Consider the following 48,928-nt stretch of genomic DNA (forward strand, 5'->3'; position numbering starts at 1 on the left):
GGCGAAGCCGATTGGCCGGTGCTCGACTATCTCGAACGCTGGCTCGGTGGCCAGCCCTGGCGCAAACGTCCCGTGGGCAGGCAACGCAAGATCCTCAAGCATGCCTCGGTGCGCTTTCAGCAGTTGACGTCGCCTGCCGCCGCCAAGGCGGTGGAAGACACCGCGTTCTATCGCTCGGCAGTGCTGCTGTCGCGCAACGATGTCGGCTTCAGCACCGAACGGTTCAGCGCGCAGGTTGCGGACTTTCACCTGGCCTGCAGCCAGCGCCTGGCGACCTTCCCGGATAACCTGCTGGCCACGGCCACCCATGACCACAAGCGCGGCGAAGACGCCCGCGCCAGGCTGGCCGTGCTCAGCGAGCGCAGCGCCTGGTACGCCGATCAGGTCGAGCAGTGGCGAGCACTCGCCGCCCCTCTGCGCAGCGACCCCATCGCGCCGTCGGCGGGGGATGAACTGATCCTCTATCAAACCCTGCTCGGCAGTTGGCCGCTGGCGCTGCGCAGTGACGATACCCAGGCCCTGCCGGACTATGCTCAACGTCTGCGGCAATGGCAGCAAAAAGCCCTGCGCGAAGCCAAGCTGCAAAGCAGCTGGAGCGCGCCGAACGACGCTTATGAACAGGCGACTCAGACTTTCCTCGAACGCTTGTTGTTATCTCCCGAAGGGCTTGAGCTACGCTCTGCCATGGGCAACGCCGCGCAATTGATTGCTCCGGCCGGCGCCTTGAACGGTCTGGCTCAAACCTTGCTGCGGCTCACGGTGCCCGGTGTCCCTGATCTCTATCAAGGCAACGAGTTCTGGGACTTCAGCCTGGTGGATCCGGACAACCGCCGCCCGGTGGACTTCAGCAGTCGGCAACAGGCATTACAGAGTGCTCCGCAGGTGTCGCAGTTGTTGGAGAACTGGCATGACGGGCGTATCAAACAAGCGCTGATTGCCAGGGTGCTGGCTCGCCGTGCCGAACATCCGGAGCTGTTTCGCCGGGGCCGCTACCAGGCCCTGGAAGTGCTCGGCAGTCAGGCTGAACGGGTGCTGGCCTTCAGCCGCGAAATCGAGGGTCAACGGGCCGTGGTGATTGTTCCAAGACTGGTATCCGGCCTGCTGAAAACCGGCGCGCAACCGCTGGTGTCTGCATTGGAGTGGGGCGACACCCGGGTACAACTGCCATTTACCGCCTCCGGGCAAAATTTGAAGGGACTTTTTTCCGCCTGCGCAGTCACACACCACAAGGAGCTATTGATAAGCGCCGCGCTGGGGGAATTCCCGGTCAATCTCTTTATCCAAACTTGAGTTCAGTTCAGGAGCATAGCGATGAGTAGCGACGACAAACGCGTCCGTGAGTTTGCCTATCAAATCTGGGAGTCCGAAGGTAAGCCCGAAGGCCAGGAAGCCCGCCATTGGGAGATGGCGCGCAAACTCGCCGAGGCCGAAAGCCTGGTCCCGAACAAACAGTCCAAAGCCAGTACCACCAAGGCCAAACCCGAAGCCAAAAGCAAAACCAAAGCGCCCGCGGCTACCCCCGTAGTCACGCCGCCGGGCGAGAAAAAAGCCGCTGCCGCGAAAAAACCACGAGCACCGCGCAAGCCATCGGCGAGCTGACCTGCTGCATCGGGGAACTGAACACCCTTTGTGAAGAGGGGCTTGCTGTGGCGAGGGGGCTTGTCGGAACGCCGCATCGCCCCGTTGAGTCGCGAAGCGGCCCCAAAACCGGAAACCGCGGTTTATCCGGTAGAACGCGTCATCCGGTTTTACGACTGCTTCGCAGCCGAACGGGGGCAAGCCCCCTCGCCACAAGTGACAACTTGGCGACCCACTGTTTCCCACTCACTCGCCACCAGAAAGCATCGCTGAGTTGCCGAACGAACATGTTACTCATTTGCAGGAGCATCTATGACCACGCCAAAAAAAGCCGCGCCAGGACCTCTAGTCGAGGCCTCGCGCATCCGTGAAGGTTTGCCCTTTCCATTGGGCGCGACCTGGGATGGCCTGGGGGTCAACTTCGCTCTGTTCTCGGCCAACGCCACCAAGGTCGAACTGTGCGTGTTCGATGACGCCGGTGAAGTTGAACTCGAGCGCATCGAACTGCCTGAGTACACCGACGAGATTTTTCACGGCTATCTGCCTGACGCCCATCCCGGGCTGATTTACGGCTATCGGGTCTATGGCGCCTACGACCCGGAAAATGGTCATCGCTTCAATCACAACAAGCTGCTGATCGACCCCTATGCCAAGCAACTGGTGGGCGAGTTGAAGTGGTCCGAGGCACTGTTCGGCTACACCATCGGCCATCCTGACGCCGACCTCAGTTTCGATGAACGTGACAGCGCGCCGTTCGTGCCCAAGTGCAAGGTAATCGACCCGGCCCACACCTGGGGTCACGATCACCGCGTCAGTGTGCCATGGGACCGGACGATCATTTATGAGACTCACGTGCGTGGCCTGACCATGCGCCATCCGTCCGTCCCCGAGGCCTTGCGCGGCACCTTCGCCGGGTTGATGGTCGATGACGTGCTGGAACACATTCGCAAGCTTGGCGTGTCGACGGTCGAATTGTTGCCGATCCACGCCTTCGTCAATGACCAGCACTTGCTGCATAAGGGCATGACCAATTACTGGGGTTACAACAGCATCGCCTTCTTCGCCCCGGACCCGCGCTACCTGGCCAGCGGCAAGATCGCCGAGTTCAAGGAGATGGTCGCGCACCTGCACGAAGCCAATCTGGAAGTGATTCTCGACGTGGTCTACAACCACACCGCCGAAGGCAATGAGCAGGGCCCGACCCTGTCCATGCGCGGCATCGACAACGCCTCCTACTATCGGCTGATGCCCGACGACAAACGCTTCTACATCAATGATTCGGGGACCGGCAACACCCTGGACCTGAGCCACCCCTGCGTACTGCAAATGGTCACCGACTCATTGCGTTACTGGGCTACGGAAATGCACGTCGATGGATTCCGTTTCGATCTGGCGACCATTCTCGGCCGGTACCACGACGGCTTCGACGAACGCCACAGCTTCCTCGTTGCCTGTCGCCAGGATCCGGTACTGCGTCAGGTTAAAATGATCGCCGAGGCCTGGGATTGCGGTCCCGGTGGTTATCAGGTGGGTAACTTCCCGCCAGGCTGGGTTGAGTGGAATGATCGTTTTCGCGACACCGTGCGCGCCTTCTGGAAAGGTGACGACGGCCAGCTGGCGGACTTTGCCGGGCGCATGACCGCCTCCGGCGAGATGTTCAACCAGCGCGGTCGCCGCCCCTACGCCTCGGTCAATTTCATCACCGCCCACGACGGCTTCACCCTGAACGACCTGGTCTCTTACAACGACAAGCACAACGAAGCCAACGACGAGAACAATGAGGACGGCACCGACAACAACCTGTCCTGGAACCACGGCGTCGAAGGGCCGACCGACGACCCGCAAATCAATGAATTGCGCTTGCGCCAGATGCGCAATTTCTTCGCCACCCTGTTGCTGGCCCAAGGCACGCCGATGATGGTGGCCGGTGACGAGTTCGCCCGTACCCAGAACGGCAACAACAACGCCTATTGCCAGGACAGCGACACCGGCTGGGTCGACTGGAACCTGAGCGACGACGGCAAGGCCCTGCTCAAGTTTGTCAAACGCCTGATCAAGCTGCGCCTGGCTTACCCGATCCTGCGCCGCCAACGTTTCCTGGTGGGCAATTACAACGAGGACATTGGCGTCAAGGACGTCACCTGGCTGGCACCGGACGCCAGCGAGATGAGCATCGAACAATGGGAAGAAGGCCATGGCCGTTGCCTGGGCATGCTGCTCGACGGCCGCGCCCAGGAAACCGGCATCCGCCGCAAAGGTGCCGACGCGACTTTGCTGCTGGTGGTCAACGCCCATCACGACGTCGTCAATTTTACCCTGCCGCAAGTCCCTGAAGGCATTTTCTGGACCTGCTTGCTCGACACCAACCAACCCTCGATTCGCGGCCAGGAACGTTTCGAATTCGATGACCAGTATTCAGTGACCGGACGCTCGCTGCTGTTGTTCGAATTGCAGCGTGAGGAAGAAGACTGATGACCAGCCGTTAGATTTCGCTGGAACCCCAGGGGTGTTTTTTCGGCTTACCGCAGTCGTTGAACCTGCCCCTGTGGCAAGCAATCACCCATGATTCAGACAAAGGCGACGTAACCCGCAACATAGGCAATACTCAGTTTGCGGCAATCCAGGATCCGGAGTGCCGACAAACCTCTACCAGCACCTCATCACCCACATGCAGAGGATGATCTCAAGCCATCATCCAGGTCTGGCGGCACTACCAAAACAAGGATGTGACACCGATGAAATCCGTCTCGCTCCCCGAAAGCAGAACCCCTGCGCAGGTGTGGAACAGCGCGCTGCAGTTGCACAATATCCCGGTCATCAATACCAGTAGCCTGGTTCCGCCAGGTGCTCGCGTCGTGGTAATAGCCTCGCATCCCGGGGACGAAGTCGTGTCCTGTGGCGGCCTGCTGCAGTTATTGGCCGGTCTTGGGCATCCCCTGCAACTGATCTCGATCACCGACGGCAGTGCCAGCCACCCGGGTTCCAACCTGTGGTCAGCCAGGCGGCTGAGCGTGTTTCGCCCGCAGGAAAGTGTCGAAGCCCTGAGGCGCCTGGGATTGCCCATGCACAGCCTGAAGTGGATCCGTGGCGGTTTCACCGACAACGCGCTGGCCGAACAGGAGCAGCAACTGACCCAGTTCATTGCACGGTATCTACGCCCCGGCGACGTGGTCTTCAGCATCTGGCGCGAGGATGGCCATGTCGATCATGATGCGGTCGGTCGGGCCGCCGCCGAGGCGGCCAGGATGGTCGACGCGCACCTTCGTGAAATACCGCTCGGGGCCTGGCACTGGCCAGCTCGCGAACAAGGGCTGATCCCCTGGCAGCGTGCACGCAAGATACGTTTGGACAGCTGGACAGTAGCCCGCAAAAGCCATGCGACCCATGCCTATGCCAGCCAACTGGATGGCGACCCGGCCATTGGTATCGCGCCGATGCTCTCACGACCGGTGCTGGAGCGCTTGCGCCTGCCCTACGAGATCGTGTTCGTGTAAGCGCCAGGAGTGGATCGACGCGTCCGAAACTCTGAACTGCCGGGCAAAGCATCAGTCGCATAAGTAACGGCCCTGATTCAGAGGAGTGACCGTGACCAGCGATTCAGACAGGTTTGCTGTCAGCTCGGCAGTACTGAAAAACCTCCCGGCGATCCATCGCCTGAGAGTCCTGACGGTTAACACTCACAAGGGGTTCACCGCCCTGAACCGGCGCTTCATCCTTCCGGAATTGCGCGAGGCCGTTCGCAGCACCTCGGCTGACCTGGTGTTTCTGCAAGAGGTGTTGGGCGAGCACGACCGCCTAGCCTTGCGCTACCACAACTGGCCGCAACAGTCACAGTACGAGTTCCTCGCCGACAGCATGTGGAGCGACTTCGCCTATGGTCGCAATGCGGTCTATCCGGACGGCCACCATGGCAATGCACTGTTGTCGAAATACCCGATCCGCCAGCACCGCAATCTCGACGTATCGATCACCGGACCCGAACGTCGCGGGCTGTTGCATTGTGTGCTGGAAGTACCGGGGCATGCCGAAGTGCATGCGATCTGCGTGCATTTGAGTCTGCTGGAAAGCCATCGCCAATTGCAGTTGGCCCTGCTCTGCCTACTGTTGGAATCATTGCCCGAGGAGGCACCGGTGATCATTGCCGGCGACTTCAACGATTGGCAGCTGCGGGGCAATATCACCCTCGCCCGTCAAGACTACCTGCACGAAGCCTTCGAACGCCATCTTGGACGTCCGGCCAAGACCTATCCGGCGCGTTGGCCCCTGCTGCGCCTGGACCGCATCTACCTGCGCAATGCCAGCAGCCACCAGCCGAAAATCCTCAGCCACAAGCCCTGGCCCCATCTCTCCGATCACTTGCCCCTGACGGTGGAAGTGCACCTCTGAGCGTCTGAAAATCCCGCCTGCGATAGCACGATCCTCGATTCGGCACAACTGTCAGATCTGACAGTACCGCTTGTCGGCTGCCCAATCATCAGACAAAAAAAGCGACTAGTACTTTGCTTGTCTGAAGGAACAGATTTTTCAGTCCATTAGTGCAGAACCTTCAAGTCAGCCATGAGCTTTGTTGAATATCTGCGGCAGGAATTCACCACAGGAAGTCTTAAAACAACCACGGACCCGGACCTATCATGAACCGTAAAAACCAGTCATTATCGACAGCTTTATTGCTGACCGACTCACTGCTCACGCTCTCCTCGGCACCGACTGAAGCGGGCTGTACCCTCACGCCTGGTGTCGGTAATGACGCCTTCACCTGTGACAGTGGCAGCAGCGGCGCGCTCACCGATCTGGCGGGCGACAACAGCCTGACGTTCCCCGCCAATGGCACGGGCGCCATCAACGGCAATGTCAGCTTCGGCGCAGGCAACGATCGAGTGCAGATGGATTCGGGCACCATCACCGGCACCCTCAACCAGGGCGATGGTCGGGATACCTTGCAGATCAGCACCGGGCAAATCACCGGCGCGGTCAGCCAGGGCAGTGGCATCGATGATTTCGTCATGAACGGCGGGCGTATTCAGTCCCTGGCCCAGGGCGATGGGCTGGATAGGTTCCTGATGACCGATGGCACTATCGTCGGCGCCTTCGAGGACGGGGATTTCGCGGAGCTGACCAACGGCGAAATCGGCCGGGTGGATATGAAACTCGACGACAACACCTTCGATATGTCGGGAGGCAAGATCCTTGGCAATCTGGTCACCGGCTTTGGCAAGGACACCATCATCGTCTCCGGCGGCAGCATTGGCGGCAATGTCAGTGTCAGCGGTGGCGACGACAGCATCGCGGTCAGTGGCGGAGTCATTGCAGGGCAAATACGCGCCAGCGCCGGCAATGATAGCTTCACCTGGAAGGATGGCGGCCAGATCCCGTCCGCCATCCTGATGGGCGATGGCGACGATAACGCGCGACTCGGCAACCTGAATGAAAGCTTTCTGTCCTCGAACCCGTCTCTGGATGGTGGCTTGGGTGATGACGGTCTCACCTTCGATAACAGCAGCGCTGCTGGCGCGACGCGTTATGTCGGTTGGGAGTCAGTCGAGCTGACCAACAACTCACGCTTTGACCTGGCGGGTGATTTTTTCCTGGGCGACAGCGCAACTGGAACAGGCGTCTTCTCCATCGATGCCAGCAGTGCCCTGGCAGTGACCCAAGGCAGCATCCGGCCCTATACCGCCGGCCAGTTGGCGACCCTTGGCAACGCCGGCGTCATTGACATGACAACTGGCAGCAGCAGCGCGACAGACTCACTGACCGTACACGGCAACTATGTCGGCAGTAACGGTCAGTTGCTACTGCAAACCGTACTCGGCGAAGACAGCTCAGCCAGCGATAAACTGCTGGTGTCTCAAGGCACCATCAGCGGTTATACCCAGCTTGGCATCAGTAACCTCGGCGGGCTGGGCGGGCTGACCCGGCAGAACGGCATCGAGGTCGTACAGGCTCAAAATGGCGCCACCAGCAGTAGCGATGCCTTTGCACTGAACAGTTCGGTTTCCGCCGGCGCCTACCAGTATTATCTGTTCAAGGGCGGGGTCACGGCCGGCTCGGAGAACAACTGGTACCTGCGTTCATCGGTCGTAGCGGTAACGCCGCCCGCCGTCCCGCCCGTAGCTCCAACGCCACCTGTGGTGCCACCCGCACCTCCTGTCGTACCAGCCGTTCCGCCCACCATCGATCCGGATGAGCCGCCAGTCGAGCCCCCCACTGCCCCAGCCGTGGCCCCTGTTGCACCACCGGCCCCGGCACCTGCGCAGGTAGCTGCCCAGACCTCCCCGGTGCCGGCCATGACGACACCGCCATTGCCCACTGCGGCAGCCGGCGCAGACCCGATCCCACTGTATCGCCTGGAAGTGCCGGTGTACTCGGTGGTGATACCCGCCGCCCAAGTGATGACCTTGCAAGCCCTTGGCACCTTCCATGATCGCCAGGGCGAACAAAGCCTGCTGACTGAAACCGGAGCGGTCCCCGCGGGTTGGGCCCGGGCCTATGGCAGTGACTTCCAGAAGAGCTGGTCAGGGACAGTGACGCCGCGTTTCGACGGCTCGCTCAAGGGTTTCCAGATCGGCCATGATCTCTATGCATCGCAAACCAGCGCCGGGCAAATCCAGCGTGCAGGCTTCTTCGTTGGTCGAAGCCGCCTTCAGGGTGGTGTCGATGGTTTTGCCGAAGGATTCCAACACCGCCGTGCAGGCAGGGTAAAGCTTGACGGCGAAAACTTTGGCGCCTACTGGACCCTGACCGACCCAACCGGCTGGTACGTGGATGCGGTCGCCATGGGCACACACCTGGATGGCCGTAACCGCTCGGATCGCGGCGTAAAAATGGACACTGAAGGCCATGCCCTGACGCTCTCGCTCGAGGCTGGATATCCGATTGCTGTTTCCACCAACTGGGTGGTCGAGCCGCAAGTTCAGGTGATCAACCAGCGTGTCGATCTGGACGATCAGAACGACGGTATTTCCGACGTGTCATTCGACTCCCAGGATTACTGGACAGGTCGGCTGGGAGCCCGCCTCAAGGGTCGCTACCAGGTGCGCAACGTGCCAATCGAACCCTATCTGCGAGCCAATGCCTGGCGGACCTTCGGCGGTTCCGACACGGTGACCTATGACGGTGTTGACCGAATCAAAAGCGAACACAAATCGTCCACCGCGGACCTTGGCGTGGGCATTGTCGCCAAGCTGTCATCCGCTGTCAGCGTCTATCTGGCTGCCGACTACAACACCAATCTGGATAGCAACCAGATGGAGGGGGTCAGCGGGAACGCGGGAATTCGGCTGAGTTGGTAATCCCATAGCAACCTAATGAAAGCCTCTAAACCGAGGCTTTCCAGATGATTTTGCGTACAAACAAGAGCTTAGAGAAACCTTAATTATCAAATATTTGACGCCCTTAAAATAACGCTACCACCCATCATTCAGTTTCTTGACGCGAGGTCTCGGGTCTTCTTAGCTTCATCTTACTACCCCCGGAAGTACCATCCGGGGCAAGCCTCGAAGCTCCTGCGCAAGCGGGCGGGTGGGCCTTGCCTCATTGAATTCGGTCGCCCCTCATTCGGGGTAGGAGAGACGCCATAGCGAGATAGGCATGCCATTGCAGGTAGACCTCCATGAAAACTTCAATCACCCCACAAGAGATCAAAATCACCATTTGCGCCGTATCGACTACCCTGCTGCTCTGTTCCTCCATGGAGGTTCAGGCAGGCTCCGCCGAAGATGAGCCGACGCCCTGGTATCGCCAGGACATTCCAGTGTTCAACTTGCCGACACCGGATTCGACCTTCACCGGACCTCACACCTCCAATCTGCACCTCGACACTCAGTCGCTGACCCTGAATGAAGCCGCCCCTGCCGCCTGGGAGCGGGTCTATGGTCAGGCCTCCAGACAGGCTGAAATCGATTATCTCGCTTCGCAGTTCTCCGGCAACCTTTCCAAAGGACCGGCCCTCTACACCCTGAAAAATGACAGCGGGCCTACCCAGCGTGTCGGCCTGGTCGGTGGCCACAGCCAGTTCCAGGGTAACAGCAACGGTATGCTCACCTCCCACGCCATGGCCGACCCGCGACATGACAGCCTCAACCTCGAAGGCCCGAGCCTGGGCGCCTACTGGAGCCTGACCGGTCCGCAAGGCTGGCATGTGGATTTGACTGCCAGCGGCGGCCGGGTCAATGGCTTCAGTCGCACCCAACAGGGCTCCCTGCAGGCAGCAGAAGGGAGGGCGGTGACGCTGTCGGTCGAAGGCGGATTCCCCATCGGCATCAGCGAAAACTGGGTCGTTGAACCCCAGGCCCAGTTGATCAACCAACGCATCAGCCTGGACTCCCCGAATGCCGGCAATGGCAACGCCTCGTCCAGCGACTTGACGTCCTGGAGTGGCCGGGTCGGTGCGCGCTTGAAAGGTAGCTACGAAATTCGCGGTCTGCCGGTCGAACCCTATGTGCGGACCAACTTGTGGCATACGGTGTATAGCGGCGACACCCTGAGCCTCGACCAGGTCGACAAGATCAGCAGCAGTCGCAAATCCTCCACCGTCGATCTGGGTCTTGGCCTGGTGGCCAGGGTCTCGCCCACAGTGAGCCTGTATGTCAGTGCCGACTACAGCAGCGATGTCGACGACAACGATCTCAATGGTTTGATTGGCAGTCTGGGTGTGCGGATGCGCTGGTGAGAGCGGTAACCTGTGGCGAGGGGGCTTGCTTGTGGCGAGGGGGCTTGCTGTGGCGAGGGGGCTTGCCCCCGTTGGGTCGCGAAGCGGCCCCAAAACCGGAAACCGCGTTTTTTCAGGTAGAACGCGTCATCCGTTTTACGACTGCTTCGCAGCCGAACGGGGGCAAGCCCCCTCACCACAGAAAGCCCCCTCGCCACAGAAAGCTCTCTCACCACAGAAAGCTCCCTCGCCACAATATGCCCGCGTTAACCCTCGGGCCGCAGGATCAACACCCCCAGCGGCGGCAAGTTCAACACCAGCGACAGGGCCTGGCCATGACTGGGCTCGTCCTCGGTGAAGACGCCACCCCCGTTGCCGTAATTGGAACCGGCATAGGTATCGGCATCGCTGTTGATCACTTCGCTCCAGCGCCCGGCAAAGGGCACCCCGATCCGATAGGCCTGACGCGGCACTGGCGTGAAGTTGGCCACCACCAGCACCGGCCGCCCCTCCTTGCTCCAGCGCAACCAGGCGTACACGCTGTTGACTGCATCGTCACCGATCAACCACTGGAACCCCTGCGGCGCATCGTCCTGATCGTGCAGCGCCGGCTCTTCGCGGTACAGCCGGTTCAGATCCGCCACCAGCTTCTGCACACCCCGGTGCTCGGGATACTGCAGCAAGTACCAATCCAGCTGCTGATCGTGATTCCACTCCCGCCATTGGCCGAATTCGCAGCCCATGAACAGCAGCTTCTTGCCTGGATGCATCCACATGAAGCTCAGGTAGGCGCGCAGGTTGGCGAATTTCTGCCAGCGATCGCCGGGCATTTTATCGATCAGCGAATGTTTGCCGTGCACCACTTCGTCGTGGGAGATCGGCAGGATGAACCGCTCGGACCAGGCGTACACCAGGCCGAAGCTCAACTCGTTGTGATGGTGAGCGCGATACACCGGATCCTGCTGAATGTAATGCAGGGAGTCGTGCATCCAGCCCATATTCCATTTGTAATTGAAACCCAGACCACCCTGCTGGGTGCCCTGGCTGACACCGGGCCAGGCCGTCGACTCTTCTGCAATCATCAGCGCCCCTGGAGCCTCCAGCGCGACCACATCGTTCAGGTGCCGGACAAAATCGATGGCTTCGAGGTTCTCGCGACCGCCATGGCGATTGGGTACCCACTCGCCGGCTTTACGTGAATAGTCGCGGTAGAGCATCGAAGCCACCGCATCCACCCGCAGGCCGTCGACGTGGAAATGCTTGAGCCAGTGCAGCGCCGAGGCCAGCATGAAGCCGTGGACTTCGGTGCGCCCCAGGTTGTAGATCAAGGTATCCCAGTCCTGATGGAAGCCTTCCTGGGGGTTGCCGTATTCGTACAACGCGGTCCCGTCGAATTCCGCCAGGCCGTGGGTGTCGGTGGGAAAATGCGCGGGCACCCAATCGAGGATCACCCCGATGTTCGCCTGGTGGCAGGCGTTGATGAAGTAACCGAAATCCTCCGGTGAGCCGTAACGGGCGCTCGGGGCGAATTGCGACAATGGCTGGTAGCCCCAGGAGCCCCCGAACGGATGCTCCATGATCGGCATCAGCTCGATATGGGTGAAGCCCAGTTCCTGGACGTAGGGGATCAAGCGTTCGGCCAGCTCATGCCAGTTGTATTGGCGCGCGACTTCACCGAGGTCATCGACCTCGCACTGCCAGGAGCCGGCATGCAATTCGTAGATCGACAGCGGTGCATCCGGTCGGTGGCGCTCGCCACGAGTCTGCATCCACTCCTGGTCCTGCCAGTCGATCCGCAGTGGCGATGCGACCTTGGATGCGGTATCCGGCGGCAGCGAAGTGGCCAGCGCCACAGGGTCGGACTTGAGTGGCAGAATCCCGTTCGCGCCTAGAATTTCGTACTTGTAGGCCTCCCCTGCCTGCAGGCGCGGGATGAACAATTCCCACACCCCGGACGGATGACGCAAGCGCATCGGATGTCGACGGCCGTCCCAGACGTTGAAGTCACCGACCACCGAGACCCTTCGGGCATTCGGTGCCCACACCGCAAAACGCACGCCATCGACGCCGTCCACGGTTTTCAACTGCGCACCCAGGCACGCGCTCAGGTCGCGATGATTACCTTCGGCGAACAGATAAAGATCCATCTCGCCGAGCAACGGGCCAAAGCTGTAAGGGTCTTCGCTGGTCTGCTCGCCGCCCGCCCAGTTGATCCGCAATTGATAGGCTTGCGCGCGGTCGAAATGCCCGACAAACAAACCCGGTACCTCGGTCGCCTCCAGGTTTGCGAGTACTTCACCGCTATCGCTGGCCAGTACCTGAACACTCAAGGCACCGGGCAGGAACCCACGGATAAACTGCCCGCCGGCACCATCGCCATGGGGCCCCAGGATCGCGAACGGATCGTGGTGCTCGGCGCGCACCAACGCATCGATATCCTTGGCACTGGGCAACAACGCCGCTCTCGAATGACCCTGTTCCTTGTTTGAGAAACTCATGACTACTCTCCACTGGTCTCTGTGTCGGAAAAGGGTTTGAGCCCACTCAATAACCCGTACAAACCGTGCAATGGCACCGGCAGCCAGGTGGGACGATTCTCGGCTTCATAGACTACCTCATAAGCCGTTTTTTCCAAGCCGAACAACGCCAGCGCGGCGTCCTCACCTTCGGCGTCCTGCCATCCATGAGCAAGACTAGCCGTTGCCTGCCGATATGCCTGAACAAAAGCCTCTCGCGCCTCAATGATATAGCGCTCGGTCACGCGCCGACGCGCGGCATGGGCCTGGGCCGAGCCATCGACGTTCTGCACATTCAACGCCATCGCCGCCGCATAGTCGAACGAGCGCAGCACGCCGCTGACATCTTTGTACGGGCTGTGCTTGCCCCGACGTTCATGCAATGCCCGGGCCGGTTCGCCTTCGAAGTCGATCAGGTAGGCATCCCCCTTGACCACCAGCACCTGACCCAAATGCAGGTCACCGTGCACGCGAATGCGCAAACCGCCGGTGGCCTGTTTCGCCAGCGCCTGAATATGACTGAACAGCGCCTTCTCGTGTTGCAGCAAATGGCTGACCAGCAGCTGATCCTCGGGCCGCAACTCGGCCTTATGTTGCTTGAGCATCTGCAAGGCGCGTTCCAGTTGCTCGCCGATATGCCGGGTCCATGCCTGGGCATCCTTGAGCGTACTCTGTTGCGGGCTGAAATCAGGATTGTCGGTCGGCGCCGCGAGTATCTGATGCATCTCGCCCAGACGCTGACCGAGCATCCCGGCGAAATCCTTCAATTCGCCGAGGGCGTTGTAGTGCTGTTCCTGCTCGGACATCGCCTCGGCCAATTCATCGCGAATCGCTCGCTCAAGGTTATTCTGCGTCCACTCCCAGGCGTCGCCCTGATTGCTCAGGTAACCCTGGGCGATCATCAGCAAGTTGTCCTCGCCCTGCTCATCGCGGCGAATCACCGAGCCGAGCAACGGTGAGATATGGAGGAAACCGGCTGCGGTCAGATAGGCGCCCATCTCCAGTTCCGGATGCACACCGGCGCTGACCTTGCGAATCAACTTCAACACCAGGCTGCTGCCGATCACCACTGAACTGTTGGACTGTTCGGCCGACAGATAACGCACTTCGGATTCGTCGTTCAAGCCCAGCTTCGCCAGTTCGGCGGTCGGCTCGAAGCGGATCTCGCCGGCACTGGTCGGCAATACGGACTGCGCCTGTATTTCCTGCAGGACCGCCCGTACAAAACTGTCGAGGCTGAAGGCATCGGTGATCAAGCCGACTTGCCGTCCGCGCCGGACCCGGGCCAATGCCAGCTGCTGCGGCAAGGCCGCACTGTATTGATCTTCTGCGAGGAAGCCGAAGGGCAGCTGATAGCGGTTGGTCTGACCATCGCTGCTGACCTCGATCTCGCTGAACAGCACCGGATGCTGCGGGTCGCCAAAACGCACGCCGTAGACGATATGCACCTGCCCGATCGTCGAATCCTTGCTGGCAAACCAACGGCGATTCGGCAACCAGGCCGGCAGCGAAGTCTGCTCCAGAGTGGTGCGCGACGGGGCTTCGAGCAATTCTTCGAGGCGCTTTTTCAACACAAGGGTGGTGAAGTCCGGGATGCTTTGCGCCGGCTCCACATGCCAGCTGGGCATCTGGTTCTCGGCCGCCAGCACAAACCAGTAGAACCCGTAGGGTGCCAGGGTCAGCAGGAAATTCAGCTGGCCAATCGGCGGGAAGGCGTTACCGCCGAGCATCTCCACCGGCACCATCCCGGCGTACACCGACAAGTCCAGTTCAGCGGCCTGGGCGCTGCGCGACACGTTGGCCACGCAGAGGATGATTTCGTGTTTACCGTCAGGCCCGGTGTATTCCCGGGTATAAGCCAGGATTCGCCGGTTGCTCGGCGAGAGCATTTTCAAGGTGCCCCGACCGAAGGCCTTCGACTGTTTACGCACCGCCAGCATCCGCCGATTCCAGTTCAGCAGCGAATGGGGATCGCTGGCCTGGGTCTCGACGTTGACTGACAGATAACCGTACAGTGGGTCCATGATCGGCGGCAGCACCAGGCTGGCCGGGTCGGCGCGGGAGAAACCGCCGTTGCGGTCGATGGACCACTGCATTGGCGTACGCACACCGTCGCGGTCACCGAGGTAGATGTTGTCGCCCATGCCGATTTCATCGCCGTAATACAGGGTCGGGGTGCCCGGCATCGACAGCAGCAGACTGTTGAGCAACTCGACCCGACGCCGGTCGCGTTCCATCAAGGGTGCCAGGCGTCGGCGAATCCCCAGGTTGATCCGCGCCCGACGATCGGCCGCGTAGTAATTCCACAGGTAATCGCGCTCTTTGTCGGTGACCATTTCCAGGGTCAGCTCATCATGGTTGCGCAGGAAAATCGCCCACTGGCAGTTGGCCGGAATCTCCGGAGTCTGGCGCAGAATGTCGGTGATCGGAAAGCGGTCTTCCTGGGCCAGCGCCATGTACATGCGTGGCATCAACGGGAAGTGAAAGGCCATGTGGCACTCGTCACCGTTGTCCCCTTTGGTATCACCGAAATACAGCTGAGTGTCTTCCGGCCACTGGTTGGCTTCGGCCAGCAGCATGCGGTCCGGGTAATTGGCATCGATCTCGGCGCGGATCTGCTTGAGCACCTGATGGGTCTCGGGCAGGTTCTCGTTGTTGGTGCCGTCGCGTTCGATCAGGTAGGGAATCGCGTCCAGGCGCAAGCCGTCGATGCCCATGTCCAGCCAGTAGCGCATCACCGAAAGCACGGCTTTCATCACTTGCGGGTTGTCGAAATTCAGGTCTGGCTGATGGGAATAGAACCGGTGCCAGAAGTATTGGCCGGCCACCGGGTCCCAGGTCCAGTTGGATTTTTCGGTGTCGAGGAAGATGATTCGGGTGCCGTCGTATTTCTGATCATCATCGGACCACACATAGAAGTCCCGAGCCGCCGAACCAGGCTTGGCCTTGCGCGCCCGCTGGAACCAGGGGTGCTGGTCCGAGGTGTGGTTGATGACCAGCTCGGTGATCACCCGCAGCCCGCGTTTATGGGCTTCGGCGATAAACCGCTTGGCGTCGGCCATGGTCCCGTAGTCGGCATGCACGCCACGGTACTCGGCAATGTCGTAGCCGTCGTCGCGACGCGGTGACGGGTAAAACGGCAACACCCAGATGGTGTTCACGCCCAGATCGGCAATGTAATCGAGTTTGGCGATCAGGCCAGGAAAGTCGCCGATCCCGTCATTGTTGGAGTCGAAAAAAGACTTTACATGTACTTGGTAAATCACTGCATCCTTGTACCAGAGCGGATCCTTGATAAAGGCGGCTGACTTGGGTTTCTTCGCCATCTGTAACTCCTGTTGAATTCATAAAAGCAAGCAGCGCCGCGACCCTTTGTGGCGAGGGGGCTTGCCCCCGCTCGGCTGCGAAGCAGTCGTAAAATGGTCAACAATATAATTACTGACAAAGCACGGTGGCCGGGTTTGGGAGCGCTTCGCACTCCAACGGGGGCAAGCCCCCTCGCCACAAAAAGCCCGTTGGCCACAAAGCCGGTGACATCAAATTGCCGTTATCCGCCAGATCCCGAACGGCTGATGCCAGGGCTCGATCCGCATCCACTGGGTCTTGCCGTACCAGGTCCAGCGATGGCCGCTCATCAGGTCCTCACCGCTGGTTTGCGCGTCGTCAGGCAAGTCCATCTCCCACAACGGCAGTTCGAAACTCGCCTCCTGAGCGTTGACCGGATCGAGGCTGACCGCCACCAGAATGAAATTGCTGCCATCGGCGCTGCGCTTGCCGAAATACAGAATGTTGTCGTTCCAGGCGTTGTAGACCTTCAGCCCCAGATGACTGTGCAACGCCGGGTTCTGTCGGCGGATGCGATTGAGCTGGGCGATCTCGGCAATGATGTTGCCCGGCGCAGTGAAGTCCCGGGGGCGAATCTGGTACTTCTCCGAATCCAGATACTCTTCCTTGCCCGGTACCGGTGCCGACTCACACAGCTCGAAGCCGGAGTACATGCCCCACAATCCCGAGCCCATGGTCGCCAGCACCGCGCGGATGAGGAAACCGGGGCGCCCCGACTCATGCAGGAACCCCGGATTGATGTCCGGCGTATTGACGAAGAAATTCGGCCGGTAGCACTCACGCCACGGCGACTCGTTCAACTCGGTGAAATAAGTCGCCAGTTCGGCCTTGGTGTTGCGCCAGGTGAAGTAGGTGTAGCTCTGGGAATAACCGACCTTGCCCAACCGCGCCATCATCGCCGGCGTGGTAAAGGCTTCGGCGAGAAAGATGACTTCGGGGTACTGCGCCCGCACATCGGCAATCAACCACTGCCAGAACGGCAAGGGCTTGGTGTGCGGATTATCGACGCGGAAAATCTTCACCCCCTCCTCGACCCAACCGATGACGACATCCCGCAGCGCAAGCCAGAGACTGGGAATAGCATCGACCGCGTAGAAATCGACATTGACGATGTCCTGATACTTCTTCGGCGGGTTCTCGGCATATTTGATGCTGCCATCCGGCCGCCAGTTGAACCAACCCGGATGCTCTTTGAGCCAAGGGTGGTCCTGGGAACACTGAATGGCAAAATCCAGGGCGATTTCCAACCCATGGTCAGCCGCGGCGGCCACCAGCCGGCGGAAGTCTTCACGGGTACCCAGTTCCCAATGGATCGCTTCATGCCCGCCCTCCTCACTGCCGATGGCATAGGGACTGCCCGGATCGTCAGGACCGGCGGTCAGGGAATTGTTCGGGCCCTTGCGATAGCTGCGACCGATCGGGTGGATCGGCGGGAAATACAAGACATCGAAGCCCATGTCATGGATCATCGACAGACGCAAGTGCACATCATTGAAGGTGCCATGCCGCGCCGGGTCATCGGTGATCGAGCGCGGAAACAGCTCATACCAACTGGCGAACTGTGCCAGTCCGCGCTCGACGTCCAGCGGATACTCGGGGCTGATACTGAGGAAGGCCCGATGATCGGCCTGGGCCATCAGTTCGGCGCTGCGCTCATGCAAAAACAATGCAACCTGCTCGGCTTCAAGCAAGCCGGACAGTTCATGGTGCAAAGCGTGCAACTGCTCGCTCAATGTCCCTTCACTGCGTGTAGCGGCCTGCTGCACGTGGCTGCGCCCTTCCTGCAACTCCAGACTGACCGGCACCCCGGCCATATGTTTCTTGCCCAACTCATAACAAAAACTGCCGAACTGATCGATCCAGGCTTCAATGCGAAATCCATAACGACCCTGCTCAGTCAGCGTGAACTGCCCTTCCCAGCCGTTATTGCCCAGATCGGTCATGGTCAGGCTTCGCCACTGCGCATCAGCCGAGCCGCGCCAGCACAGCTTCACCGCCAGTTTGTCATGGCCATCGGCGAATACTTTGGTGGTGACTACCACCGGCTCGTCCACCACCACCTTGACCGCAAACTGGCCAGCATCGATCACCGGCGTGGTGCTCTCGATCGCAATCCGTGGCAACAGCAATGCCTGCGACAAGGGTAATTGCGGGTTGTGCTCAAGCTCTGTCGGTTGTTCAGCAATCATCGAGCATCTCTCCTTACGCCCCATGGACGCTCTTGTGCCTGGTCGAATCTCACATGCGTTCGGGTTCTCTGAATGAACTCACTTAGGTTCCGAGCCAGAAGCAGGGGCAAAAGTTCATATGGATTTGCTTGCGGCATGCCCTGGAAAAACCCTGGGGAGTCAAAGTCGTCCGTCGGCGGTCAACCGCTTTACTCCTGTCAACGACAAGCAGAAACGAGGGCACCTTCATGGGTATTCCAATTCCAGCTGAAACACCTGATCCGAACATCGATGACCCGACCCTGCCACCACCTGACCCAACACCCGACCCAACACCCGTTCCGGAGAAGGATCCAACTCCGCCTGGTAGTCAGACGCCGGTGGGCGACCCGCAGAGCGAGGAACCGCCGGTGAAGGCTTGATGCAAGCGTAGTTACAGTTCATGGCAGGCGTGCTTGAGGTAGCTTCTTGAAGTGGCTGATTTTCGTCAATTGAGGCTACCGTTCGTCGCCTTTTTTTAAAAAACAAGTCGCCCAGGAAAGAAAACTCACATACAAAAGAGAAATGACTTACTGGGTCCTACAACCGCGTTTTGATCAGTGTTATTTTTAAATATTTCAGATTAACGACAACTAAAACTAAGTTTTTAAAAGAGTTTAAAAAACACGATACACAGCTTTGCCCTTCCAATATAAAAAGTAGAGCACAAGAACACTCCTTATTATTTGCGTGACTATTCCTTCAAAGCCGAATGAATATTCCTACGCGCATAAATTTGCTCACTTGCAGTTAATCCCACAAACAACTAGAACTATCAACACCACCCAATACCGAGTGGCCATTTCGATGAGTGAAAATAAAAATGAAAAACAATGAACTTGGCGAAGTACTTTTCAATTTCAAAAATGATTTTGGTTCAGATACTAGCCCACAAGTATCTGGAGGCTCCGGAGGGCAAGGAGGTTGTGGCGGCAGCGGTGGGTGCGGCGGTGGAGGTGGATGTAGCGGTGGAAGTGGTGGCGGCAATGGCGGTTGTGGCGGAGGCACTGGGGGAACCGGAGGTGGGGGAACTTGTGGCAGACGTTCAGATTCATGAATTTATTTCAAGTTTTTCGAGGAGATATAGATAGCATTAAAGACTCTTACCTTCGCCATTTCATGAAATGCAATACCTATCAAACATTTGAAGAGATAACGTCACACTTTACGTATCTCCCTATCAGTTCTGGAGAGCCTTGCCCTTACCAATTTGACGTTCAAGGAATGATTGAAACCTTAAGGCAACAAAAAATTGAAGGATACCTTTACATAAAATCAACTCACATAAATGATACTCCCTATACATTCTGCAAATTTACATCGCCTTCTTTATTCATGCATATGGACAACTCAAAAAATATAAATCTGGCCAACGATTATTCTGCACCTTTTTTTTCTTCGATTGATCCAGAAAGAAAAAAAGTAATGGTACCATTCCCATAGGACTAACAACCATGAAAAAAAATACACCCCTAAGAGTTTTGGCGCTTACGCAGCTATTCATAACGGAACAGCTAAAAGAACCTATCGCTTTTTTCTGGATTATGATTTCTCCTTGCGCCCTTTTCTATTTTTTTGCAATAACCAGACAAGATACCAATTACTTTCTGAGCGATTACACAACTGCATCCGCGTGGTTTTACGCTTACATTTCGTCGAGCGTAGCTTTATTTGGATTTGCCTTTTACATAATCGGACGAAGGGAGAGTGGCTTTATCCGTTCATTCATCTACTCTCGAGAATCCAGAGCAATATTTCTTCACTCACACTTTCTAGCCTACTCACTTATATCAATAGCCTATTGCGGAACTTTTTATCTGACAACACGACTACCTTTTGGCAACTACGAAACAAGAGAATTTATAGACATTGCTCTGCGATTTTACATTTGCTTTGTTATGTTTTGTATTTTGGGAGCTATATTTACGTTACCCCCTATTAATTTTCAGGATTCAAACACCATACTATCAATTGTTTCGTTCTGCATGCTAATTCTGGGTGTCATGGGGGCCAGCAGGGCAAACGAAATTGCAGACATTATAAATTCAGGCAATCCACTGATGCTCGCTAACCGATTGATGGCTGAAGGTCTGGAGAAAAATAAAGCCATTACATTTACAATCATACTTACTTTTTCTGCTGCCTTCTTGGGAACACTAAAGTACTTAAGAATAAATCCAGTATGGAGCCGATATTAATGAAGAGCTTTCGTGCGGAGTGCATTGACTTCTTCTATGGAGAAAAAGCGATTTTAACCAAGGCATCCCTAGAAATCCCCGAGGGATCCATTGTCGGCATTCTGGGGCCAAACGGCTCTGGAAAAACAACATTCTTCGATATCGCATGCGAACTCAAAAAAGTAAAGTCAGGTGTGATATGCAATGATTTCACTAAATTTCTTTATCTGTCCCAAATCGTGACTACACCTCCCGCACTTCGTATGCGGGACATATTCAAAATGGTCACCGTACTCTCATCAGACGAACACCTGACTCAATCCCGAGCACTCGACAAACTAAGCCTATGGAGCCCTGGTATAGTTGATCGATACAAAAATATCTGGAACAAAAAATCTTCGTTATGCAGTTATGGCGAAACACGTTGGTTTTTTACCCTGTCACTCCTGGCCATCTCTGCCGAATTCGTGATTCTCGACGAACCGACCGCTGGCGTCGATCCGGAGTTCCGCCACTACATCTGGCAATGCCTTCATGGAGCTGCGGGCGAAGGTACCGCCATTCTGGTTTCATCTCACAATGTCGATGAAGTGGTTAATAACTGTGACTATTTCTATATGATCAGCCAGCAATGCTTCAATCGTTTTGCCAGTGGCTCAGAGTTCATGCGCCGATATGGCGTCGACACTCTGGACGAGGCGTTTATTTGTGCGGTTTCTGAATCCACGCTCTAATTTCCACGGACGGGAACCCCATGATCATTTTCCACCGAGTGAATAAATCCCCTTTTTTCGTAAAAATATATGCAGGCAAAATTATTTTTTGCATCTGACTCCTGTCCCATTTGGAAGACAAAACAATGAACGCATTTTTTAGCTCCAAACAGCGCAACCAAGCCACAGCAGCACAGCCCCGCGTGCTGATTCGCGAGCAACCCGACAATGGCCGACCGCCCTGTGAAACTATTCAACTTCGAGATACTTTTCTTTCATAACAGATCACGCAGAACAGTGGAGCGAAATCCCCATGAAGAAAGACCAGACTTACTGACAAAAACCCTTGAGGAACTTGACAATAACAACCCTGACTTCAGCAAACACGAACTAGTGCAAACGCCGACCGAGAACAGTCTGCCCCCTCGCGAGGTACCTGAACCGGAGCAACGATGACACTTGCCTGACCTATGGCTCATCCTTCTCCAGCAACTTGACCACCATGGGCATCACGCCAAGTATCAGCAGCGCCAACAAGGTACTGAGCACCGCCGTCGCCTCTCGGCCCAGGCCGGCCGAGACGCCGATGGCGGCGGTCATCCACAGGCCGGCGGCGGTGGTCAGGCCTTTGACCCGGCCCTCGTCGCCTTCGTGGTTTTTCAGGATGGTCCCGGCGCCGAGGAAGCCGATACCGGCGACCACGCCTTGGATCACTCGGCTCATCGCGTCCGCCTGGGAGCCGGACATTTGTGGCACCAGCACGAACAAGGCCGCGCCCAGCGCTACCAGCATGTGGGTGCGAACCCCCGCGGCCTTGCCCTTTTGTTCGCGCTCGAAGCCGAGAATGCCGCCGAGGACGGCGGCCATCAGCAGGCGCACGGTGATTCTGGTCATCTGGCTGGCATCGCCGATATCGGCGAACTCGGCTTGCAGCGTCACCCAGACCTCATGCCACCAGGCGTCCATGATGCTCTCCTCTTATCAGTCGATATGCGATGGACAGCGACCGTGGGCAGACGTGCGCCAAGGGTGGCAATGACCATTAATCGGTTATTCAGAACGATGGCCGACCGCTGAAACCTAATGCTCAAATCCCTGACAAAAAGGACAACACCATGACTGTGCGCATCGAAAACCAGATCTGCTACTTCGCAACTGACGAGGTGCAGGAACAACGCCCCGCCGCCGAGGTGACGGTCATCACCGATCCGGAAGTGGCCATGTCGGCGGTCGAGCTCAATGGCGGTCGCGTGTACATCACTGAAGCAGAAGCCGACGCATTGACCGTAGCAGGTGCAGTCGACGGGCGCAGGCATTTGAAGGCCACTGACCGTGGCTCGGTAATTTGACTGAGCTGGATCACAGACATCCGCCGGCGTCTGTGCCAGACGCCAGCGCCTTGTAAGCAAAGGGTTGCCAAGAGGTACAGCAAGTTGTCGCAGGCAGGTCGCAGGCTTTGCCCGGCAGCAGATCCTTGATGCGCTCCCATTGGTCATCGCGCAGCCAGTAGAGCCTCATCCCGCCCCAAATAGCTCAAGGGTATCGAGCGACTCGACTTACCTCAAATGAGAACGCCCTGTAGGGATCTTAAAAAAACTTCCCCTAAGTGTTGGCAGGAAGCCAGCAGCGCTACTAAGCTAATTTGCAAATCAGAGCGTTAAGAAATCCAACAGAATGTTATGCGACACTGGGTCTGGCGTGTTACACGGCAGCGAATGTCGCCTATTAACCTGATAGCAGTTGGAAGTTCAAGGGGAAGAGCATATGATAAATGAACCCTACATCCTGTTTACTAGAATACCAATAATAAAAGATGAAAGTGGCAATATTTTTACCGACCCTCTGTGGGCAAAGGACTTAAAACTACATTTAGACTATATAGAAAATTTCGGAATTTGTTGCCCCGTTGAAAAAAGCACGAATCTCGAAGGATTAAAAGACATTACCAACCTGGGAATCAAGTGGGTTTTTGAATTAAACAAAGATCATGGGCTTAAATCCGTCTTAAAAAACCTGCTGCCGAACTTCAGGGTAGTAAGAAAAGCATGCATGAAAGCAAAAATCGTTCATTCCGGAGGTGCAGGATGGGCATTTCCTTTGTCTTTTTATTTGTTGCCACTTAAGCCATTTATGGCTTTTCAATGGGTTATCGTTATAGAGTCTTCTTTCTGGATGCTCGGCCAGGGTGAGCATAAAACTTTTAGAAAAGTAATCGAACATTACGCTCATAAAATCCTGTTAACACGCTGCTTGACGGCAGCCAATGCAAGAATATTCACCCAATCATTTTACAGGGAATATTTCTTGGGCGATGACAAAAGGCGAACATTGATAAATCCTGCAACCTGGGTAGATAAAAGCAACGCTGCAAGCCCAGGCATTGTTGAATGCAGGTTTCAAAACAGGAGTGACAACACAGTAAGGATATTACTTCCATCACGCCTCGTAATAGATAAAGGCATTCTGGTTGTGCTCGCCGCCATAGAAAAATTGCAATGTACTGATATAAATATAAGCATAACCATCATGGGCGACGGCGAATTAAAGGAAAAATGCCAGCGTTTTGCAACTAATAGCCATGGGAGTATTAATGTCCAATACCAAGAACCTGTTGATTATGGGGAGCAGTTTTTTGAGGCACTTGCCCACTATGATTGGGTATTAATTCCGACTCTAAAGCAGGAGCAGCCTAGAATTATTTTTGACGCTTTCAGTCAAGGGGTTCCCGTAATAGGTTCAGCCACTTCTGGAATAAAGGATATTACCAATAAAGATAACGCTTTTACTTTTGAAACGGGGAATCCATCCAGCTTGGCAGAGGTCATTGGTCATATTGCACGCCATCCTGGTCTCGCACTCAAGATGGGGCTGGCTGGCTTGGAATATGCGGCTGGAAAGACCCATTTGCAGATGCATCAAGACAGAGAGATATTCCTTAAGGAAGTCGTGTCACCGCTCCATGAACCTGAACGAGCCACATGAAAGACCGGACACCGTTTCCCCCTTACGATAAGGGACAGGCAAACGGTTATCGAACCGTGCCTGGTATTTTTCGTCCGGGCCTACGCCAGAAACATGGAAATTTGCAGAGCATTGGCGTGCAAGCATTTGAAGGCTACCGACAGTGGTTCGATGATTTGACTGATCCAGATCACAGACAGCGTCAAGCGTCTGGATGAGGCGCTGTCGTCTCGCTGTGACGGGGCCGCCGAGGGTACAGCAAGTTGTCGCAGGCAGGCTTCGCACGCCCATCTGATCCGCTTTTTATTGCAATACCTGAGTCTGTTATGCAAACAGATTGCTGGTCATAGTGCATCGGCCTGATGGAGGCTGATGAGCGAAAGACCATGAGCGATAGAATCCCCGTCCGAATAGTAGAAACCTTCGAGCCTTCGCGTCCCAGGATGAAGGCCAAATCCAGCGACAACCTGATCCACACTCGCAGCTTTACCGGTTTGTTCCGCAACTTGCGAGTGAGCGGTGCGGGCCTTTTGTTCCTGGCATTTTTCGGCACCGTCTGGCTGAACTGGGGCGGCCGTCAGGCCGTACTCTGGGACCTGGCGCAAAGCAAGTTCCACATTTTCGGCGCGACGTTCTGGCCGCAGGATTTCATTCTGCTCTCGGCGCTGCTGATCATCTGCGCCTTCGGCCTGTTTGCGATCACCGTGTTCGCAGGCCGGGTCTGGTGCGGCTACACCTGCCCTCAGAGTTCCTTTACCTGGCTGTTCATGTGGTGCGAAAAGGTCACCGAAGGCGAACGCAACCAACGGATCAAGCTGCAAGCCGCGCCCTGGGGCCCGAACAAACTGATGCGTCGCTCGGCCAAGCACAGCATGTGGCTGGCCATCAGCTTGCTCACCGGCTTGACCTTTGTCGGCTACTTCACGCCGATCCGCCCACTGGCCAATGAGCTGCTGACCTTGCAGATGGGTGGTGTCAGTCTGTTCTGGGTGCTGTTTTTCAGCGGTGCCACCTATATCAACGCCGGCTGGTTGCGCGAAGCGGTGTGCATGCACATGTGTCCCTATGCGCGTTTTCAGAGCGTGATGTTCGACAAGGACACCCTGACCATCTCCTACGACGTGGCCCGCGGCGAAAACCGTGGCCCGCGCAAACGTGACGTGGCACCGGCTGAAGTCGGCCTCGGTGATTGCATTGACTGCCAACTCTGCGTGCAGGTCTGCCCGACCGGCATCGATATCCGCGACGGCTTGCAGATGGAATGCATCGGTTGCGCGGCCTGTATCGATGCCTGCGATTCAATCATGGACAAAATGGGCTATGCCCGCGGGCTGGTCAGCTATACCTCCGAACATGAACTGCAGGGTGGCAAGACCCATTTGTTGCGGCCACGACTGATCGGCTACACGGCGGTACTGCTGCTGATGATCGGCGCCCTGGCCCTGGCGCTGGTAGAACGGCCGATGGTGTCCCTGGATGTGAGCAAGGACCGTGGCCTGTTCCGCGAGAACAGTCAGGGCCAGATCGAGAACATCTACAGTCTGAAAGTGATCAACAAGACCCAGCAGCGCCAGCAGTACCGCCTGGAACTGGTGGATGGCGAAGGCTTCCAGTTGCAGGGCAGGACCGAGCTGAGCCTGGCGCCGGGTGAGATTGTCGACGTGCCGGTGTCTGTGGCGATGACCACCGAACGGCCGAGCAGCAGTTCGCAGAGCATCAGCTTCAAGATTGTCGACAGCGACGAGCCTGAGATCTACAGCGTGGCGAAGAGCCGGTTTGTTGCACCGATGAATCGGTGAGGCTTTAAGATTGCGAGCCGTTTGATTTGGACAGGGATCGATTCGGGTTTTGTGCGTGACCTGGAGGCCACCCCTCACCCTAGCCCTCTCCCCAGGGGGAGAGGGTTAGGGTGAGGGGGCGATTCCCCTGACACCCAACACAAAAACCTAGCGACAAGGCTCTTCGATGAAACGCTACGAAAAATTCGCCGATGACATCGCCGAACTGATCCGCTCCGGCGTCCTCGGCCCTGGCCAGCGGGTGCCGTCGGTACGCTACGCCAGCCAGACCTACGGGGTCAGCCCGTCCACGGTGTTCCAGGCCTATTACCTGCTGGAACGACGCGGCCTGATCCGCGCCCGGCCGCGTTCCGGCTACTTCGTCAATACCCATGCGCCGAGCCCGTTCTCGGAGCCGGTGATTAGCAGCCAGGTCAGCGAGTCCACCGAAGTCGACGTCAGCGAACTGGTGTTCTCGGTCCTCGACTCGATCAAAGACCCGAGCACCGTCCCGTTCGGCTCGGCCTTCCCCAGCCCGACCCTGTTTCCGCTGCAGCGCCTGGCCCGTTCGCTGGCCAGCGCCAGCCGTGACATGGACCCGCGCATGGTGGTCACCGACATGTCGCCGGGCAACCCGCAATTGCGTCGGCAAATCGCCCTGCGCTATATGGTCGGCGGCCTGATGCTGCCCATGGAAGAATTGCTGATCACCAATGGTGCCCTCGAAGCCCTGAACCTGTGCCTGCAGGCGGTGACCGAACCCGGCGACCTGGTGGCCATCGAAGCCCCGGCCTTCTATGCCTGCCTGCAAGTGCTGGAACGCCTCAAGCTCAAAGCAGTGGAAATCCCGGTGCATCCACGCGATGGCATTGACCTGGGAGTATTGGCGCAAACCCTCGAACGACATCCGATCAAGGCCTGCTGGTGCATGACCAGCTTCCAGAACCCGATGGGCGCGACCATGCCCGAAGCCAAGAAGCAGGAGCTGGTGGAGTTGTTGCGCCGCCATCAAGTGCCGCTGATCGAGGACGACGTCTACGCCGAACTCTACTACGGGCAGCAGGCGCCGAAACCGGCCAAAGCGTTCGACACCGAAGGCCTGGTGATGCACTGCGGCTCCTTCGCCAAAAGCCTGGCTCCCGGTTACCGCATCGGTTGGGTCGCCGCCGGGCGTTATGCGCAGAAAATCGAGCGTCTGAAGTTGATGACCTCGCTCTGCGCCTCGATGCCGGCCCAGGCCGCTATTGCCGACTACCTGCAACATGGCGGTTACGACCGCCACCTGCGCAAACTGCGCTATGCCCTGGAAGAACAGCAAAGCGCCATGCTTGCCGCCATTGCCCGCTACTTCCCGGCCCAGACCCGCGTCAGCCAGCCGGCCGGCGGTTACTTCCTGTGGTTGGAACTGCCGGAACAGATGGATTCGTTGAAGTTGTTCCAGATGGCGCTGGCCCAAGGCATCAGCATTGCGCCAGGGCCGATTTTTTCACCGACCCGGCGCTTCAGGAATTGCATTCGATTGAACTACGGCAGCCCGTGGAACGAGGCGGCGGAAAAGGCCATGGAGACCTTGGGGCGGATTGTGCGGTCGTTCTAAACAGCAAAAAGATCGCAGCCTGCGGCAGCTCCTACACAAGCTCTATACACCCACAAGATAACGGGCGTACGCAAGAACCTGTAGGAGCTGCCGCAGGCTGCGATCTTTTGATCTTGAACCTTAGCGCCCCCCGCCCAGATCCACAAAAGTCCCGGTCGCATACGAGGCCTTGTCCGACAGCAACCAGACTATCGCCTCCGCCACTTCTTCCGGGCGGCCGCCGCGGGCCATGGGGATGGCGGATTCAAGTTTGCTGACCCGCTCCGGATCGCCGCTCAGGGCGTGGAAATCGGTGAAGATGAAGCCAGGCCGCACGGCGTTGACGCGGATGCCCTCGCCCGCCACTTCCTTGGACAAGCCGATGGTGAAGCTGTCCAGCGCGCCTTTGGAGGCGGCGTAGTCGACGTATTCATTGGGTGAGCCCAGGCGCGAAGCAACCGAGGACACATTGACGATGCTGCCGCCCTGGCCACCATGTTTGGGCGACATGCGCAGCACCGCGTGCTTGGCACAGAGGATCGGCCCGAGCACGTTGGTCCGGATGGTTTTGAGAATGCGGAATTCGGACATTTCATCGACCCGGGACTTCTGCCCGACGGTGCCCGCATTGTTGACCAGCGCAGTGACCCGCCCCAGCTCCGTATCGACCCGGTGGAACAGACCAATGATTTCGTCTTCGATACTGACATCGGCGCGCACCGCAATCGCCTGGGCGCCCAGTACCCGGACTTGCTCGAGTACCTGGTGGGCGGACTGCTCGTCCGCCTGGTAATTGATGCAGATCCGATAACCCTGCTGCGCTGCCAAAAGTGCGGTGGCCGCGCCGATGCCGCGACTGCCGCCGGTAATGACCAGGACTTTGTCCATGCTTGCTTTCCTCCGTTCCAAGCTGAAGCAATTCGCTGCAAGAATACTCGCCAGTGACCGCCTTTGCATCGGTTCAAGTCAAGCACAAGGTGCCTCAGCCTGCCGCCAAAAGTTCTGCTCGCTGGATATCGGCCATGAACCGCGCCGCCGGCAGCGGGTGCCCGAGCAGGTAACCTTGCAGCGAATCACAGCCCAATTGAGTCAGGAAGTTCTGCTGCATATTGGTCTCCACGCCTTCGGCGACGATCCGCAAGCCCAGCGCCTGACCGAGGGCGACGATGGCCGAGACGATGGCGGCGTCGTCGCTGTCATGTTCCAGATCGCGGACAAACCCGCGGTCGATCTTCAACTCGTTGGCCGGCAGCCGCTTGAGGTACATCAGGCTGGAATAGCCGGTGCCGAAATCATCAATGGACAGGTCGACGCCCATTGCCGAGAGTTCCCGCAGCACCGTCATGCTCGCATCCGCGTCGCTCATGGCCGTGGTTTCAGTAATTTCCAGGGTCAGGCTGTTGGCCGGCAACTGGTGACGGGCCAGCGCGCCGACAACACTTTGTACCAGCCCGACATGACAAAACTGCAACGCTGACAGGTTCACCGCGATCCGCCAGTCGGTATAACCCTGCACATACCACTCACGCATCTGACGGCAGGCTTCGTTCAATACCCACTCGCCGATCGGAATGATCAACCCGGTCTTTTCCGCCAGATCGATGAATTTATCCGGCAGCAGCATCCCGTGCAACGGATGTTCCCAGCGCAGCAAGGCCTCGGCCCCCAACGGCAGGCCGTTGCCCGCATCGAACTTGGGCTGGTAATACAGACTGAATTGTTGCTGCAGGACCGCAGTGCGCAGGTCCTGCAGCAATTGCAGCTGTCGGCGGGCGTTGGTATTCATCGAGACATCGAAGAAGCGGTAGCCGTTTTTGCCGGTGCCTTTGGCGTGGTACATCGCCGCATCGGCATTCATCAGCAATTCTTGCGCGGTCTGGCCGTTACCCGGGTACAGCGCGATGCCAACGCTGGCGGAGATTTGCAAGTCATGCTCGGCCACCCTGAATGAACGGGAAATCAGCCCGACCTGGCGAGCGGCCAGGCGCAAGGCATCATCCGGTTCGCCAAGCTGCACCAGCAGCACGAACTCGTCGCCGCCGATCCGCGCCAGGGTGTCCTGGCTGCGCAAATCCTCGCGCAAGCGCAGGCTGACCGCACGCAGCAACTGGTCGCCCATGTGGTGCCCAAAAGCGTCGTTGACCGGCTTGAAGCCATCCAGATCGATAAACATCAGCGCAAAACAACCGCCCTGCTCCTGCACCAGGTGCATGGCCTGATCGATGCGATCGGCCAGCAACACCCGATTCGGCAATCCGGTCAGGGTGTCATGCAGCGCAAGCTGGGTAAGCTCCTGGTTGGCCAGGGTCAAGGAGTCGGCCAGGCCAGCGGTTCGGGCTTCCAGGCGGGCATCGAGGATCGAGGTCAGCAAAGCGATGCACAGCACCGCCAGGGTGGTGACCAGCACCAGATTGTCCAGCCCATTGCCGCTCAGGCCATCGAGGGCCGCGCCACAGAAGCTGCCGTCGGCGAAACGCGCGGCAGCCATGGCAGTGTAGTGCATGCCGACGATGGCGATGCCCATGACCACCGCCGCCCCACCACGGACCAATCTGACGTAGGGCGTGTTCTGCCGCAGGCGGAAGGCAATCCACAGCGCAGCGGCCGAAGCCCCGACCGCGATCACCAGGGAGGCGCCGAACAAGGTCGGATCGTAATCGATACCCGGCTGCATGCGCATCGCGGCCATGCCGGTGTAGTGCATGGCGCTGATCCCGGCCCCCATGATCAGGGCGCCGAACGCCAACTGCCAGGCCGGCAAGCGCGGCTGGTTGACCAGCCACAGGGCGAAACCGCAGGACAGGATGCCGATCAACAGCGATAACAGGGTGATCGAAAGGTCATAACCGAGATCGATCGGCAACCTGAAGGCCAGCATGCCGATAAAGTGCATCGACCAGACACCCACCCCCATCGCCAGCGCCCCGCCAGCCGTCCACAGATGCACCGCCCGGCCTTTGGCCGTGGCGATACGCCCGGTGAGGTCGAGTGCGGTATAGGACGCGAGAATCGCCACGCAGAGGGAGATCAACACCAGGACGGGGGAATAACTACCGATGAGCATGGGACTTCTCGGGGACTATGAGCCGAACAGCGTCCATGCTCGGGGGGTAAAGTCGGCGATTGTACCTATTGCGCCAAAGAACGCACTGAGAAAAATTATCAATTGGCCATTGGTCTGATGGCTTGATCGCCAGGCGCTCATTCGTGACACACAACCGCCCGCCCGCGCCCCATTTTCACGCGAACGAAATTTCTGTAGGAGCTGCCGATAGGCTGCGATCTTTTGATCTTTCGTTTTTGATCCAGAAAATGAATTGCCTGAACGGACGTCAGGATCAAAAGATCGCAGCCTTCGGCAGCTCCTATGGATAGGCTGCGATCTTTTGATCTTTCGTTTTTGATCCAGAAAATGAATTGCCTGAACGGACGTCAAGATCAAAAGATCGCAGCCTTCGGCAGCTCCTACGGATAGGCTGCGATCTTTTGATCGTTGTTTTTGATCCTGATAATGGATTGCCTGAACGGGCGTCAAGATCAAAAGATCGCAGCCTTCGGCAGCTCCTACGGGTTCTGCTGCAGCTTTCCATCCCAGCCACCGCCCAGCGCGGCGATCAGTTGCACGCTGGTGATCAGGCGGCTTTGCAGCAGGGTCAGCACACTGCGTTCGTTACTCAGGGCGGCGGCCTGGACCACCACCACATTCAGGTAGGCAATCAGGCCGGCCCGGTACTGGTTCTCGGTCAGGCGCAGGGATTCACGGGCCGATTCCAGCGCCTCCTGGCGCACTGCCGCCTCGTCTTCCAGCACCTTCAACTGCACCAGGAAGTTTTCCACCTCGCGAAAACCATCGAGCACGGTCTGGCGGTATTGGGCCACGGTCTGGTCGTAGACGGCTTCAGTGCGATCGACTTCCGCCGAGCGCTGGCCGCCGTCGAACAGGGTCATGGCCAGTTGCGGTCCCACTGACCAGAAACGGTTCGGCACGCTGATCCAGTTGGCGAAGGAACTGCTGCTGTAGCCACCACTCAGGCTCAGGGTCAGGTCCGGGTAGTAAGCCGCTTCAGCCACACCGATTTCGGCATTGGCGGCGATTACCGAGCGTTCGGCCGCGGCGATATCCGGCCGCCGCTCCAGCAGCTGCGACGGCAGGCTCAAGGGAATCTGCGGCAATGCCGGAATGTCCCGGGTTTCTGCCAGGCTGAAATCCGCCGGCGGCACCCCGGTCAACACGGCGATGGCGTTTTCCAGTTGCGCGCGCTGCCAGATCAGGTCGATCAGGTCGGCCTGGGTGCTCTTGAGCTGGGTTCGCGCCTGGGCGACCGCGTCTTTGCCGGAGACGCCGGCGCGGTATTGGTTTTCGGTCATGGTCAGCGAGCGCTGATAGGCCGCGACTGTGGCTTCGAGTAAACGCTTCTGCTGGTCGATCACCCGCAGTTGCAGGTAGTTCTGCACCAGTTCCGACTGCTGGCTCAGGCGCATCGCCGCCAGATCGGCAAAGCTCGCCTCGGCGCTGGCCGAGTCGGCTTCCAGGCCACGGCGCAACTTGCCCCAGATATCCGCCTCCCAGCTCACCCCCAGCTCAGTGCTGTAGGTGTCGCGAATGCCACTGCTGGAGCTGGTCAGGCTGGAACTGCTGCTGCCTACACCCTGGCTGGAGCGGCTTTTCCCGGCGCTCAGGTCGACAAAGGGAAAGAACGCACCCCGAGTGCTGCGCACCAAGGCCTGAGCCTGGCGGTACTGAGCTTCGGCCTGGGCGACGGTCTGGTTGGCGTTATTGAGCTTCTCGATCAGGCCATTGAGTTGCCGATCACCGTACAGTTCCCACCAGGCGCCACGGGCCAGGGAGTCGCTGGGACTGGCCTGGCGCCAGCCCCGGGCTTCTTTGTACTGGACCGGCGTGCTTATTTCCGGGCGCTGGTAGTCCGGGCCGATGGCGCAGGCGCTGAGCAACAGGCCACAGAGTGTCAGGCCGAGCAACCGCGAAGCGCGGGCCATGCCCGGGTGTCGGGCGCACAGCACGGGGGCTTGGCGAAGCGAACGGTCAGTCATAGCGGAGTTTCCAGAGCAGCATCGGTACGTACCCCACGCCAATGGTTGAAGCGATGGCGCAGTTGGTCGAGATAGAGGTAAACCACCGGAGTGGTGTAAAGGGTCAACACCTGGCTGAAAATCAGCCCGCCAATGATCGTCAGGCCCAGCGGCTGGCGCATTTCCGCGCCTTCGGCGCTGCTCAGCAGCAACGGCAAGGCCCCGAGGATCGCCGCCAGGGTGGTCATCAGAATCGGCCGCAGGCGCAACAGGCAGGCGCTGCGGATCGACTCCAGCGGCTCGAGGCCCTGGTGGCGCTCCAGCTGCAGCGCCAGGTCGATCATGAGAATGGCGTTTTTCTTCACCACCCCGATCAGCAGGAACAGCCCCAATAGCGAGATCAGGCTGAACTCGCCACCCAGTACGTAGATCGACAGCAGCGCGCCGACCCCGGCCGACGGCAAGGTCGAAAGTATCGTCAGCGGATGAATGTAGCTCTCGTAAAGCACCCCGAGCACCAGGTACACCGCCACCAGCGCGCCGAGAATCATCCACGGCTGGCTCTTTTGCGTGGCCGCGAAGGCGTCCGTGGTGCCGGCCATTTTTGCGATCACCTCTTCCGGCAGGCCGACCTTGGCAATTGCCCGCTCGATGGCAGCGCCGCCCTGTTCAACGGTGACGCCCTCGGCCATGTCGAAGGAAATGCTTTCCGAAGCGAACTGCCCTTCATGGCTGACCCGATCGTCTTCCAGACTGTTTTCGTAATGGGCGATGCCCGACAGCGGGATGCGCTGGCCGTCGGCGGTGATCACCTGTACCTGATTGAGGGTGATCGGATCCTGGGCGTACTTCGGATTGACCTCCATCACCACTTGATACTGGTTCAGGCTGTCATAGATGGTGGAGATCTGCCGCTGGCTGTAGGCGTTATTCAGCACCGAGGTGACCATGTCCATGTCGACGCCCAGGCGCTTGGCCTGGTCGCGGTCGACCACCAGCGTCACCTGCTGCGCGCCGCGCCCTTCCCGGGCATCGATGGCGGTCAGCTCGGGCAAGGCCTTGAGCGCGGCGACCACTTTCGGGTACCACTCGCGCAAAGCGCCCAGATCACCGCTTTGCAGGATGTAGGAGTATTGCGAGGTGCTCTGTTCGCGGCCGCCGCCAAATTGCAGGTCCTGGTCGGCCATCAGCATCAATTGCCCGCCGGGCACCTTGGGCATGTCCTTGCGCAAGCGCTCGATGACTTTCTGCGCGGAAATCCGCCGGTCCTTGATCGGCTTCAGACGCACCAGCATGAACGCATTGTTGATGCCGTTGCTGCCGCCAATAAAGCCGGCCACGCTTTCCACCGCCGGGTCGCGCAATACCGCACGGCGGAAGGTTTCCATCTTCGGCTGCATCACGTTGAACGACAGGCCATCGTCGCCGCGCACGAAGCCGATCAACTGCCCGGTGTCCTGCTGCGGCATGAAAGTTTTCGGCACCACCACATACAACGCGACATTGACCCCGATGGTCACCAGCAAGCTGAGCAAGGTCAGCCGCCGATGGCGCAACACCCAGTCCAGGCTGCGTGCATAACCGTTGACCATCCATTCATTGGCCCGCTGGCTCCAGCGTTGCAAGCGGTTTTCCTGGCCTGGCGTATGGGGCTTCAGCCAGCGCGCGCAGAGCATTGGCGTCAGGGTCAGGGAAACCACCAGCGACACCACGATCGCCGCGGCCAGGGTGATGGAAAACTCGCGGAACAGGCTGGCAACGATACCGCCCATGAACAGGATCGAGAGGAACACCGCCACCAGCGAAACGTTCATCGACAGCAGGGTGAAGCCGACTTCCTGCGCCCCGAGATAAGCGGCCTTCATCGGCGGCACGCCTTTATCGATGTGCCGGCTGATGTTCTCCAGCACCACGATGGCGTCGTCCACCACCAGCCCGGTGGCGAGAATCAGCGCCATCAGCGACAGGTTGTTCAGGGAAAATCCGTAGAGGTACATGATGGCGAACGTGCCCACCAGCGACACCGGCACGGCCAGGGTCGGGATCAACGACGCGCGCAAGTTACCGAGAAACAGGAACACCACCAGAATCACCAGGGCCACGGCAATCAGCAGGGTCATTTCCGCTTCGTGCAAGGTCGCCTTGATCACCGGCGAACGGTCCATGGCCAGGTTCAGCTTGACGCTGGCCGGCAACACCGCCTGCAACGCCGGCAGTTGGTCCTTGATCGCGTTGACCGTCTCGATGATGTTGGCCCCGGCCTGGCGGTTGATCACCAGCAGCACCGCCGCGTCATCGTTGAAGAAGCCGCTGTTGTAGCGATCTTCGACGCCGTCGCTGACCTTCGCCACATCGCTCAGGCGCAATGCCGAGCCGTTCTGGTAGCGAATGATCAGCGGTTCGTAATCCTTGGCTTTCTCCAGTTGATCATTGGCCTGCACCTGCCACATGCGCTGGTCGTCTTCCACCGAGCCTTTGGGCCGGCGCACGTTGGCATTGGCGATGGTATTGCGCACATCGTCCAGGGCCACGCCGTACTGGTTGAGTAACTGCGGCTCAAGCTCGATGCGCACCGCCGGCAATGAACTGCCGCCGATCTGCACTTCGCCGACGCCCGGCACCTGGGACAGGCTCTGGGACAGAATGGTCGAGGCCAGGTCATACAGCTGGCCCTTTTGCAGGACCTCCGAGGTTAGCGACAGCACCATGATCGGCGCCTGGGATGGGTTGACCTTCTTGTAGGTCGGCATGCTGCGCATACCGCTGGGCAGCAGGTTGCGCGAGGCGTTGATCGCCGCCTGCACTTCCCGCGCCGCGCCGTTGATGTCGCGATCGAGGTCAAACTGCAGGATCACCCGGGTCGAGCCCTGGCTGGAGCGGCTGCTCATGGTGTTGACCCCGGCGATGGTGCCGAAGGAGCGCTCCAGCGGCGTGGCCACGGTCGAGGCCATGACCTCCGGGCTGGCACCCGGCAGGCTGGCCTGCACCACGATCACCGGGAAATCCATCTGCGGCAGCGGCGCCACCGGCAGCAAACCGAAGCTCACGCCGCCGAGCAGCATGATTGCCAGGCTCAGCAGCATGGTCGCCACCGGGCGTTTGATGAACGGTCCGGAGAGGTTCAAGAGAGGCAGCTCCCAGCTTCAAGCTTCAAGCTGCAAGAGAGCAGCGGCAAGCGGCAAGCTTCAAGCCGCAAGAGAAAAGCAGGTCGTGCACAGGCCGTTAACTTGCAGCTTGCAGCTTGCAGCTTGAAGCTGACGCCCATCACACCACCTCTCGCGTACCGGACTTGGCCCACCGTCGCCCCAACCTATCGAATGCCAGGTAGATTACGGGCGTCGTAAACAACGTCAGTACCTGACTCACCAGCAACCCGCCGACCATCACCAGACCCAATGGCTGACGCAGTTCCGCCCCGGAACCGCTGGCGAGCATCAACGGCACCGCGCCGAACAACGCTGCCAGGGTGGTCATCAGGATCGGCCGGAACCGCAGCAAAGCCGCCTGATAGATCGCTGTCTCCGGGTCCAGGCCCTGGTTGCGCTCGGCGTCGAGGGCGAAGTCGATCATCATGATCGCGTTTTTCTTGACGATACCGATCAGCAAAATAATGCCGATGATGGCAATCATCCCCAGGTCATTGCCGCTGAGCAGCAGCGCCAGCAAGGCACCGACCGCCGCCGACGGCAAGGTCGAGAGAATGGTAATCGGGTGGATGTAGCTCTCGTAGAGCACACCGAGCACGATGTACATGGTCACCACCGCCGCCAGGATCAGCAGCAAGGTGCTCGACAGCGACGCTTCAAAGGCCTGGGCCGCGCCCTGGAACCGGGTCTGCACGCCAACCGGCATGCCGATGTCCCGCTGAACCTGGTTGATCAGTTCGACCGCCTGCCCCAGTGCCACGCCAGGCGCCAGGTTGAACGACATCATTACCGCCGGGAACTGGCCGATATGGGTGATCGCCAGTTGCGCCTGACGTTCCTCGATATGCGCCAGGCTGGACAAGCGCACCTGGCCGCCGTCGGTAGTCTTGACATGGATCTGCTCCAGCGCCTGCGGACCGATCTTCTCGCCGGACTGCGCCTGCAGCACCACGCGGTATTGGCTGGCCTGGGTGTAGATGGTGGAAATCTGCCGCTGGCCAAAGGCGTCATACAACGCATCGGTGATGTTCGACACCGAGACACCGATTCGCGACGCCGCATCGCGGTCGATCACCAGATAGACCTGCAAGCCCTTGTCCTGCAAATCGCTGGCGACGTCGGTCAGCTCCGGCTGACTGGCCAGGGCCTCGACCAGCCTGCCGCTCCACAGGGCGAGCATGTCGGCATCCGGCGAAGACATACTGAACTGGTACTGGGTCCGGCTGACCCGGTCTTCGATGGTCAGGTCCTGCACCGGCTGCATGAACAAGCGGATCCCGGCCAGCTTGTTCAGCTGCGGTTGCATCCGCGCAATCACCTCGCTGGCGCTCAGGTCACGCTCGCCGTGGGGCTTGAGGTTGATCAGCAGGCGGCCGCTGTTCAGCGTGGCGTTATCGCCGTCGACGCCGATGTAGGACGACAGGCTCTCGACCGCTGGGTCTTGCAGAATGATCTTGGCCAGATCCTGCTGGCGCTCGCTCATGGCCGCGAACGAAATCGACTGCGGCGCTTCGGAGATGCCCTGGATCACCCCGGTGTCCTGCACCGGGAAGAAGCCCTTGGGCACCACCATATAGAGGAACACCGTCAGCCCCAGGGTGGCGACGGCCACCAGCAGGGTCAGCGGCTGGTGCTTGAGCACCCACTGCAACTTGCGTCCGTAGGCGGCAATCATCCAGTCGATGCAGGCACCGCTGGCGCGGTAGAAACGCCCCTGGGACTCGATCTTGGGTTCACGCTTGAGCAAGCGCGCGCACATCATCGGCGTCAAGGTCAGGGAGACCACCAGGGAAATCAGGATCGCCACCGCCAGGGTGATGGCGAACTCGCGGAACAGACGCCCGACCACATCAGCCATGAACAGCAATGGAATCAATACTGCGATCAGCGACAGGGTCAGCGAGATCAGGGTGAAACCGATCTGCTTGGCGCCCTTGAGCGCCGCCATCATCGGGCTGTCGCCCTCCTCGATGAAGCGCGAAATGTTCTCGAGCATGACGATCGCATCATCCACCACAAACCCGGTGGCGATGGTCAGGGCCATCAGGGTCAGGTTATTCACCGAGAACCCGGCCAGGTACATCACGCCAAAGGTCCCGATCAACGACAGCGGCACCGCCACCGAGGGAATGATGGTCGCGCTGGCACGGCGCAAAAACAGGAAGGTCACCATGACCACCAGGGCAATGGCGATCAGCAACTCATATTGCACATCGGTAACCGAGGCGCGGATGGTCTGGGTGCGGTCGGTCAGCACTATCACGTCGAGGCCGGCCGGCAGGTTGTCGGTAATGCTTGGCAGCAAGGCCTTGATCCGGTCCACCACCTCGATCACGTTCGCCCCGGGCTGGCGCTGGATATTCAGCAGTACCGCCTGGTTTTCATTGGCCCAGGCGGCGAGACGCTCGTTCTCGGCGCCGTCGACGATCTGCGCCACGTCCTTCAGACGCAGCGGCGCGCCGTTGTTATAGGCGAGGATCAGCTCGGCGTAGTCCTTGGGCGAGGTCAACTGGTCGTTGGCATCGAGCATCGACACCCGGGTCGGGCCGTCGAAATTGCCCTTGGGCTGGTTGACGTTGGAGGCACCGATCAGGGTCCGCACGTCCGAGAGGTTCAGACCGTTGGCCGCCAGGGCCTCGGGATTGACCTTGATCCGCACCGCCTGACGCTGGCCGCCGGCAATGCTGACCATGCCGACGCCGCTGATCTGGGCGATTTTCTGTGCCATGCGGGTATCGACCAGGTCATTGAGCTTGGGTAACAGCATGGTCTTGGAAGTGATCGCCAGGGTCAGCACCGGGGTGTCCGCGGGGTTGACCTTGTTGTACACCGGCGGCGCCGGCAGATCCTTGGGCAACAGGTTGGTGGCGGCGTTGATCGCGGCCTGCACCTGCTGCTCGGCGACATCCATATTGATGTCGAGGTTGAAACGCAAGGTCAGCACCGAGGCGCCGCCGGAACTGGTCGAGGCCATCTGGGTCAGGCCGGGCATTTGCCCGAACTGGCGCTCCAGCGGCGCGGTGACCGCACTGGTCATCACATCCGGGCTGGCGCCGGGATAGAGAGTCATGACCCGGATGGTCGGGTAATCGACCTGGGGCAAGGCCGAGACCGGCAACAACCGATAGGCGATCACACCCGCCAGAATAATGGCCAGCATGCTCAGGGTAGTGGCTACCGGGCGAAGGATGAACAGCCGCGAAATGTTCATGCGCCGCCCTTTTGCGCCTTGTCGGTGGCCGCCGGTTCAGTCGCGTTGGCCGCCGATTTGCCTTGCAGGTGCTCGGTCGGGGTTGCCGGCACGTCCTGGCTGTCGTTGACCACTTCCACTTCACTGCCCTCTTTCAGGCGGTCGGTGCCTTCGAGGACCACCCGATCGCCGGGGGCCAGGCCTTCGTTGACGACCGTCAGGTTGCCGTCGCTGGCGCCGACTTTCAGGGGGTGAATCTTGACCTTCTTGTCGCCATCCATCGCATAGACAAAGGTTCCGTTATTGCCGAACTGGATCGCCGCCGTCGGCGCCAGCACCACGCCTTTCAAGGTGTCGGCGAGCAAACGCACATTGACGAACTGGTTGGGGAACAGGCTTTGATCGCGGTTCTCGTAGCGTGCCTTGAATTTCAGGGTGCCGGTGGTGACGTCGATCTGGTTGTCCAGGCTCTGCAACACACCAGTGGCCTGCAACTTCAGGTCACCGCGATCCCAGGCCTCTACCGGCAGTTTCGCGCCGCTGCGATACCGCTCCAGCACCGTGGCCAGGCTGTTTTCCGGCAAGGTGAAGGCGACGCTGATCGGCTGGGTCTGGGTAATGATCACCAGCGCCGTGGTGTCATTGGCCGCCACCAGGTTGCCGACGTCCAGCTGACGCAGGCCCAGGCGCCCGGCGATCGGTGCGCGAATCTTGGTGAATTCCAGGTTCAGCTTGGCGTCATTGACCGCCGCCTGATTGGTCTTGACCGTGCCCTGATACTGGCCCACCAGTGCCGCGGCGGTGTCCAGGGTCTGCTTGGCGATACTGTCTTCGGCATACAGGCCGCGGTAGCGCTCCAGATCGACCAGGGCGTTTTTCAGTTGCGCCTGGTTCTGCAACAAGGTGCCTTCGGCCTGCAGCAAGGCGTTTTGATAGGGCCGCGGGTCGATCTCGGCCAGCAAGTCCCCGGCCTTGACCATCTGCCCTTCCTCGAACGCGATCTTCATCAGCTCACCGGCCACCCGGCTGCGCACATTGATGGTGTTCAAGGCCGTGACCGTGCCCAGGGCCTTGTAATACAGCGGAAAATCTCCGCGGGTGGCCGGTGCCACTCGTACCGGAACCGGCCCGGCCGCCCCACCGAAACCCGGGCGCATCCCACCGGACCTGCCGGTTTGGCCGTTGGCGGCTTTTTGCCCTGCAGCGTCTTTTTCGGCAACGCCGGTTGGCCAGAACTTCCAGCACAGGCCGACGATGGCCAACAGGACTAGCAGGCCGAACAGCCAGCGACGGGGATTGCGGGAAGCGGAGGATTGCATGGAGTGATCAACCATTGGGCGCGAGAGCATCTTCTACGGAAGGCTGAAAGATAAGCACTGGAGGGGATTTAGCAAAGCGCCTTTACCGGCAATTTACCTTGGGCTTACGTTTGTCAGCGCTTGCTAAGCCACTGAGGCACAAATAAAAACGGCCTGGACAAGGCCAGACCGTTGTTTACTGAGAAGCCTGTTACTTCAAAACGGCCAATGCCGCTTCGTAGTTCGGCTCTTCAGCGATTTCCTTGACCAGTTCGCTGTGCAGGACGTTATCGTTTTCGTCCAGAACCACGACGGCACGGGCAGTCAGGCCTTTGAGTGGGCCGTCAGCAATGGCCACACCGTAGTTCTCGATGAACTCGGCGCCACGCAGGGTGGACAGGTTCTGGACGTTTTCCAGGCCTTCGGCGCCGCAGAAACGAGCCTGGGCGAACGGCAGGTCAGCCGAGATGCACAGCACCACAGTGTTGGCGACGTCATTGGCCTGGGCATTGAACGTGCGCACCGAGGTGGCGCAGGTCGGGGTGTCGACGCTTGGGAAAATGTTCAGCACTTTGCGCTTGCCGGCCAGGCTCGCCAGGGTAACGTCGGACAGATTGCCCGCCACCAGGGAGAAGGCTGGCGCCTTGGAACCGACTTGCGGCAGTTCGCCGTTGACTTGAACCGGGTTGCCTTTAAGAGTGACTTGAGCCATGAACGGAGTCCTTTTAAGCAGAGTGGTCGTAGGGTGTTGCGAGGAGCCAAAGTTAAACACGAAAGTGCCTTTGAGCCTATCCCGCAATGCTGCCAAACGACTCCGAATCCGTGACTTGAAATGTCTGACAAGGACGTCAGGCGAACCGTAGCAGCTGACGAGCTTGCGAGGCTGCGTTCGGCTGCGCAGCAGTCGTAAAATCAGGCGCTGCGGTATTCCAGAAAACCCGCGAAAGCAGGATTTACGACTGCTGCGCAGCCGAACGCAGCCTCGCAGGCTCGGCAGCTGCTACGGTTTGCCCGCGATGAACGATCACGCGGTCAACCTGCCGGAGCCACCTGCTCCAGCGCCTCATTCACCAACAACTGGCTCAACTCGATCATCTGCTGAATCGCTAGCGCGACATTGCGGCATGAGCCTTCGACATCGAAAGCCAGATCGCTGGCGAGGACATTGGCGCTGGCAAGCGTTTCACAGGCATTGGCCAGCAAAGTTTCGGTGTTGAGACCGGGGACGACGGCGAAGATGTTCACAGGACGGGCGTCAGCGTGCCTGGACTTGTCGGAGGCTGGTGGCAGGCAGTGATCGAGGGCTCGCTGCGCGGCCTCGTGGAGCCTGCTGGAATCGAGGGATTCGTAGAAACCGTTTTCGGTTTCAGGTGGATCGGGGGTGACTTTGACCATTGAGTGATTCTCCTGACATTAAAGGAGCTCACCAACATCGTGACCAAACGATAGGTGGTGGGCTGTACGCAGGTTGGTCAACCGGGAAGTCAGGCACCCGGCGCACTCGAAAGTGCCCCGCGCACAGCTCACCGCAAAGCATTTAACAAGCACAAAAAAAGCGCCCGACATGCTGAGGTTGGCGCTCGTGCGCCTGACATTAAACGGGTGACCAAACCCGATCGCTGATTTTGCAGCGACCCACAAAGATTATCCGCCGACCCGCACCAAAGCAACCCCACATTCACCACGATAATGCGATCAACCCCGCACAACTGTAGGAGCTGCCGCAGGCTGCGATCTTTTGATCTGCAACACCGCCAAACGAAACGCGTTCTAATGGTTAATTCAGCGCTCCCGGATCGCCCCCCAACCGCCGCTGCCTAGCAGTTCTGCTAGTAGACAGCCTCGGCAGCAACGACGAACCTGATCATCCTGCCCCAAAGGACCCAGGAGTTCGTCCGATGTCTTCCCGCCGCGAAATCGTACTCTGCCGCTACCGCTACGACCCGCTGGACCGGCTTACCGCCACTACACCATTGTCGGCCGCCGAGCTTCAGCGCTTTTACTGCAAAAGCCGCCTGGCTACGGAAATTCAGGGTCAGGTAAAGCACTCGATTTTCCAACACGACGACCAACTCCTGGCGCAACAACGGCGCAGCGACAATGCGTTTGAGGCCACATTGCTGGCCACCGATCAGCAGCGTTCGGTGCTGCAGACACTCAGTACGAGTCCGCCCCAACCCATCGCCTATTCCCCCTATGGCCATCGCCCCGCCGAAAACGGGTTGCTGAGCCTGCTGGGATTCAACGGCGAACGACGGGATCCGGTGACTGGGCATTATTTATTGGGCAATGGCTATCGAGCGTTCAATCCGGTGTTGATGCGCTTCAACAGTCCGGACAGTTTAAGTCCATTTGGGAAAGGGGGCGTGAATCCGTATGCATACTGTCTAGGGGATCCGATAAACCAGAGCGATCCGACGGGGCACATGCCTTTAGCAATATTTTTAAAAAAATATTATATAAAAAAAGGAATCGCCGGATTAGATCAAGCGAAAATATCCAAAGCAACGACAAAAAATGTCGCTACAGGCAACTTGGTGGACAATGTAAAAATCGCCAAAGACAAAATAAAGGCTCTTCCTACAATGTTAGATGAGAGCGAAACATTGGAGCGTGCGCTAACAAAAGGCACAATCCAACCTCTCGAAATAACAACTGACCCTACTGCCGCCATCCAGAATTACTATAAACTGCGAAACAGCAATATGCCTGTTAATAGTGCTGGCATACCCAACCCTAAAGAGCCGATCACTGCAATCAACGCATCCGGACAAGAATATTTACGCACAGATTTTTATAGCGACACAATAAGCTTTGCCCTCTACGAGGCCGGCAAAACCGTTTCTCCAACTTATAAAGCCATAATGCAGCAGTTGGCAGGCGAAGCTTTGATTAAACGGGCTAAATACATCCGCCGACATGCACTCTGGAACACTGAGCCCGCTTCGTAAAAACAGAAACGTACCGCTCGTTCCCTTGCAGGGCGAGCAATGGGTTCCGTAGCAGCTGCCGAAGCCTGCGTTCGATTGCGCAGCAATCGCAATCGGATAGACCGCATATTTTTCCGGGAAAATGCGTTCGCCGGTTTACGACCGCTGCGCGGCCGAACGCAGCCTTCGGCAGCTGCTACGAGGGGAACCCACATCCCACGAAGCCGTGCACAAAAATCAACGAGCCATCCCTTCCCACTGGCTAACCCGCCGTTCCCTGCTAGCTTAATCTGAAGCGTCCTACAGGCTTGCCCCTGCGAACAGTCATACCAATCGGCCACCCTGCGCCGAGTCGTCCGCTGAGCAGGAAGGAACCGGGGAATCATGACGATAAATCACTACGCACCCGCCATGCTATTGGCCGCTACCTTGTCGCCTGCGTTTTGTGCCATGGCCGAAAATGCCGAGACCGTCAATAAAAGCAACAACCCGCTGAACTTCGCGCAGGGAATGAACCTGCAGGACTACTACACGCCGAGATTCTACGACACCAACATCCACACCAATGATCTGGTAGTGCGCGGCACCCTGCCGATTGCGCCCAATGATTACATCGGGGTCCCGCAGTTGCTGCGCGCCACTGCCCCGATCAGCACCCACCCTGATCCCCATGGGGGCTACAGCACCGGCGAAGGTGATCTGAACCTGCTCGATATTTTCCTGCTCAAGACCGATGGCGTGCAACTGGGCATCGGCCCGCAGATCACCCTGCCGATCGCCGACCAGGACGAACTCGGGACCGGTAAATGGCAGGCCGGCCTGGCGGCGATCGCCATCGACTCCTCGCCCCGCGGCCTGCTCGGTGCGCAGGTGCAGTACCAACGCTCATTTGCCGGCGATAGCGACCGCCAGGATGTTGAAACGGCGACCCTGCAGCCATTCATCATTCACAACCTGGACCAGGGCTGGTACCTGCGTTCCACCGGTACCTGGACCTTCGACCTGAAAAACGACACTCACTACATCCCCCTGGGTTTCGGTGCCGGCAAGGTCTGGAGGGACCGCGACAATATTCTCAACGCCTTCATCGAGCCGCAATGGACAGTGGAACGCAAAGGCGAGGGTCAGCCGCAATTCACGCTGTTTGCCGGACTTGACGTCACCTTCGGAAAATAAGGAAAACGCTATGAATAGTTTGCTGCGCGCCGCCGGTTTCAGCCTGTTTGTACTGTTCGCCAGTTGTGGTGTGGGTGCTCAGACCCAGGCCCAGTCGCTGGCAACGCCTCCAGACCCACTGGCGTCCTGCGCCCGATAACAGGTTGAGTTTCAAGACAAAACCGCAGCCCTGAGCGGCGAGCTGATGGTGCTCGACAGACGGGTTCAGTGACTTGCGGATCTACGCCCGACCGAAGCCTGTTTCGCCAAGAATTGGAAGCTCGACGACATCAGCGCCGTGGAATGACGCCCAAAGGACTCATTGAAAGGACGCAACATGATTATTGAAAAAGCGCCGCGCCTGTTATTCGCCGGTCTTTCGCTGCTGCTGAGTAGCAGCACCTGGGCGGACTTCACGGCGACACCGGAGGAAGCGCGGGGAATGGCCAAAGAGGCCTACCTCTATGGCTTCCCGGTGGACGGCTTGCTGAAGATCGTCGGCGCGACCCAAACCGGGATCACAACCGAAGCCTTTATGGACAACACGAAAACCTGGTTGAGCCAGGCTCGTCATCCGAAAACCGGCAGACCCTACACCGAGATGATCTATCAGCCGATGCTGGAGATGCTCGACTACCTGCGCAGCCAGGACTTCAAGACCTACTTCGTCAGCAGCTTTGTCATCCAGTTCCAGATCAAGGACGGTGAACCGTCGATCCTGCGCACCGCCAAGCTGGCCCACACCAACGACGGCCCGGGCAAGCCGCAAAGCATCGACGCGATCATCGGTCGATGCCCGTTGCAGGCCTTCGGCGACTCCGACGGTGACCATGCGTGAGGATAGGGGGAATCCGTATTACCGGTGGTTTGTCGGGGAGTAAGGTTGAATCCGTCAGTTGTTTTGTTGACCGATAGATCGCCATCGCGAGCAAGCTCGCTCCCACAGTTGATCCTGGTCAGCCCCAGGATTGGGCCTGACACAGAACCCTGAATTGATCCTGGTCGTCAGCCCCAGGATTGAGGCTGACACAAAACTCTGTGGGAGCGAGCCTGCTCGCGATGGGGTTTCCAACTCAGCAAGTAGCTAACGGCCCTACTTGGCCTTCAGCTTCAAATACGACTGATGCAGATCCGCCGCCCAACCATCGATGACATTTTTCACATCGTCGGCCTTCATCACCTGCGATTCGCTTGCCAGCGGTTTACCGCTGCCTTTGCGAACGACCTGCGCTACGACCTTGTTGTTTCCGCCATCAAGAAACACCGCTTCGGTAGCCAGATCGGTTTCCTGGTCACGAATGCCGGTGGCCGTGCTGACCGCGGCGGCCACCAAGGCAATCGGGATCACTTCATAGGGTTTGAGACCTTGGGTTTTACTGCTGACGCCGGTGATCGCCGCGCGCATCACCAACACACCCGGGCCGGGGCGGCTGGCCAGGGGCAACGATTTGCTGATCTCACGTTTGAGCGCCTGATCGTAATAGCTGGTAATCCCGGACAAGGTGCTTTGCGGGATTTTCACGGTCGGCTGGGGTTTGGGATAGAACTGACTCGGCTCGATGTAGACGCTGGTGTATTGGTTAAGGTTGAGTTTTGGATCGATCCAGCGCATCACCGCAACCCCTGAAGGGGACTTTTCCTCTCTGAGCTGACTGTAGTCCTTGAGAAACCCCGAATATTCGTCAGGCTGGGGCACTTTGCTGGAACAGCCCACTACCCCGATAGAGGCAATGCACAGCGTGCTCATCATTAGCGCAAGCTTCATTCTGTAACTCCTGTCATATGGCCGGCAACGCTAGTGGGTACCGAAGTTAGGTATAGCCAAAACTGAGGAAATTGTTATTACAAAAGCCGAATATTCATCGATGGCTGTGGGCAATTTCACCAAGGTCGTTTGACAGGCACCCGCCATGCAGCAAAGCTGCAAAGAATTTAAAGGCGCACCTTACGGGTCAACGCATCCGGACTATGGAAGTCGTAATGCCGACGTATAAAAACAAAGCTGCAACACCCCGACCTGATTCGCGTCTTACTCTCGTTACCCGCTATCTGTTCCCCACCCTTACCGCCGTATTGCTGCTGGTCGCCGCAGGGCTATGGCTTTTTCTGCATAACAGCAAACCGATGCCGCTGGCCTATACCCCTGTCAGCGCGCCGGCGGTGCAGCCCGTAAAGCCAACAGGCGCACCTGCGCCACCGGCTAGCATGGTCGATGAGCAGCAATGCCAGGGTTGCCACAGCGCTCAGGTAAAAGCCTGGCAAGGCTCCCACCATCAGTTGGCGATGCAGACTGCCAACGGGGACACCGTGCTGGCCAATTTCAATGGCGTGGCCTTCAAGAACGAGAATGAGTCCAGCCATTTCTTCCGTAAAGATGACAGTTTCTGGGTCAACACCGCCGGTGCCGACGGCAAGAATGCCGACTTCAAAGTCGCCTACACCTTCGGCATCGCGCCGTTGCAGCAATACCTGATCGAAGTCGGCGAGGGTCGCTTGCAAGCCTTGGGCGTGGCCTGGGATACCGAAAAACATCGTTGGTTTCACCTGTATCCCGGCCAAGGCGTGAATTTCAAGAACCCGCTGCACTGGAGCAAACCCAGCCAGAACGCCAATTTCATGTGCGTCGAGTGCCATACCACCGGTTACCAGCGCAACTTTGACGCCGCCAACAACAGCTTCGCCAGCCAATGGAACAGCCTCGGCGTCGGCTGTCAGGCCTGCCACGGCCCGGCGTCCAACCATATCAAATGGACGGCGAAAAAAGTCGACCTGATCCATGCCGGGTTTGCCGTTGATCTCAAAGCCAAGGACGCCACCACCGAGATCGAAACCTGTGCCCGCTGTCATGCCCGTCGCGCGCCGCTGGCTGACGGTTATACCGTCGGCAAACGCTTGATGGATGACTATCTGCCCAGTGTGCTGACCCGCGAACTGTATGCGCTGGACGGCAAGATCAAGGATGAAGTGTTCGAACACGGCTCCTTCGCGCAAAGCAAAATGTTCGACAAGGGGGTGCGTTGCAGCAACTGCCACAACCCCCACAGCACCGCACTGAAGGCCCCAGGTAACGGCGTCTGCCTGCAATGCCACAATACTGCCGGCAAAACCTCGGTGGAGGCAGTCGACGGCAAAGGCCTGCAAGCGAAGAACTATGACGCCCCCGAGCACCATCGGCACCAGGCCGGCCAACCGGGCTCCCAGTGCGTGGATTGCCATATGCCCGGCAAGTTCTACATGGGCAATGACTTCAGGCATGACCACAGCTTCAGCATCCCCAATCCCGAGCGGGCGAAAAAACTCGGCACTCCGGACGCCTGCCTGACCTGCCATCAAGGCAAGGCCGGCGATGGGATCACCGAGCAATTCAAACGCTGGGCCAGCAACCCGATCGCCCGGGCGCCGCGCTACGACGAAAGCCTGGGGCTGATTCGCGGGGGGCAGGCCGGGGCGGCGCAAGTCTTGTATGAGCAATTGCAGCGCAACAACCTGCCCGCGATTCAGCGCGCAACGCTGCTGGCCGAGTTGCCGCTGTATCCGAGCGAACAAGCGCTGAAACTGGCCACCCAGGATTTGCGCAACGTGGCGCCGCAGGTCCGTGAGAGCGCTGTTCGGGCGATCAGCGCTTTCCTTCCTCCTGCAGAACGCGCGCCACTGCTGGCACCGCTGCTCAATGACCCGGTCCGCGCCGTGCGCATCGCCGCCGCCCGCGACCTGTTGAGCGCCGCTAGCAGCGGTTTGGGCAGTGCTCAGACCACCTGGGATGCGGCCATCGCTGAATACGAAGCCGTGCAATTGAGCCTGCTCGAACGGGCCGAAGCCAACCTCAATCTGGCAATGCTCTATCAAGCCAGTGGCCGCAGCGCCAAGGTCGAAGCGCAATTACGCGCGGCGCTGCTGCGCGACCCGGACTTCTTGCCGGCACTGGTGACCCTGGTGCAATGGCTGGAGACCAGTGGCCGCAGCAAAGAAGCTCAGGACCTGCTGGCCAAAGCCCTGGGCGAACACCCTGATGCAGCGCTGCTGCAACACACCCAGGGGCTGGCGCTGGTCCGCGCAGGCAAAACCGCCCAGGCCATGCCCGCCCTGCGCTACGCCGCCCGCCTTGAACCGCAGAACGCCCAATATGGTTACGTACTGGCAGTCGCCCTGCACGACAGCGGACAAATCGACGAAGCCTGCGCACAGCTGGAAAAAATCCTCAAGCTGCAGCCGGCCAACCGCAATGCGCGCCTGTCATTGATCCAGTACTACCTGGACAACGGCCAGGAACCCAAGGCCCAGGTGTTGCTGCAAGGCTGGAAGCAACTGAACCCCGGAGACCCGGCGCTGAATTGACCCCGAAAAACTCGCCGCCTGCGACCGCGTGCACCCGCAATGGGATGGGTGCACACAATCCCCCTTGTAGGAGCTGCCGCAGGCTGCGATCTTTTGATCCTGCATTTGCGGCGGCCCCAAAAGGTCGCAGTCTATCGGCAGCTCCTACGCCAATCGCGTGCACCCGCAATGGGATGGGTGCACACAATCCCCTTGTAGGAGCTGCCGCAGGCTGCGATCTTTTGATCCTGCATTTGCGGCGGCCCCAAAAGATCGCAGCCTATCGGCAGCTCCTACGCCAATCGCGTGCACCCGCAATGGGATGGGTGCACACAATCCCCTTGTAGGAGCTGCCGCAGGCTG

General features: G+C 58.7%; 33 protein-coding genes and 2 pseudogenes (1 of these 35 only partly in view). 22 read left to right on the forward strand and 13 right to left on the reverse strand.

Features of this window, described 5'->3' with window-relative positions:
• The 7 genes from F8N21_RS09175 to F8N21_RS09205 all read left to right on the forward strand — a co-directional run.
• Positions 1-1,290, forward strand: partial view of a malto-oligosyltrehalose synthase gene (locus F8N21_RS09175; RefSeq protein ID WP_150641823.1) — the end only. Its footprint begins 1,494 nt before the window's first position; 1,290 of the gene's 2,784 nt are visible here — the last part of the coding sequence; its start codon lies off the left edge, out of view; it ends in the stop codon at positions 1,288-1,290.
• Positions 1,291-1,311: 21 nt separating this feature from the next.
• Entirely contained in the window at positions 1,312-1,599 is a 288-nt protein-coding gene (locus F8N21_RS09180) for a DUF2934 domain-containing protein (RefSeq protein WP_150641824.1), read from the forward strand.
• Positions 1,600-1,890: 291 nt separating this feature from the next.
• Positions 1,891-4,050, forward strand: coding sequence for a glycogen debranching protein GlgX (glgX, locus tag F8N21_RS09185; RefSeq protein WP_150641825.1), 2,160 nt, complete (start codon positions 1,891-1,893; stop codon positions 4,048-4,050).
• 263 nt (positions 4,051-4,313) lie between these two features.
• Positions 4,314-5,072 carry a PIG-L deacetylase family protein gene (locus F8N21_RS09190; RefSeq protein WP_150641826.1) on the forward strand — a complete coding sequence of 253 codons (759 nt, stop codon included), beginning with the start codon at positions 4,314-4,316 and terminating at the stop codon, positions 5,070-5,072.
• A 91-nt stretch (positions 5,073-5,163) separates the two neighbouring features.
• Entirely contained in the window at positions 5,164-5,964 is an 801-nt protein-coding gene (locus tag F8N21_RS09195) for an endonuclease/exonuclease/phosphatase family protein (RefSeq protein WP_150641827.1), read from the forward strand.
• 245 nt (positions 5,965-6,209) lie between these two features.
• Positions 6,210-8,870 (forward strand): autotransporter outer membrane beta-barrel domain-containing protein, encoded by a 2,661-nt coding sequence (locus tag F8N21_RS09200; RefSeq protein WP_150641828.1) that lies wholly within the window; start codon positions 6,210-6,212, stop codon positions 8,868-8,870.
• Between the two features lie 320 nt (positions 8,871-9,190).
• Entirely contained in the window at positions 9,191-10,249 is a 1,059-nt protein-coding gene (locus F8N21_RS09205) for an autotransporter outer membrane beta-barrel domain-containing protein (RefSeq protein ID WP_150641829.1), read from the forward strand.
• 245 nt (positions 10,250-10,494) lie between these two features.
• On the opposite strand, the gene glgB is transcribed toward F8N21_RS09205, so the two are convergent.
• The 3 genes from glgB to F8N21_RS09220 all read right to left on the reverse strand — a co-directional run bounded on the left by glgB (position 10,495) and on the right by F8N21_RS09220 (position 18,278).
• Entirely contained in the window at positions 10,495-12,726 is a 2,232-nt protein-coding gene (gene glgB, locus F8N21_RS09210) for a 1,4-alpha-glucan branching protein GlgB (RefSeq protein WP_150641830.1), read from the reverse strand.
• Between the two features lie 2 nt (positions 12,727-12,728).
• Positions 12,729-16,070 carry a maltose alpha-D-glucosyltransferase gene (gene treS / locus F8N21_RS09215; RefSeq protein WP_150641831.1) on the reverse strand — a complete coding sequence of 1,114 codons (3,342 nt, stop codon included), beginning with the start codon at positions 16,068-16,070 and terminating at the stop codon, positions 12,729-12,731.
• A 210-nt stretch (positions 16,071-16,280) separates the two neighbouring features.
• On the reverse strand, positions 16,281-18,278 hold the full coding sequence (locus F8N21_RS09220) for an alpha-1,4-glucan--maltose-1-phosphate maltosyltransferase (RefSeq protein ID WP_150641832.1): 1,998 nt from the start codon (positions 18,276-18,278) through the stop codon (positions 16,281-16,283).
• Positions 18,279-18,505: 227 nt separating this feature from the next.
• Between F8N21_RS09220 and F8N21_RS30420 the strand changes: the two genes are divergently transcribed.
• The 5 genes from F8N21_RS30420 to F8N21_RS09240 all read left to right on the forward strand — a co-directional run bounded on the left by F8N21_RS30420 (position 18,506) and on the right by F8N21_RS09240 (position 21,207).
• Positions 18,506-18,679, forward strand: a complete 174-nt coding sequence (locus F8N21_RS30420; protein ID WP_191624258.1) for a hypothetical protein — start codon at positions 18,506-18,508, stop codon at positions 18,677-18,679.
• A gap of 450 nt (positions 18,680-19,129) precedes the next feature.
• Positions 19,130-19,387: a hypothetical protein gene (locus tag F8N21_RS09225; protein ID WP_191624259.1), complete on the forward strand. Its 258-nt coding sequence runs from the start codon at positions 19,130-19,132 to the stop codon at positions 19,385-19,387.
• Positions 19,350-19,739 (forward strand): hypothetical protein, encoded by a 390-nt coding sequence (locus F8N21_RS09230; RefSeq protein ID WP_150641834.1) that lies wholly within the window; start codon positions 19,350-19,352, stop codon positions 19,737-19,739. Before F8N21_RS09225 ends, F8N21_RS09230 begins: the two co-directional genes overlap by 38 nt.
• An 11-nt stretch (positions 19,740-19,750) precedes the next feature.
• Positions 19,751-20,494: an ABC transporter permease gene (locus tag F8N21_RS09235; RefSeq protein ID WP_150641835.1), complete on the forward strand. Its 744-nt coding sequence runs from the start codon at positions 19,751-19,753 to the stop codon at positions 20,492-20,494.
• The gene (locus F8N21_RS09240; protein WP_150641836.1) at positions 20,494-21,207 is read left to right on the forward strand and encodes an ATP-binding cassette domain-containing protein; all 714 of its coding nucleotides are present in this window, start codon (positions 20,494-20,496) and stop codon (positions 21,205-21,207) included. The genes F8N21_RS09235 and F8N21_RS09240 overlap by 1 nt, the downstream gene beginning before the upstream one ends.
• 447 nt (positions 21,208-21,654) lie before the next feature.
• On the opposite strand, the gene F8N21_RS09245 is transcribed toward F8N21_RS09240, so the two are convergent.
• Positions 21,655-22,152 carry an MgtC/SapB family protein gene (locus F8N21_RS09245; protein ID WP_150641837.1) on the reverse strand — a complete coding sequence of 166 codons (498 nt, stop codon included), beginning with the start codon at positions 22,150-22,152 and terminating at the stop codon, positions 21,655-21,657.
• A gap of 149 nt (positions 22,153-22,301) precedes the next feature.
• Here F8N21_RS09245 and F8N21_RS09250 point away from each other — a divergent pair, with 149 nt between their 5' ends.
• The 4 genes from F8N21_RS09250 to mapR all read left to right on the forward strand — a co-directional run bounded on the left by F8N21_RS09250 (position 22,302) and on the right by mapR (position 27,522).
• On the forward strand, positions 22,302-22,535 hold the full coding sequence (locus tag F8N21_RS09250) for a DUF3203 family protein (protein WP_150641838.1): 234 nt from the start codon (positions 22,302-22,304) through the stop codon (positions 22,533-22,535).
• A 415-nt stretch (positions 22,536-22,950) separates the two neighbouring features.
• Complete coding sequence (locus tag F8N21_RS09255) at positions 22,951-24,168, forward strand: glycosyltransferase family 4 protein (protein WP_150641839.1); 1,218 nt, start codon at positions 22,951-22,953, stop codon at positions 24,166-24,168.
• A 365-nt stretch (positions 24,169-24,533) separates the two neighbouring features.
• Positions 24,534-25,946 (forward strand): cytochrome c oxidase accessory protein CcoG, encoded by a 1,413-nt coding sequence (gene ccoG, locus F8N21_RS09260; protein ID WP_150641840.1) that lies wholly within the window; start codon positions 24,534-24,536, stop codon positions 25,944-25,946.
• 166 nt (positions 25,947-26,112) lie between these two features.
• Positions 26,113-27,522, forward strand: coding sequence for a GntR family transcriptional regulator MpaR (gene mapR, locus F8N21_RS09265; protein ID WP_150641841.1), 1,410 nt, complete (start codon positions 26,113-26,115; stop codon positions 27,520-27,522).
• A 120-nt stretch (positions 27,523-27,642) separates the two neighbouring features.
• Here the strand turns inward: mapR and F8N21_RS09270 are convergent, their stop codons facing one another.
• The 8 genes from F8N21_RS09270 to F8N21_RS09305 all read right to left on the reverse strand — a co-directional run bounded on the left by F8N21_RS09270 (position 27,643) and on the right by F8N21_RS09305 (position 41,561).
• Positions 27,643-28,389, reverse strand: a complete 747-nt coding sequence (locus F8N21_RS09270; protein ID WP_150641842.1) for an SDR family oxidoreductase — start codon at positions 28,387-28,389, stop codon at positions 27,643-27,645.
• A gap of 94 nt (positions 28,390-28,483) precedes the next feature.
• Positions 28,484-30,565 carry a putative bifunctional diguanylate cyclase/phosphodiesterase gene (locus F8N21_RS09275; protein WP_150641843.1) on the reverse strand — a complete coding sequence of 694 codons (2,082 nt, stop codon included), beginning with the start codon at positions 30,563-30,565 and terminating at the stop codon, positions 28,484-28,486.
• Positions 30,566-31,065: 500 nt separating this feature from the next.
• The gene (locus F8N21_RS09280) at positions 31,066-32,553 is read right to left on the reverse strand and encodes an efflux transporter outer membrane subunit (protein WP_150641844.1); all 1,488 of its coding nucleotides are present in this window, start codon (positions 32,551-32,553) and stop codon (positions 31,066-31,068) included.
• On the reverse strand, positions 32,550-35,657 hold the full coding sequence (locus tag F8N21_RS09285) for an efflux RND transporter permease subunit (protein ID WP_150641845.1): 3,108 nt from the start codon (positions 35,655-35,657) through the stop codon (positions 32,550-32,552). Before F8N21_RS09285 ends, F8N21_RS09280 begins: the two co-directional genes overlap by 4 nt.
• A 139-nt stretch (positions 35,658-35,796) precedes the next feature.
• Positions 35,797-38,889 (reverse strand): MdtB/MuxB family multidrug efflux RND transporter permease subunit, encoded by a 3,093-nt coding sequence (locus tag F8N21_RS09290; protein ID WP_150641846.1) that lies wholly within the window; start codon positions 38,887-38,889, stop codon positions 35,797-35,799.
• Complete coding sequence (locus F8N21_RS09295) at positions 38,886-40,202, reverse strand: MdtA/MuxA family multidrug efflux RND transporter periplasmic adaptor subunit (protein ID WP_150641847.1); 1,317 nt, start codon at positions 40,200-40,202, stop codon at positions 38,886-38,888. The genes F8N21_RS09290 and F8N21_RS09295 overlap by 4 nt, the downstream gene beginning before the upstream one ends.
• 175 nt (positions 40,203-40,377) lie before the next feature.
• The gene (tpx, locus tag F8N21_RS09300) at positions 40,378-40,878 is read right to left on the reverse strand and encodes a thiol peroxidase (RefSeq protein ID WP_150641848.1); all 501 of its coding nucleotides are present in this window, start codon (positions 40,876-40,878) and stop codon (positions 40,378-40,380) included.
• 320 nt (positions 40,879-41,198) lie between these two features.
• Positions 41,199-41,561: a DUF6124 family protein gene (locus F8N21_RS09305; RefSeq protein WP_150641849.1), complete on the reverse strand. Its 363-nt coding sequence runs from the start codon at positions 41,559-41,561 to the stop codon at positions 41,199-41,201.
• Positions 41,562-42,064: 503 nt separating this feature from the next.
• Between F8N21_RS09305 and F8N21_RS09310 the strand changes: the two genes are divergently transcribed.
• From F8N21_RS09310 to F8N21_RS09320, 5 genes and pseudogenes are all read left to right on the forward strand, one after another.
• Positions 42,065-43,117: an RHS repeat-associated core domain-containing protein gene (locus F8N21_RS09310; RefSeq protein ID WP_150641850.1), complete on the forward strand. Its 1,053-nt coding sequence runs from the start codon at positions 42,065-42,067 to the stop codon at positions 43,115-43,117.
• Positions 43,118-43,480: 363 nt separating this feature from the next.
• Positions 43,481-44,272 carry a hypothetical protein gene (locus F8N21_RS09315; RefSeq protein WP_150641851.1) on the forward strand — a complete coding sequence of 264 codons (792 nt, stop codon included), beginning with the start codon at positions 43,481-43,483 and terminating at the stop codon, positions 44,270-44,272.
• Positions 44,273-44,282: 10 nt separating this feature from the next.
• The gene (locus F8N21_RS31280; protein WP_263597296.1) at positions 44,283-44,411 is read left to right on the forward strand and encodes a hypothetical protein; all 129 of its coding nucleotides are present in this window, start codon (positions 44,283-44,285) and stop codon (positions 44,409-44,411) included.
• A 180-nt stretch (positions 44,412-44,591) separates the two neighbouring features.
• Positions 44,592-44,744 (forward strand): annotated as a pseudogene (locus F8N21_RS31445) (DUF1254 domain-containing protein); the annotation flags it as partial.
• Positions 44,727-45,080 (forward strand): annotated as a pseudogene (locus F8N21_RS09320) (haloacid dehalogenase-like hydrolase); the annotation flags it as partial. The pseudogenes F8N21_RS31445 and F8N21_RS09320, both read left to right, overlap by 18 nt.
• A gap of 264 nt (positions 45,081-45,344) precedes the next feature.
• On the opposite strand, the gene F8N21_RS09325 reads toward F8N21_RS09320, so the two are convergent.
• Positions 45,345-46,016, reverse strand: coding sequence for a DUF3313 domain-containing protein (locus F8N21_RS09325; protein ID WP_150641852.1), 672 nt, complete (start codon positions 46,014-46,016; stop codon positions 45,345-45,347).
• Positions 46,017-46,231: 215 nt separating this feature from the next.
• On the opposite strand from F8N21_RS09325, the gene F8N21_RS09330 reads away from it, so the two are divergent.
• A complete protein-coding gene (locus F8N21_RS09330; protein ID WP_150641853.1) occupies positions 46,232-48,586 on the forward strand; it encodes a tetratricopeptide repeat protein in 2,355 nt (784 codons plus the stop codon).
• The last annotated feature ends 342 nt before the right edge of the window (positions 48,587-48,928 follow it).

It is taken from the genome of Pseudomonas fluorescens (assembly GCF_902497895.1).
Classification (GTDB): domain Bacteria; phylum Pseudomonadota; class Gammaproteobacteria; order Pseudomonadales; family Pseudomonadaceae; genus Aquipseudomonas; species Aquipseudomonas fluorescens_BP.

Coding starts and splice junctions, on each gene's coding strand:
- F8N21_RS09180 (WP_150641824.1), top strand. CDS start 1,312: ATGAGTAGCGACGACAAACGCGTCCGTGAGTTTGCCTATCAAATCTGG.
- glgX (WP_150641825.1), top strand. CDS start 1,891: ATGACCACGCCAAAAAAAGCCGCGCCAGGACCTCTAGTCGAGGCCTCG.
- F8N21_RS09190 (WP_150641826.1), top strand. CDS start 4,314: ATGAAATCCGTCTCGCTCCCCGAAAGCAGAACCCCTGCGCAGGTGTGG.
- F8N21_RS09200 (WP_150641828.1), top strand. CDS start 6,210: ATGAACCGTAAAAACCAGTCATTATCGACAGCTTTATTGCTGACCGAC.
- F8N21_RS09205 (WP_150641829.1), top strand. CDS start 9,191: ATGAAAACTTCAATCACCCCACAAGAGATCAAAATCACCATTTGCGCC.
- glgB (WP_150641830.1), bottom strand. CDS start 12,726: ATGAGTTTCTCAAACAAGGAACAGGGTCATTCGAGAGCGGCGTTGTTG.
- treS (WP_150641831.1), bottom strand. CDS start 16,070: ATGGCGAAGAAACCCAAGTCAGCCGCCTTTATCAAGGATCCGCTCTGG.
- F8N21_RS09220 (WP_150641832.1), bottom strand. CDS start 18,278: ATGATTGCTGAACAACCGACAGAGCTTGAGCACAACCCGCAATTACCC.
- F8N21_RS30420 (WP_191624258.1), top strand. CDS start 18,506: ATGGGTATTCCAATTCCAGCTGAAACACCTGATCCGAACATCGATGAC.
- F8N21_RS09225 (WP_191624259.1), top strand. CDS start 19,130: ATGAACTTGGCGAAGTACTTTTCAATTTCAAAAATGATTTTGGTTCAG.
- F8N21_RS09230 (WP_150641834.1), top strand. CDS start 19,350: ATGAATTTATTTCAAGTTTTTCGAGGAGATATAGATAGCATTAAAGAC.
- F8N21_RS09235 (WP_150641835.1), top strand. CDS start 19,751: ATGAAAAAAAATACACCCCTAAGAGTTTTGGCGCTTACGCAGCTATTC.
- F8N21_RS09240 (WP_150641836.1), top strand. CDS start 20,494: ATGAAGAGCTTTCGTGCGGAGTGCATTGACTTCTTCTATGGAGAAAAA.
- F8N21_RS09245 (WP_150641837.1), bottom strand. CDS start 22,152: ATGGACGCCTGGTGGCATGAGGTCTGGGTGACGCTGCAAGCCGAGTTC.
- F8N21_RS09250 (WP_150641838.1), top strand. CDS start 22,302: ATGACTGTGCGCATCGAAAACCAGATCTGCTACTTCGCAACTGACGAG.
- F8N21_RS09255 (WP_150641839.1), top strand. CDS start 22,951: ATGATAAATGAACCCTACATCCTGTTTACTAGAATACCAATAATAAAA.
- ccoG (WP_150641840.1), top strand. CDS start 24,534: ATGAGCGATAGAATCCCCGTCCGAATAGTAGAAACCTTCGAGCCTTCG.
- mapR (WP_150641841.1), top strand. CDS start 26,113: ATGAAACGCTACGAAAAATTCGCCGATGACATCGCCGAACTGATCCGC.
- F8N21_RS09270 (WP_150641842.1), bottom strand. CDS start 28,389: ATGGACAAAGTCCTGGTCATTACCGGCGGCAGTCGCGGCATCGGCGCG.
- F8N21_RS09275 (WP_150641843.1), bottom strand. CDS start 30,565: ATGCTCATCGGTAGTTATTCCCCCGTCCTGGTGTTGATCTCCCTCTGC.
- F8N21_RS09280 (WP_150641844.1), bottom strand. CDS start 32,553: ATGACTGACCGTTCGCTTCGCCAAGCCCCCGTGCTGTGCGCCCGACAC.
- F8N21_RS09290 (WP_150641846.1), bottom strand. CDS start 38,889: ATGAACATTTCGCGGCTGTTCATCCTTCGCCCGGTAGCCACTACCCTG.
- F8N21_RS09295 (WP_150641847.1), bottom strand. CDS start 40,202: ATGGTTGATCACTCCATGCAATCCTCCGCTTCCCGCAATCCCCGTCGC.
- tpx (WP_150641848.1), bottom strand. CDS start 40,878: ATGGCTCAAGTCACTCTTAAAGGCAACCCGGTTCAAGTCAACGGCGAA.
- F8N21_RS09305 (WP_150641849.1), bottom strand. CDS start 41,561: ATGGTCAAAGTCACCCCCGATCCACCTGAAACCGAAAACGGTTTCTAC.
- F8N21_RS09310 (WP_150641850.1), top strand. CDS start 42,065: ATGTCTTCCCGCCGCGAAATCGTACTCTGCCGCTACCGCTACGACCCG.
- F8N21_RS09315 (WP_150641851.1), top strand. CDS start 43,481: ATGACGATAAATCACTACGCACCCGCCATGCTATTGGCCGCTACCTTG.
- F8N21_RS31280 (WP_263597296.1), top strand. CDS start 44,283: ATGAATAGTTTGCTGCGCGCCGCCGGTTTCAGCCTGTTTGTACTGTTC.
- F8N21_RS09325 (WP_150641852.1), bottom strand. CDS start 46,016: ATGAAGCTTGCGCTAATGATGAGCACGCTGTGCATTGCCTCTATCGGG.
- F8N21_RS09330 (WP_150641853.1), top strand. CDS start 46,232: ATGCCGACGTATAAAAACAAAGCTGCAACACCCCGACCTGATTCGCGT.